Source organism: Nocardioides sp. NPDC087217, from assembly GCF_044744805.1.
Lineage (GTDB): Bacteria > Actinomycetota > Actinomycetes > Propionibacteriales > Nocardioidaceae > Nocardioides.
On the sequence record NZ_JBIUZB010000010.1, the window covers coordinates 1 to 55419 of the forward strand.

The window sequence follows — 55419 nt, forward strand, 5'->3', positions numbered from 1 at the left end:
GCGTCAGCCGGCGGCCGAAGGCCGTCCTTTACTCCGGACGGCGGCGAGAACACCCTCCTCGAAAGGGTCGGCGGCAAACCCCAACCACAAAACACAGCAACTTCAGCGCGTCGCCACGATCTCCCCACCCCGAACACTCAGATCCCTCTGCTCAACCCTCCCGCGAGACTTGTGAGTCCAGATCGTCACAGTCGTCGCCTGCTTCTCGATCCTCACGACCGAGCACGGCACATAGTTCGCCCGGATGGCATCGGTGAGCCACGGCTGCGGCGTGTGCAGCGGCATCGTCTCGATGATGACCGGGATCGAGCCGTCCTCGAGCTGAGGCACCAGCACGTCTTCGTACTGCGCGAAGTCGTAGTGGAACAGGTAGTAGGGCGTCGGGTTGGTGATCTCGAGGGTGTCGTAGAGCTCCAGATAGTTGGGCATCACCAGCGCCTCGCGGGTGCCACCGCTGCAGCGTTCGTACTCCGGGCCCGCCCAGCGGGTGATCGCGTCGGTCACCTGGAACGACTTCGCGTCGCGGCGCATGTCGTTGAGATGGTCCACGGAGGCGAGCGCCGGCACGCAGCCGAGCACGACCAGCGCGCCGGCAGAGACAGCCGCAACGGCACCACGCAGGAACGTCGATCCGAGGACCGCACCCGCGACCGCCAAGGCCACGAGCAGTACGGCACCGGCCATGCTCTGCAGGCCGAAGCCGATCCAGAGGGTCGCGGCAGCCCACAGAGCGCCGGCCGCGGCGAGCGGTAGCGCGATCGCCGGCGCTCGCACCCCGACTGCGAGGGACGTACGGCGCTCGTAGAGCTCGGCCACCGCCAGGACGACGGCGAGGAGGACGAGGGCTGAGACGGTGGTGGTGTGGGGGTTGTCGACGCGCCGGATCGGGACGACGACGAGGACCAGTCCGGCCAGCGCGACCAGCCGGGTGGAGTCCGAGATCCGCTGCCACACCAGCGGCACGAAGGGGATCAGCAGCGCGAACGGGTAGAGCGCCAGGATGAAGAAGCGTCCCGACTCGGTCGGCAGGTCGAAGAAGTTCCACACGGCGTACTGCGAGCCCTCGTGCGTCTCGGTCTGCCCGAGGATCACCTGCCGGTTGAAGTCGGCGAAGGAGAGCCCCCACACGAGCTTGTACGCCACCGCCTGGACGACCAGCCCGAGCACGAATCCACCAGCCAGCTGAACACAGTTGAGGATCCGGGTGCGCCAGGACGCCGAGCGCCGGGCGAACAGCTCGAAGAGCCCCGAGGCACCGGTGAGGAGCACGGCCAGCTCGACGTACTGCCAGAAGACGAGGGCCGGGAGGAGGATCCGCGCGGCCGCGGCCAGGCGTGGGCGTGACTCGAGCCAACCGGTGGGCAGCAGGACGAAGACCCACAGCAGGCAGATCGTGTACTTGATGTGCAACGGGGTGGCCAGCAGGAGCACCCCGAGCGCGAGCGCGATCATCACGGCCGGGTGCAGCCGCAGACGGAGGCCGATCGCGGCGGCGAGGACCGCGCCGAGGCCGGCGCCGAGCAGGCGGCCCCAGAGGAAGTACCAGACCGTCGGGCTGCCGCCCGCGATCGCGTAGAGCGCCGCGTTGACCCAGAACGAGCCGGCGTTCCAGCCGTGCTCGAAGTCGACCAGCGGGATCGCGCCGTGGGCGGTGATCTCGGCCAGGTGATACTGCGCGCCGAAGTCCTGGGTCAGGAACGAGCCGTTCTGGGCGCCGACCGAGTAGGCCGCCCAGACCAGCGCCACGACACAGACCCCGGCGAACGTCGCCCACCTGATGATCCCGACCGGCTCGGTGTGATCAGTTCTCGAGTCCCCAGGTGACGCCATGACGGCGACCCTATGAGAGCGGGCGCCCGGCGTGGATGATCCACGCCGGGCGCCCGTGATGACGTGGGTCTCAGCCCTTCGTCAGGACCGAGGTGCGCTCCGGGTAGGGCAGGGTCGGGGTGAGACCGGCGTGGATGGTCTCCTTCATCCCCGAGGCGGCGATGGCCTCGACGTAGCGCTTGCGGCGGCTGTTGTCGAAGACGATGATCCCGCCGGGAGCCAGCCGGTCCTTGGCCTTCTCCAGGCACGCCTCACGGGCACGCCCGTCGATCACCACGAGGTCGAACTCGCCGTCGACGTCGTCGATGGAGTTGACGTACGCCTCGAAGTCGAGGCCCGCGTGGCCCTCCTTCTGCGAGGGGATGACGGGGTTGTCGCTGGCGACCGGCTCGATGACCCGCAGCGAGATCTTCTCCTCGCCGGCGAGCTCGGCCTGCATCATCTCGCCGAAACCCTTGTGGTGCTCGACGGAGTGGATCTCGTCGGCGCGGCGGGAGAGCCAGATGGTGGAGGCGCCGGAGCCGTACTCGTAGATCCGGATCGGGCGCTCACGCTCGCTCAGCCAGGCGTCGACCGCGGCGATCGCGTCGTAGGTCCACCACGGCACGTCGAGCTTCGCCATCGCCAGTGAGTCGTAGACCTTGGTGAGCGAGTGGGCCCAGTGACGCCAGCGCTGCTCGACCGGCGGCGCGGTCTCCTTCGCGAGTCCCGTCTTCGTCAGCCCGCGACCGACGGCCTTGAGGGAAGCGGCATAAGACTGCTTGGCCAAGGAAAGCGGGGAACGGCCTGAGGTGGACATTGATCTCCAGGAAAAGGATTGTCGGGGTAGCCCAAAGGAACTGCCCAGTGAACGATACCGGCGAACCGTGCCCCTTACTCGGAACGTTCTGCCAAACGCTTGGTGAGTCGTGCGACAACATCCGGCGGCAGGAAAGCCGACACATCCCCACCGAAATGGGCCATCTCCTTGATCAGCGAGGAGGAGACCGCCGCCCAGCGCGGGTCGTTGAGCAGGAAGACGGTCTCGACGCCGGTCATGTGGGCGTTCATCTGCGCCATCGGCGCCTCGTACTCCAGGTCGGGCGCCCCGCGGAGCCCCTTCACGATCGCCTGGGCGTCGATCTCGACGCAGAAGTCGGTGACCAGACCCGTGAACCCCTGGACCCGTACGTTGCCCAGCGGAGCGGTCACCTCGGTGATCATCTCCATCCGCTCCTCGGGTGTGAACAGGCGCTTCGACTTCGACGGGTTGACCCCGACGGCGACGACGACCTCGTCGAACATCGCCGAGGCGCGAGTGAAGATGTCGAGGTGGCCGAACGTGGGCGGGTCGAACGAACCCGGGCACACCGCACGACGCGTCATTGTTTCTTCTCCCATTCGATCAGTTCGGCCGGTCAGCCCAGCCCGTCAGTCCAGCCAATCAGTCCGGCGCGTGGCCGTACCAGAGCGTGGTCTCGCCGTACTTCTTCGACTTCTGGTCGGTGAACCCGTCGGGCCAGACCGGTTCGGGGCTGCGTGCGGACCGCTCGACGACTACCAGGGCGCCCGGCACCAGCCAGCCGTGCTTGACCAGCAGCGCGATGTCCTCGGAGACGGCGTCGTCGGAGAGCGGGTAGGGCGGGTCGAGGAAGACCAGGTCGTAGGGTGCCGGCGGTGGCGTCACCAGGGTGCTCGCCACGGTGGCCGCGACCACGTGGGCCCGCGGGAAGCCGAGCTCCTTCGCGTTGGAGCGGATCACCCCGGCCGTACGCCGGTCCGACTCGACCAGGGTCACGACCCCGGCGCCCCGGGACCATGCCTCCAGCCCGACCGCGCCGGTGCCGGCGTAGAGGTCGAGGAAGCGCAGCCCCGCCAGCGATCCGTAGGACGACTCGATCGCCGAGAAGAGGGCCTCGCGGACCCGGTCGGTGGTGGGACGGGTCCGCACCCCCTTGGGAGCGAGTAGGCGTCGCCCTCCGGCGACGCCTCCGATGATCCGAGTCATTGGGACACCTTAGGACTTTTCCAAGTAGTCGGCGGAAGCGGACTCCTCGATCTCGGTGACCCGCTCGGCCAGGAGCGGCGCGGTCGCGAGCTCCGGGTCGGCCTCGAGCAGCGCCTCGGCCGCCTCGCGCGCCTCCAGGATCGTCTCCTCGTCGCGGAGCACCCGCAGGCTCTCCAGGCTCGATCGGCGGCCCGACTGGGAGGCGCCGAGCACGTCTCCCTCGCGGCGCTGGTCGAGGTCGACCCGGGACAGCTCGAACCCGTCGGTGGTCTGGGCGACGGCGTCGAGGCGGGTCCTGGCCGGGGTGCCGGCCTCGGCGTGGGAGACCAGCAGGCACAGCCCGTGCAGCCCGCCACGGCCGACCCGACCGCGCAGCTGGTGGAGCTGGGAGACGCCGAAGCGGTCGGCGTCGAGGATGACCATGGTGGTGGCGTTGGGTACGTCCACGCCGACCTCGATCACAGTGGTCGCGATCAGCACATCGATGTCGCCGGCGGCGAAGGCGCTCATGGTGCGCTCCTTCTCCTCGGCGGGGAGCTTGCCGTGGAGCTTGGCGACGCTGAGCCCCTGCAGCGGACCGGTGGTCAGCTCCCCGGTGACCTCGTCGACGGCGGAGAGCTGAGCCGGGGCGGCCTTGACCTCGTTGCCGTCGGCATCGAAGTCGCGCTGGTCGCTCTCCCCCTGCTCGGACTCGTCGCCGCTGATCCGCGGGGCGACGACGTAGACCTGGTGACCCTTCTCCACCTCCTCCTTGACGCGTTCCCACACCCGGGCGATCCACGCGGGATGCTCCACGAGCGAGACCAGGTTGGTCTGGATCTCGGCGCGTCCGGCCGGGAGCTCGGTGAGCGTGGAGACCTCGAGGTCCCCGAACACGGTCATCGCGACCGTGCGCGGGATCGGCGTCGCGGTCATCACCAGCAGGTGCGGCGGGGTGCCGGCCTTGTCGGTCAGGGCGGCCCGCTGCTCGACGCCGAAGCGGTGCTGCTCGTCGACGACGACCAGGCCGAGGTCGTCGAACATCACCTGGTCCTGCAGCAGGGCATGGGTGCCGACCACGATCCCGGCCTCGCCGGTGGCGATCCGGCTCAGCGGCCCCTTGCGCTGGGTCTTGGTCATCGAGCCGGTGAGCAGCTCGACATGGGTCTGCTCCTGGTCGCCGGCGAAGAGCCCGCCGGCCAGGCCGCTGGCGGCCAGATCACCGAGCATCGCGGTGATCGAGCGGTAGTGCTGCTGGGCGAGCACCTCGGTCGGCGCCAGCAGCGCGGCCTGGCCTCCGGAGTCGACGACCCGCAGCATCGCGCGCAACGCGACCAGCGTCTTGCCCGAGCCGACCTCACCCTGGAGCAGGCGGTTCATCGGGTGGGGCTGGGCCAGCGCCGCCTCGAGCTCCTCCCCGATCTCCTCCTGTCCCTTGGTGAGGGTGAACGGCAGCCGCTCGTCGAAGGCCTCGAGCAGGTGGTGGACGCCGCCGGTGCGGGCAGTGGTGCCCAGCGCCTGGAGCGCCCGTCGCCGGCGTCCCAGCACCAGCTGCAGCCCGAGCGCCTCCTCGAACCGGAAGCGGCGCTGGGCGCGCTGGACGTCCTTGAACTCATGGGGTGCGTGGATCAGGTCCAGAGCGTCGCGCAGCCCCGGAACGGCGTACGTCTCCCGGAGCTGCTCCGGGAGCACGTCGGTGACGTCCTCGACGACCTGTCGAGCGAACCGCACCGCGCGCATCACGTCCCAGTGCTGGAGCCCGGCGGTGAGCGGGTAGATCGGGAAGAGCTCGGTCAACTCCTCGACCGCCATCTGGTTGTCGGCCGCCTCGGCGGCGTTCTCGGAGTCGGACGGGTCACCGAAGACGACCATCTGCGGGTTGGCCAGCTGCCACTCGCCGCGGAACGACCCGGCCTTGCCGACGAAGACGCCCCGGACGCCGGGGGCGAGCACGCCGCGGCGCCACTCGGCGATCCGCTGGGACTTGGAGAAGAAGGTGAGCTGCAGGTCGGCGGTGCCGGCCTTGAGCTGGGTCTCGACGCGGAAGGCGGGCCGGCCGGTGCGGCGGTCGGTGTGCTGCCGTACGACGCTGCGGACCACCTCGCCGAGCACCGTGAGCATCTCGCCCTCGTGTAGCTGCGGCGTCTGGCTGAGGTCGGCGGTGCGCAGGTAGCGCCGCGGGAAGTGGTAGAGCAGGTCGCCGACGGTGCGCAGCCCGAGACCCTTGGTGAACTTCGTGGCGTGCTTGCTGTTGCCCAGCACGGCCTCGATCGGCGACTCGAGGGTGATCGGCACCGTCTCTTCTCCTCTACTCCACCGACATCAGGAGGGGGTAGCGCTCCTGGCCTCCGTCGTACACCATCACATCAACGGCCGGATGGTTGGCAGCCAGCCACGCCGCGACGGCGCCGGCGAGCTCGCCCGTGGGGTCCTCGAGGCCGGAGACCAGCGTCACCAGCTCGCCGCCACCACCGATGAGCCGGGCGAGCACGTAGGTCGCACACACCTCCAGGTCCTGGCCGACCTTGACGAAGTCTCCGTCGAGCACCCCGAGCGCGTCACCCGGCATACACGGCCCAGCCATGGTAATCGCTCGGGTGTTCGAGATGGTGACCGCGCCATGCCGCGCGTGTCGCGCGGTGGCGGTCATCTCCAGCACGTCCTTGTCGAACTTCCGGCCGGGCTCGTGGACCGCGATCGCCGCCAGCCCCTGCACCTGGCTGCGGGTCGGGATCACCGCGACGTTGATGTCGAGGTCGTCCTCGGCGGTGCGGGCCGCGGCCTCGGCCGACTGCCGGGTCGGGGCGTCGTTGGGGAGCACGATCACCTCGTCGGCGCCGGAGGCGGTGATCGCCTCGAGCAGCTCGGAGGTCGTCGGGCGCCGGTGCGGGCCGCCCTCGATCACGATCGCGCCGGCACCACGGAAGAGCTCGGCCAGACCCGGCCCGGCCGCGAACGCGATCACCGCCCGACCGCCGCGGGTGGCATGGCGATGGGCCTGGCCGGCGATCTGCTCGGCGAAGTGGGTCACATGGATCCGGTGGGGCCGCCCGGCGTTGATCCCCGCCTCGATCGCGGCCCCGACGTCGTCGACGTGGACATGGACGTTCCAGATGCCTTCGCCACCGACGACGACCAGCGAGTCGCCCAGCGGCTGGAGCCGTTTGCGGAGGTCGGGGATCGCGGCGTCCTCGGCGTCGAGCAGGTACATCACCTCGTACGCCGGGCCGCCGGGCTCCAGCGCGTGGCCGTCGGCCGCGCCCATGCCGGTCTGGATCGGGATCGGGATGTGCGGGGTGCCCGCCATCGGCTTCTGCGGGCTCGGACGGCGTCCGGTCAGGGCGGTCTCGAAGGCGTCGAGCAGCACACAGATCCCGCGGCCACCGGCGTCGACCACTCCGGCAGCGGCCAGTGCGGGCAGCTGTTCCTGCGTACGGGCAAGCGCGGCGCGGGCCGCGCTTGCGGCGACTGACATCACGTCGCTGGTGCGGGCAGCCTCGTCGATCTCGACGCACGCCTCGGCCGCGTCCGCGGCGGCCCGGAGCACGCTCAGCATGGTGCCCTCCTGGGGCTCCCCCACCGCGGCGTACGCGGCGTTGCCGGCACTGCGCAGCGCGTCGGCGAATACCGTGGCGGTGCGCTCGTCCTCGGTGGCCTGGATCAGGCGGCGCAGCAGGGCCCCGATCATCTCGGCCAGGATCACCCCCGAGTTGCCGCGGGCGCCCAGCAGCGCGCCGCGCGAGAAGGCGCGCAGCCCCTCACGCCAGTCGGGACCGGTGAACTCGCGCAGCCGGTCACGGGCAGCGGCGATCGTGAGGTAGAGGTTGGTGCCGGTGTCGCTGTCGGGCACCGGGAAGACGTTGAGCGCGTCGATCTCCTCGCGGTGCGACGCGAGCGCGTCGGTCGCCAGGTCGCCGAACCGGCGGAACAGATCGAGCTTGACCTCGGCCACGCTGCCCTCCCTACTCCTCGACACCCTGCATACACCCAGACACCGTGACGCCGGACACACTTCCCGGTATCGCGGCCCCCAGGGTAGGCGGTGCCTGGGTACGGGGTAAACGACGGGTGAACAAATCCGAGGCTGCAGCAAAGACACGAGCGAGTAACAACTTCTACCGAGTCATCCCCTGCGGCGGTGACGATCCATCCCTAGTGTGGAGGTTCCCCAACGCCGAAGGACTACGGATGTCGATCCCGACCCCGACCCCACGCGCGAAACGCGTCAACGAAATCTTCGACTTCTCGGCCGGGCGCGGCCTCGAGATCGGACCCCTGCACCAACCGCTCGTCCCCCGAGATGCCGCGGAGGTCTCCTACCTGGACCTCTATAACCGCGACCGGCTCTACGAGTCGTACGCCGAACATTCCCGGGTGAACCACGACACCATCCCCGAGATCGATTATCCGATGTGGGACGGCACCCGGATGCGTACGCTCGAGGAGGCCGCCAAGGAGGGCGCCCCGTTCGACTGGGCGCTGGCCAGCCACGTCGTCGAGCACGTTCCCGACCTGGTCGGATGGCTGGCGCAGGTCGAGGCCGTGGTCGCTCCCGACGGGGCCCTCGTCCTGGTCGTCCCGGACCGGCGCTACACCTTCGATGCCCATCGCCCGCCCACGACGATGGGTCAGATCCTGCAGGCGTACGAGGCCGGTGACACGATCCCGTCGGTGCGCGCCGTCTTCGACCACCACCGGTCCGCGGTCAACGCCGACGCCAAGCGCCTCCACCACCGCGGGCCGAGCGAGGCCGAGACCTGTATCCACGACCTCGGCTACACCAGGGCCCAGGTCGAGCGCGCCCGCCGAGGCGAGTACGTCGACTGCCACGTGTGGACCTACACCGACCGCTCGTTCCCCGAGATAATCGCCGAGCTGCGCCGCCTGGGGCTCACCGGCTGGTCGGTCGAGTCCCTCCTGCCCGTGCCCGAGAACGACATCGAGTTCTACGTCGTCCTGCGCCGCGGCCTCTCCCCCGATCTCCCCGCGGTGCCCGCGATCCCCGACTGGGTCGAGCACGGCCTCGAGCTGCGCGACGAGGTCGCCAAGCTCCGCGAGGTCGTCGCCGACCAACGGCGGCGGCTCGAGTCCCAGCGCAAGCAGCTCGCCGGCCAGCGCGCCGAGATCGACGATCTGCGCGGGTCGAAGCGGTGGAAGCTGGCCACCGCGCTGGCCGCGCCGCTGGACAGGTGGCGGGATCGCCGCTCGGACGACTGACGATTTCGCCGGGCACAGCCGGACGGGCTACGCTTGTTCGGTTGTCTCGGCAGGGCAGCCGTTCATCGCGCCCGCCGACACTATCCAATCGACCTCGATCATCTATTCAACCTCAGGAGTTCACGGTGGCTGCCGTCTGCGACATCTGCGACAAGAAGCCGGGCTTCGGCAACAACCGGCCGTGGTCCAAGAAGGCGACCAGGCGCCGCTTCGACCCCAACATCCAGCGCGTTCGCGCCGTCATCAACGGCACCCCGAAGCGCATGAATGTCTGCACGACCTGCATCAAGGCCGGCAAGGTCGCCCGATAGGTAGATAGCACGAAGGGCCCCGCGGCAGCGCGCAAGCGCTGAGCGGGGCCCTTCTGCTATCTACCCGGAGCGCCGAGTCGGCGCAACTGCACGCCTTGGAGCGAAGCGAAGCGAGCGAGGCGTGCGGTTGCGCCGACTCGGCGCAAACCCAACGCAAGCCAGACGGAGAATCAACCCCGGACACGGACGCCCAGCCTCAGAAGTGCGTCCACCCCGTCGACCCCTCATAGACCTTCCCGTCAACCGTGACCGCCTCCCCACCCGGCTCGCCGATCGTCCCGATCACGACCCACCCATCCGGCAGTTCGACATCAGGCGGGAACGCGGCCAGCAGCGAGTGGTCCTCTCCCCCACTGAGCACGAACGCGAGCGCATCAGCACCGGTCGCCGAGGCGACCGCGTTGAGCTCGTCGGGGATGGTCAGCGCGGCGGTGTGTACGTCGATGGAGACCTCCGAGGCATCGGCGATGTGCCTGGCCTCGGACAGGAGCCCGTCGGAGACGTCGATCAGCGCCGAGGCACCGGCCGCCGCGGCGGCGGGGCCGGCCGCGTACGGCGGTTGTGGGCGGCGGTAGGCGTCGACCAGCACCCGCGGTGACCGGAAACCTCGCTTGAGGATCGCCAGGCCGGCCGCGGCCCATCCCTGGCGACCACACAGCGCGAGTACGTCGCCTGGCTCCGCGCCCGAGCGCAGGACCGGCGCCTGGGCGACCGCGCCGATGGCGGTCACGGAGATGACGATCTGGTCGGCGCCGGTGATGTCACCGCCGACGACGGAGGCCCCGACCAGCGCGCACTCCGCGGCGAAGCCCTCCGCGAAGTCGACGGCCCACTCGGCCGGAAGGTCCGAGGGAAGGGCGAGCCCGAGGGTCATCGAGTGGGCGACGCCACCCATCGCGGCGATGTCGGCGAGGTTCTGGCCCGCCGCCCGGTGGCCGATGTGGGACGCCTCGGCCCAGTCCCGCCGGAAGTGGCGGCCCTCGACGAGCAGGTCGGTCGAGACCACCACGTGACCCTGCTTGACCCGCACCAGCGCGGCGTCGTCGCCGGGGCCGACCAGCACCTGCTCCCCCTGGGCGAAGTGCTTGGTCATCTCGGTGATCAGCCCGAACTCACCGATGTCGGCGAGCGTCGTGTCCCTCGGAAAAGCCATGGCTCCATCCAACCCTCCTCGCCACGCGCGGAGATACCGGGACACGCATCACACTGTCTTATCCCCAGGGTCGGTGTAGGTCGATCGATAGATAACGCGATAGGTTACTTGCCTGACGTTGTGCCAAGGAAGGCACGGAGAACAGGAGCAGCACCATGGTCGTACAGGCGTACATCCTCATCCAGACCGACGTCGGCAAGGCCGCTGAGGTCGCCACCGAGATCGGCAAGATCCAGGGCGTGACCCTGGCTGAGGACGTCACCGGTCCGTACGACGTGATCGTCCGTGCCGAGGCCCGCAACGTCGACGAGCTCGGCAAGCTGGTCGTGGCCCGCGTCCAGAGCCTCGAAGGCATCACCCGCACCCTGACCTGCCCGGTCGTCCACATCTGAGATTCCGAGCCTTGTCCGGAGCTTGCTCCGGACAAACGCGAGGAGGTCGAGCGAGCACGCGGCTGAGCTTGCGAAGCCGCGACTGCGGGTCGAGACCCGCGTTTCCAGTAACTCTTCCGCCGTCTGTTAGAACGAACTCATGAGCACACCTCCCCTTTCCGGACCTGTCGCCGTCATCGCCGGCGGGCTGAGCCACGAGCGCGACGTGTCGCTGGCCTCTGGCCGCAACCTCGTGCGCGAGCTGTCGGCGCTGGGCGTGGAGGTGGCCGCGTACGACTTCGACCGGGCGCTGCTGCACAACCTCGAGCGCGACAAGGCGGTCGTGGCGCTGCCGGCTCTGCACGGCCAGTTCGGTGAGGACGGCGAGATCCAGACGCTCCTGGAGCTGATCGGGATCCCGTACGTCGGCACCGTCTCCACCTCCTGCCGGGTCGCGTTCGACAAGACGGCTGCCCGCGAGCTCCTGCGCCGCGGGGGCATCCCCGTGCCGGACTCGGTCTCGCTGTCGTCCACGACGTTCCGCGACGTCGGGGCGCCGGTGCTGATGGAGCACGTCATCTCACGGTTGGGCGAGCGGGTCGTGGTCAAGCCCTCGCGCGGCGGCTCGGCGCTCGGCGTCACCGGCGTCGACGGCCTCTCCGCCCTTCCCGCGGCCCTGGTCAAGACCTACGCCTACTGCGACGAGGCGCTCATCGAGCGCTTCTACGCCGGCATCGACGTCTCCGTGGTCGTCCACGAGACCGACGAGGGCGTCAAGCCGCTGACCCCGATCGCCATCGACTTCAGCAAGGGCCACGAGTTCGACTTCGCGGCGCGCTACACCGCGGAGTTCGTCGGCTTCGGCCGCCCCGACCTCCCCGACGCGCTGCTCGCCGAGCTCGGCGAGACCGCCGTACGCGCCCACGAGCTGCTCGGCATGCGTGACATCTCCCGCACCGACTTCATGGTCACCCCCGACGGCAGCTTCGTCGTCCTCGAGGTCGCCATCACCCCCGGCGCCACCGAGACCAGCGTCTTCCCCTTCGCCGCCAAGCACGACGGCACCTCGATGGGCGAGGTCACCCTCGCCCTCCTCAAGCGCGCCCTCTCCCGCTGAGGCCCGCCGAGTCGGCTCGTCCTGACGTAAAACCACGCCGAGTCGGCGCGTTAGAACGCGCCGACTCGGCGTGGTTTTCGGTCAGCGTGCGCCGACTCGGGCTCAGCTCAGGCCGGTGAGCTTGCCGGCGATGCCGCCGGCGGCCTTGAGGGCGACGCCCTCCTCGAAGTTCCGGGTGACCTGAGGGATGTGCTTCTCGGCCTCGGCGATGGCGCTGGTGAGGACCTCGGAGGCAGGGGTGTCAGGCCACAGGTAGAGCGAGAGGGCGCCGGGGATGGAGTTGACCTCGTTGATGTAGACCTCGCCCTTGCCGTCGGAGAGGAAGTCGATGCGGAGGATGCCGGTCAGGCCGGTGAGCTCCACGACACGTACGGCCAGGTCCTTGATCTGCTTGGTGACCGACTCCTCGACCTGCGCCGGGAACTCGCGCGGGGAGGAGGAGAGGCCGTCGGTGTGGACGTACTTGGCGGAGTAGTCGTACATCTTCGCCTCGCCCGAGCGCAGCGGACGCTCGACGTCGCTCACCGCGACCTCGGGCGCGGTGCGCACCGAGGCGTTGAGGTCGAAGAGGTCAGGACGGTACGGCTCGACGACCGCGCCCGCACGCAGGTGCGGAGAGGTGTTGAGGAGCGCCAGGCCGGTCTCGTAGTCGTCGACGACCTCGATGCCGATCGAGGAGCCGCCGAAGCGCGGCTTGACGATGTAGGGGCCCTCGAAGGACGGGGCGGCGTAGCGCGAGAGCAGCTCGCGCTGGAGCGACGGAAGGCCGGCATTGAGCATGACCGCGCCGAAGGCGAGCTTGTCCATGCCGAGCGCGGCAGCTGCCGGGGTCGCGCCGGTCGCCTTGAGGCCGGCGAGCTCGAAGAGCCACTGGATGCCGCCGGCCTCGCCCGCGCCGCCGTGGAAGGCGGAGAGGATCGGGCCGGTCTCGAGGCGCTTGCCGCCGCCGAAGCCACCGACGGTGTAGAACCCGTCGCCCTTCTCGGTGCCGAGGCGGAACTCGACGGCCTTGGAGCCCTTCGGCTCGCCGCCGAGGAAGTCACGCGCCTCCTGCTTGGCGGGCACCAGGAACCACTTGTCGGAGCGCGCCCAGTAGAGGCACGTCACCTCGACGCCGGCACCGGAGAGGACCCGCTCGGCCTGCAGGCCGGTGAGGATGCTGATGTCGTGCTCGGCGCTGGGACCGCCGAAGACGATGGTGGCCTTGGTTACGCTCATGGTGAAAGCTCCTGGGGGTCCTACGCGTAGTGGTCGGGGAGGTCGTTCTCATACAGCACCACGTCGCCCTCCTTGGCCGCGGTCAGGGCATGATCCGCTGCCGCCTTACGGCTCTCGAACGCAGTGGTTCGCGCTGGCTCCCCCGAACGCAGCGCTTTTCGGTTGGTGCGACCGACGATGCACAGCCGCATCTTGTCGGAGGCCGTCGCAGCCTGCGCGAACTCGATGTTGCGCGCGGCCTGCTCGGTGCCCAGCTCGACCATACCGGGCGTGATGGTCCACACCGTGCCCGACTCCCCTGCCAGCCGCTTGGCCTTAGCGAGCGCCGCCGCGGCGCCGGTGGGGTTGGAGTTGAAGGTGTCGTCGATGACCCAGACGCCGCCGGGCGTCTTGTTGGCCTCGGCGCGGTGGGGGGTGCCGGGGACCGACGCCAGCCGCTGGGTGATCGTCTCGATCGGGACATCGACCGCGAGGGCCAGACCGACGGCGATCGCCACGTTGATCGGGTGCCCGACCTCGTCGGGCAGCTGGACGGCGTACGTCTCGCCGTTGATCTGTAGCGCAGAGTCGGTCACCACGACCTCGGCGGTGGTGCCCGGGACGGCGGAGCAGGCGATGACGCGCTTGCTGGCGCGGAGGTTCTCGGCGATGAGCGCGAGCTCGGGTACGTCGATGTTGAGCACGACGGTCGAGGCCTTCGGGAGGATCTCCGACTTGGCCTTCACGATCGTCTCGCGCGACTTCATCCGCTCCAGGTGGGCCTCGCCGATCGTGGTGATGGCGGCGACCTCGGGCGGGAAGATCTCGGTCAGCTCGGCGATCTCGCCGGGGCCGTAGGTGCCCATCTCGGCGACGAAGATGTCGGTTCCGGGCTGGAGCCGGTCGTTGACCGCGCGGGAGAGGCCCATCGCGTTGTTGAAGCTCGCCGGCGAGGCCAGCGTCGACCAGCGGCCCTGCATCAGGTGGGTGGCGTAGTTCTTCGTCGAGGTCTTGCCGTAGGAGCCGGTGATCGCGACGATCCGCGGGTTGACCTTTTTGATCGTGGCGGCCGCCTGGACCTGCCACTTCTTCGCCATCGCCTTCTCGATCGGCCACATGATCGCCAGCGCGGCCTCGGCCAGCGGGACGGCCAGGATCGGGAGCAGGCCGGCGGCGGCCGGCACGACCAGTGCGATCACCAGGGTGACGATCGCATGCAGCACGAAGAGCACACCGGCCAGGCGCTTGACGCGGTCGGTCCACACCAGCCGCTTGGCCCCGGTGAAGCTCATCCCCACCGGCCAGCCGATGAACAGCAGCGCGCCGACGAGCGCGCCGTAGGGCAGCACGAACGAGGCCAGGCAGACCACCACGACCGCGCCGAGCAGGATCGCCTCGACCGGGCGTGCCTTGATCCAGATCCACTCGATCGCGAACAGCCGCGTCGGCTCGTAGTGCTCACGCTGAGCGACGCGCAGCCAGCGGTAGTAGGAGACCAGGGTCAGCGCGGAGGTGACCAGGACGATCCACATGCTTCTTCTTCAGCCCCTCAGATTCAGTTCGTACGAAGTTCGTCGATGGCGCCTCGAAGGCTCTTGACCAGCCCCGCGTCGAGCAGGTGCGCGGAACCGGGGACGATCTCCAGGGTCGCGTTGTCCCCCAGGATCTCCATGGCCTCACCGGGCATCCAGACCGGTGCGGCGGTGTCGTTCTCACCCCAGATCAGGCGGACCGGAAGTTCCTTCGGGATGGCTGCCAGCTGGTCGCCGTAGGACTCGTTGACGACCTTGACGAAGATGTCGCGGATGATGCCCTTGGCGTTGCGGTAGTCGGTCGAGCCGTACTTCTCCCGCAGCGCCTCCATCCTGGCCTCGGGGATCAGCCCCTTGGAGTGGAGCCATCGGCCGATCCGGTAGGCGAGCTTGGGCTTGCCGCCGGTCTTCGGGCGGAACAGCGGTACGCCGGTGAGGACGATGCCGCGGACGAGCTCCGGGCGGGTCGCGGCGAGCTGGACGGCCACCCGGCCGCCGAAGCTGTGGCCGACGAGCACCGGGCGGTCGAGACCCTCGAGGATCTGGGCCAGCCACTCGGCGTACTCCTTGCTTCCCCAGGCCTCATCGGGAGCCGGGGTCGCGCCGAAGCCGGGCTGGTCGAGCGCGAGAGCGTCCAGGCCCTCGAGCGTCGAGCCCCAGTCGCTGCGGTTGCGGGCCCAGCCGTGCAGGGCCACGACGGTGGCAGCATCCTTGCCGTGCTTCTCACCGAAGGCACGTCCATCCAGCAGGGTCGTCAACACGGCCGCAACCTTATCCGGGACCATGCCCTGACCCGTAACCGCGCGGCGCGTGAGCCCGGTTGTCGAGCGGGCAATAGGGTCGAAGTCATGGATCACAAGCCCGCCACGATCGCCGTCCACGCCGGGCGGCCGGCCCACGAGCCCGACCAGCCGCTCAACGTACCGATCACGATGGCCTCGACCTATGTGGCCGGCGGCGACAAGGAGTACGGGCGCTACACCAACGACGCGTGGGTGGCGTTCGAGGAGGCGCTCGGGCAGCTCGAGGGCGGTCGGGCGCTGTCGTTCGCCTCCGGGCTCGCGGCGATCGCGACGCTGCTCGACCTGGTCAACGACTCGGTGGTCGTGGCGACCGAGCAGAGCTATCTGGGGACCATCGGCCAGCTGGCCGACCTCGAGGGGCGCGGCCGGTTGACCGCACGCCTCGCGGACTTCTCCGACACCGCCGCGGTCGTGAAGCTGCTCGAGAAGCTCGACGGCGAGGTCGCGCTGGTCTGGGTCGAGACGCCGACCAACCCGGGGATGCAGCTCGCCGACCTGCCGGCCGTCATCGCCGCCGCGCACAAGGCCGGAGCGCGGGTCGTGGTCGACAACACCTTCGCCACTCCCCTGCTCCAGCAGCCGCTCGCGCTCGGCGCGGACATCGTCATCCACTCGGCCACCAAGTTCATCGCCGGCCACTCCGACGTCGTCATGGGCGCGGTCGTCGTCTCCGACGACACGCTGTGGGACGTGCTCAAGGCCCGTCGTGACCTCCTCGGCGCGATCCCCGGCCCGTTCGAGGCGTGGCTGGCGCTTCGCGGCATCCGTACGCTGCACCTGCGCGTCGAGCGCTCCTCCGCCAACGCGGCGACCCTCGCCGAGCGGCTGTCAGCGCACCCGGCGGTCGCGGAGGTCCGCTACCCCGGGTTCGGTGGCATGCTCGCGGCCGTCCTTCCCACGGCGGAGCAGGCCGACCTCCTGACCCACTCGACCTCGCTGTGGGTCCACGCGACCTCCCTCGGCGGCGTCGAGTCCACCTTCGAGCGCCGTCGCCGCTGGAAGACCGAGTCGGCGACGGTGCCCGAGGGGCTGGTGCGGATGTCGGTCGGAGTCGAGGACGTCGACGACCTCTGGGCCGACCTCCTCCAGGCCCTGGACCGCCTCTGACACCGTCGCTGGTCAGTCGACCGGACTCACCACCAGCGCCGACCCGCCACCGCGTCGCCACGGCTCGGCGGTCGAGGTCAGCAGCCCGTCGGGGCCGATCTCGATCGCGGTGGCCGCGCCGAGCTCAGCGGTCGGGGCGAAGGTGTGTCCCAGCGATGTCAACGGCCCTCCGTACGCCTCGATGAACGCCGGCTCGGCACCTGTGTTCGCCCCGTTGCGCTGGGACACCCGCGGCGCTGCCATGGCCTCGGGCAGGGTCCGGTCGCGCGCGTACCGCTCGATGAGGATCTGGAGCACCGTGGTGATGATCGTCGAGCCGCCCGGTGACCCGACCGCCAGCACGGGCCGGCCGTCGGAGAGGACGATCGTGGGTGACATCGAGCTGCGCGGGCGCTTGTTGGGCTCGATCCGGTTGGGGTCGTCGGCCCGGTAGGTCGTCGAGAAGTCGGTCAGCTCGTTGTTGAGGATGAAGCCGCGGCCGGGCACGGTGATCCCCGATCCTCCGGTCTGCTCGATGGTCAGGGTGTACTCGACGACGTTTCCCCAGCGGTCGACCACGGTCAGGTTGGTGGTCTCGAGGTTCTCGGTGTCCTTCGCGGTCTCGCCCGCGCCTTCCGCGCCGTCGCAGACCCCGTCGAAGTCGTACGCATCACCTGCCGCCACGGGCTTGGGCTGGGCTGCCGCGGGGTCGATGCCGCAGGCCCGCTCGGCGGCGAAAGTGTCGTCGAGAAGCGCCTCGACGGGTACGTCGACGTGGTCGGGGTCGCCGAGGTAGGCGCCGCGGTCGGCAAAGGCGATCGCGCTCGCCTCGAGCAGATGGTGGTAGGCCTCGGTGTTGGTCATCCCGGCCAACTCGTAGCGCTCCAGGATGTTGAGCGCCTCGCCCACCGAGGTGCCGCCCGAGGACGGCGGGGCCATCCCGTAGACGTCCAGGTCGCGGTAGGTCGAGCGGGTCGGCTCGCGGTCGGGGGCGGTGTAGGCGGCGAGGTCCTCGGTGGTCACCCAGCCGGCCGGAACCGGGAGGTCGGTGTCGTCGCTCTTCGGCGGCTCAGCCACCGTTGCGGCGATCTCCGCGGCCAGCGGGCCACGGTAGAAGGCCTTCACGCCCTTGCGTGCGAGCAGGTCGTAGGTCGCGGCGATGTCGGGGTTTCGGAACCGACTGCCGACCTCGGGCGCGGATCCTCCGGGAAGAAATAGTTCGGCCGTGGAATCGATCGCTGCGAAACGTTCCGCGTTGTCGACGGTCTGCTGACGGAAGGTCTGGTCGACGACGAAGCCCCGGCGTGCCAGCCGCGCGGCCGGCTCGAGCGACTGACCGAGCGAGCGGGTGCCCCACTTCCTCAGCGCCTTGTCCCAGGTCAGCGGCGTGCCGGGCACTCCGACCGAGGCGCCGCTGGTGACCATGTCCGGGAAGAACGGATACTCCTTCCCGGTCTCCGGGTCGATGAACGCATCGCGCGGCATCGCGGCCGGCGCCTTCTCCCGACCGTCGATCGTCTCGACCTCGCCGGTGCGCGCGGAGTAGTGCACGAAGAAGCCGCCCCCACCGATACCGGCAGAGTAGGGCTCGGTCACGCCGAGCGCCGCCGCCGTCGCGACCGCGGCGTCGGTCGCGTTGCCGCCCTTGCGCAGGACCTCGAGCCCGACCCGGCTCGCGTCGGCGTCGACGCTGGCCACCGCGCCTCCGTAACCGACCGCGGTGGGCACCTTCGGTGGTGGCGCCAGCCTCTCCTCCGGGGCGGCGGTCGCCCCGGCGTACGGGACCAGGGTGGCCAGCGCCATCGCGCCTCCGGTCAGTGTGGCGACAACTGCAGAGCGGCGTCCGAGCATGGCGATCTCCCAGAGATTGGCGGCTCATCGAACGTACTACTTCGGCGCCGACCTCGAATTACGTTCTGAAATTCCTTAATTAGTAAGGGTTGCTTACAAACAAACCGGCTGCCACCATCGAATGGCGATTCGGGCGCCTGGTGCCCGAGCCAGCCATCACCTCGGAGGTGTCACCATGCATGTCGCCTTGCCCTCACGAAGATCACGCCGCACAGTCGGCCTTCTCATCGGCGCACTCGCCGGAGCGCTCGCCCTCACCGGCACGCTCGTCCTCACCAGCACCCCGTCCAGCGCATCCCTGACGACGGCCGCCGCGCAGCCGACCGCGATCAACGGCTACCGCAACGTCGGCTACTTCGTGCAGTGGGGTGTCTACGGCCGAGCCTTCAAGCTCAAGCAGCTGGAGACGTCCGGGGTCGCCGACGACCTCACCCACCTCAACTACGCCTTCGGCAACATCCACCACCAGACGCTGACCTGCTTCGAGGCCAACAAGGCCCAGGGCGAAGGGCCCAACGGCTCCGACGGTGCCGGTGACGCCTACGCCGACTACGGGATGTCGTACGCAGCCGACGCGTCCGTCTCCGGCACGGCCGACACCTGGGACCAGCCCCTGGCCGGCTCCTTCAACCAGCTCAAGCAGCTCAAGGCGAAGCATCCCGACCTGAAGGTCCTGCTCTCGCTGGGCGGCTGGACCTGGTCGAAGAACTTCTCCCTCGCGGCGGCGACGCCGGAGTCACGACGCAAGCTCGTCTCCTCCTGCATCGACCTCTACATCAAGGGCAACCTGCCGGTCATCGACGGCCGTGGCGGCGCCGGAGCGGCAGCCGGCGTCTTCGACGGCTTCGACATCGACTGGGAGTGGCCGGGCTCGCCCAACGGCAACACCGGCAACCACGTCGACCCGGTCAACGACCGCGCCAACTTCAAGGCGCTGCTGGCCGAGTTCCGCTCCCAGCTGGACGCCCTCGGCTCGACCACGGGCAAGGACTACCAGCTCTCCGCGTTCCTCCCGGCCAACCCGCAGGACATCGAGGCGGGCGGCTGGAACGATCCGGCGATCTTCAACTCCCTCGACTTCGGCAACATCCAGGGCTACGACCTGTGGGGCGCCTGGGACCCGACGCTGACCGGCCACCAGGGCAACCTCTACGCCGACCCCGCCGACCCGCGCCCCGACGGCAAGCGGTTCAGCGTGGACGAGTCGGTCCGGGAGTACCTCGACGCCGGCATCTCCCCGGCCCAGCTCGGGCTCGGCATGGCGGCGTACGGCCGTGGTTGGCAGGGTGCGACCTCCTCCGCCCCATGGGGCCCGGCGACCGCCGCGGCACCGGGGACGTACGAGGCCGGCAACGAGGACTACGACAAGCTCAAGTCCCGCGGCACCGACTACTACGACGCCGCGACCGGCGCCGGGTGGCGGTACGACGGCAACCAGTGGTGGAGCTACGACAACAAGCGCACGATCGCCCAGAAGGCGGCGTACGCGATCTCGAAGGGCCTCGGCGGAGGCATGTGGTGGGAGCTCTCCGGTGACCGCCAGGGCGAGCTGATCGGCACCTTCGCCGATGCCATGCGCAACGGCACCGGCGGCCCGGTCGAGGAGCCGGACCCGACCGACCCACCCACCGAGGAGCCCACCGACCCGCCGACCGACCCGCCCGGCGGAGCGGCTGCATGGTCGGCGACCACGGTGTACGTCGCCGGTGACCGTGTCACCTACGGCGGTCACCTGTGGGAGGCCAAGTGGTGGACCCAGGGCAACACCCCGGGCACCGAGGAGTGGGGTCCCTGGAAGGACCTCGGAACGGCCTAGTCCGTCGGTCGAGCCGCCGGAGCCGCTAGGCGGAGGCGTGTCGAGACCAACACGGTTCGAACGCGACTGTGTTGGTCTCGACACCGCTCGCTGGCGCTCGCGGGCTCGACCGGCGAGTTACTCGGTCTCGGCCTTCGTCGGCCGCTCGAGCATCTCGTCCATGATCTCGCTGACGGTCTTGGCGCCGGAGACGACATCGTCGACGTACTGCGCCAGCGGCACGTCGACCCCGACCTTCGCGGCCAGCTCGCGCAGCGAGTGCGACGACTTGGCGCCTTCGGCGACCTGGTGGCTGGAGGCGAGGATGTCGGCGGTGGTCATGCCCTTGCCGAGCTTCTCACCGAACGTACGGTTGCGGGAGAGCGGCGAGGAGCAGGTCGCGGCCAGGTCACCCAGGCCGGCCAGACCCATGAGGGTCATCGGGTTGGCGCCGAGCTGCATCGCCAGGCGTGCGGTCTCGGCGAGTCCGCGGGTGATGAGCGACGCCTGGGTGTTGTCGCCGAACCCCATCCCGGCGGCCATCCCGGTGGAGATCGCGACCACGTTCTTGTAGGCCCCGCCGATCTCGCAGCCGACCACGTCGGTCGAGGTGTAGGGGCGGAACGCGGGCGAGTGGACACGCGCCTGGATCGTCTTGGCGACCTCCTCGTCGGCGCAGGCCACCACACCGGCGGCGGGCTCGCGACGGATGATCTCCTTGGAGAGGTTGGGACCGCTGACGACCGCGATCCGCTCCGGCCCCGCACCGGTGACGTGGGCGATCACCTCGCTCATCCGCTCGAGGGTGCCGAGCTCGACACCCTTCATCAGCGAGACCAGCGGTACGTCCTGGGGCAGGAACGGCGCCCAGTCGGTGAGGTTGGCGCGCAGCGTCTGCGAGGGCGCCGCGAGGACGACCAGATCGGCTCCGTGCGCTGCCTTCTCGATGTCATGGGTGGCGCTGATGTTGTGCGGCAGCTCGGTGCCGGGGTGGTAGTCGGGGTTCTCGTGAGTGTCGTTGATCGCCGCCGCGACCTCCTCACGCCGCGCCCACATGGTCACGTCGTTGCCAGCGTCGGCGAGGATGACCGAGAAGGCGGTGCCCCATGAGCCCGCTCCGAAGACCGCTACCTTGCCAAGCTCGCTCAATTGTCGTCCTTCTTCTTCGTCTTGCGGGGGTCGCCGGTCGCGTTGACGCCGGCCTTCTTCGGGTCGAAGAGTTCGCTGGGCGGCTCCTCCTCCCGGATGTCGGCCACCAGGCCGACGATCGCCTTCATGATCCGGTCGGTCGCCTGGTTCACGACCGCCGGCGTGTGCTCCTGGACCTCGAGGTCCTTCAGGTCCACCGGATCACCGATCTTCATCTGGATCATCTTGCGACCGATCAGGTGCGGCTTGAGAGAGTACGCCGGAAGCAGCTCCTGGGCTCCCCACTGTCCCACCGGGTAGACCGGGGCACCGGTCGCGAGCGCGATCCGCGCTGCACCGGACTTGCCGCGCATCGGCCAGCCGGTCGGGTCCTTGGTGATGGACCCCTCGACGTAGACGACCACGATGCTGCCCTCGTTGACGGCCTTCACCGCCGCATCGAACGCCGACGCACCTGCGGTCCGGTCCACGGGGATCTGCCGGGCGGCCCGCAGGAACTTGCCCAACGGACCCTTGAACAACGCCGCCTTGGCCAGGTAGCTCGGCCTACGTCCGTAGTCCCACACGATGTGCGCGGCGGTGAACGGATCGATCTCGGAGACGTGGTTGAGCGCGAACACCGCTCCCCCGCTCTCCGGGATCTTCTCGCCGCCCACCCACTGGTGCTTGGTGGTGGCGAGAAGGACGGGCTTCACGATGCCGACAGCCACGACCCACGGCCAGCCGAGCTTGCCCTCCTGGAACTTCCGGTACTTTCCCACGCAGGGCAGGCTACCGGGCCGTCTCCGCGTGGTTGTGAGATACCTGTCAGGATCTACCTCGATGCCTGTACCTGCACCCGGTTACGTCGTACTGCTGCCCGTCAAGCCCCCGGCGCGCGGCAAGTCCCGGCTGGTCGGAATCGAGTCGCACGAACGGGCCGATCTAGCGCGCTCGTTCGCACTCGACACCGCCGAGTCGTGCCTGGCCGCCACCGGCGTCGGCGCCGTGCTGGTGATCACCGACGACTCCTACTTCGCCGCCGATGTCGCCCGTCTCGGCGCCGCCGTCATCCCCGACGGGGTCAGCGGCGACCTCAACGAGACCCTCGTGCAGGGAGCGCTCGAAGCCCGGCGCCGCTGGCCGGGGCTCCGCCCCGCTGCTCTGTGCGGCGACCTGCCCGCGCTCCGCTCCGCCGACCTGGACGCGGCGCTGCGCGCGGCGGAGGGGTTTGGGGCTGCGTACGTCGAGGACGCGGCGGGTGGGGGCACCACCCTTTACACCGCGACCCACGACCTGTTCCGGCCCGCGTTCGGGCCCGGATCCGCCGCCGCCCATCGCGACGGCGGCGCCCATCCGCTGGAGGGCGACCTGCACTCGCTACGCCACGACGTCGACACCCTCGAGGACCTCGAGACCGTACGCAGCCTGGGGCTCGGGCCGCGTACGACTCTCGCCTCCGTGCGCGTCGGGAGTCCGGGCTAGGAGTCGCCGGACGGCGTCTCGGCCCCGGTCGTCGGGCTCGTCGATGTTCCGCTCGCGGGAGCCTTCTTCGCCGCGGTCGTCTTCTTCGCCGCCGTCTTCTGCGCGGGAGCCTTCTTGGCCGTCGTCTTCTTGGCTGCGGTCTTCTTGGCCGTCGTCTTCTTCGCGGCCGTCGTCTTCGCAGGGGCGGCTGCGGCGGAGGTCTCCGTCGCCGGAGTCGCGGGGGTCGCCGCGCCTGCGGTGGTGGCCTTCTTCGCCGCGGGAGCCTTCTTGGCCGTGGTCTTCTTGGCGGTGGTCTTCTTCGCCGCCGTGGACTTCGTGGCCGTCGTCTTCTTCGCCGCCGTGGACTTCGTCGCCGTCGTCTTCTTCGCCGCGGTCGTCGTCTTCTTCGCGGGGCTCTTCGTGGCCGTGGTCTTCTTGGCGGCGGTCTTCTTCGCCGGCGCGGTCTTCTCGGCCGCCTGGGCCACCGGGTCCGCAGCGGCCTCGACGGTGGGCTCGGGCTTCACCGGCTCGGCGACCCGCTTGGCGGGCGGCACGACCGGCTCAGCGGCCTTGGTCGGCGCCTTGCGCCCCGGCCGCGGCACCTTGACCTTCGGGACGGAGGGGACCTTGACCTTGCCGGACACCACGTCGGCGACCAGCTTCCCGGCCGTCTCCCGCACCGCGCCGACTACTCTTCCGGCCTGTTTGCTTGCATCAGCTACTCGTTTTCTCACCACGCGATCGACCTTAGGCCATCTCCGGGACTTCCGGACATACCGACGGCATGTGAAAACGGATTGTTCACCTGATCGCTCCTGATTCCGACGCCTCCACGTGGTTACCGTGGAGAGACTCGGGGCACGTCCGCAGCATCGCTTCGACAGCGCAGCCTTCGGGAGACAGGACGAGGAAGGTACGACCATCACCGACGTGCACATCGACGAGGAGCAGCCCACCGTGGTGCTCGAGGAGCCGAAGACCACGGCGAGGCCCAGCCGCGCCGGGATCTTGTTCTCGGCCTGCATCATCCTCGCCCTGATCGCCTCCGTGGCCTGGCTGGCCGTCCACACGACCCGGCTCGCCGAAGGTCGCACCGGCGCCAACGTACCGACGCCGGCGCCACCCGCTCCGACGGTCCGCAACAGCGAGCCGGCCATCCCTGCGACGTACGCCGATCTGCCCGTCGGCCCCGCGACGACCCTGCCCTTCGTGGACCAGGCCGGCCGACTCCAGCTCGGCGCGAAGCCGCAGAAGGTCTTCGGGTCGCAGATGAGCGTGGCCGGCTGGACGGTGCTGATGTACGAGCGCGCCGACAAGCCCGGTCCGGTGTGGATCGCGCGGCGCGGGTCGACCATCCAGGTCCCCGGCCTCTGGACCCAGCCGGTCCTGAGCAAGGACGGCAACCAGCTCTTCGCGCTCCAGCAGACCGACGACGCCGTCTCCGCCCTCGTCGCGGTGGACACCACGACGGGTGAGGAGACCGACCGGCTCGTGCTCGAGGGCACGCCTGCCGCCACCGCGGTCCTCGGCACCGACCGCACCCGGGCCTACTTCCGCACCGGCATCGTGCCCGCCCCGCCGGCGGTGCCCGGCAACTACGGCGAGCTCACCGTCTCCCGGCCGCCGGTGACCGCGTGGGATCCCGGCGAGGCCACCCAGCGGATCTCGCTGCCGCTCGGCTACCAGCAGCTGATCCCGCTGCGGCGCGGCGTACTCCTCCACAACCCCGGCGAGTGGGAGGCCCGCTTCGCCGCCATCGAGGCCGACGGCAGCCTCACCCAGCCCGGCGTCCACGCGCCGCTGCCCGGATCGGTCGCCGACTCCCCCGACGGCTCGATCGTCGCCATCGCCCGCAATCCCAGCGACCCCGGGATGATCAGCTACGGCGCCGAGCGCGGCATCGCGGTCAACATGAGCACCTCCGAGCACATCGACCTGCGCGTACCCGACTCCGTCGAGAAGGTCCGCGTCGCCGGCTTCGAGTCCGACCGCAGCGTCGTCCTCTACACCGCGACCGCCGCCGAGTCCTGGTACCTCCGCTGCTGGGTCGACACCGGCTCCTGCGACCGCATCACCGGCTCCCAGCGTGGCGCCGACGGCCGCCAGATCCGTCTCCCCTAGCCAGCCGAGACGTGAGTTCCGTCGGCCGAAAACGCAGTTGTGGGCGACGAGAGTGCACTCTCGTCGCCCACAACTGACGATTCGATCTAGGCGTGCAGGGTGACCGGCTTGAAGGAGGGCCGGGTCGCCTCGTACGTCGCGATGTCGTCCTCGTGGGACAGCGTGATGCCGATGTCGTCGAGGCCCTCGAGGAGGCGCCAGCGGGTGTAGTCGTCGATGTCGAAGGAGTCCTCGATGGCGTCGGGGCCCTCGCCGGCGCGTACGGTGCGCGACTCCAGGTCGACGGTGATCTGGGCGCCGGGGTTGTCATCGAGGTAGTCCCACAGCTTCTGTACGACCTTCTCGTCGACCTTCGCCGCGAGCAGGCCGGCTTTGCCGGAGTTGCCGCGGAAGATGTCGCCGAAGCGGCTCGAGATGACCACGCGGAAGCCGTAGTCCATCAGCGCCCAGACGGCGTGCTCACGGGAGGAGCCGGTGCCGAAGTCGGGGCCCGCGACGAGGACCGAGGCCCCGGCGTACGCCTCGTTGTTGAGGACGAACGTCGGGTCGTTGCGCCAGGCGGCGAAGAGGCCGTCCTCGAAGCCGGTGCGAGTCACGCGCTTGAGGTAGACCGCGGGGATGATCTGGTCGGTGTCGACGTTGCTGCGGCGCAGCGGCACGCCGGCACCGGTGTGGGTGGTGAACTTGTCCATGACTCAGGCTCCAACGGTGACGAGGTCGGCGGGCGAGGAGAGGGTGCCGCGTACGGCGGTGGCCGCAGCCACCTCCGGCGAGACCAGGTGGGTGCGACCGCCCTTGCCCTGGCGACCCTCGAAGTTGCGGTTGGACGTGGAGGCCGAGCGCTCGCCGGGGGCGAGGGTGTCGGGGTTCATGCCCAGGCACATCGAGCAGCCCGCGCCGCGCCACTCGGCGCCGGCGTCGATGAAGATCTTGTGCAGACCCTCCTCCTCGGCCTGCAGGCGCACCTTGGCCGAGCCGGGGACGACCAGGAAGCGGGTCCCCTCGGCGACGTGGTGGCCCTGGATGATGTCGGCGGCCGTACGCAGGTCCTCCATGCGGCCGTTGGTGCAGGAGCCGAGGAAGACGGTGTCGATGTGCACCTCGCGCATCGGGGTGCCGGCCTCGAGACCCATGTAGGTCAGGGCCTTCTCGGCCGCGATCTTCTCGTCGGCGTCCTCGAAGTCGTCGGGGCTCGGGACGGCGGCGCCCAACGGGACGCCCTGGCCAGGGTTGGTGCCCCAGGTGACGAACGGGGTGACCTCGGCGGCGTCGAGGACGATCTCCTTGTCGAAGACGGCGTCCTCATCGGTGACCAGGGACTTCCAGTGCGCGACGGCCTGGTCCCAGTCGGCGCCCTTCGGAGCCTCGGGCTTGTCCTTGATGTAGGCGAACGTCGTCTCGTCGGGAGCGATCATGCCGGCCTTGGCACCCCACTCGATCGACATGTTGCAGATCGTCATCCGAGCCTCCATGGAGAGCTCACGGATGGCCTCGCCGCGATACTCCACGATGTAGCCCTGGCCACCGCCGGTGCCGGTCTTGGAGATCAGGGTGAGGATCAGGTCCTTGGCGCTGACGCCCTCGGGCAGCGTGCCGTTGACCGTGACAGCCATCGTCTTCGGCTTGTCCTGCATCAGCGTCTGGGTCGCCAGCACATGCTCGACCTCGGAGGTGCCGATGCCGAACGCGATCGCGCCGAACGCGCCGTGCGTCGAGGTGTGCGAGTCACCGCAGACGATGGTCATGCCCGGCTGCGTGAGCCCAAGCTGCGGCCCGACCACGTGCACGATCCCCTGCTCGGCGTCGCCGAGCGGGTGAAGACGTACGCCGAACTCCTCGGCGTTCTTGCGCAGCGTCTCGACCTGGGTGCGACTGACCGGGTCGGCGATCGGCTTGTCCCAGTCGAGGGTCGGGACGTTGTGGTCCTCGGTGGCGATGGTGAGGTCGGGGCGGCGCACCTTGCGGTTGGACAGACGCAGGCCTTCGAAGGCCTGCGGACTCGTCACCTCGTGGATGAGGTGAAGGTCGATGTAGAGGAGATCGGGCTCTCCCGCGGTCGACCGGACGACATGCTCGTCCCACACCTTCTCCGACAAGGTCCTGCCCATGACACGTTCTCCATCTGGCATCTTTGGTCTGTAGTGGCCGGTGGCGGTTCGAGCGTTGAATCGCAATGTCAGATCCGCCACTTCCAGTCTGCTTCTCCGAGCGTAACGTTGCATCTCAGGTTCTGAGAAGTTAGTCTTGCGATATGGACAGTTCCAGCGGTGTGGGCGTGCTCGACAAGGCCGCCCTTGTGCTCACAGCTCTCGAATCCGGCCCGGCGACCCTGGCCGGTCTGGTGGCCGGGACGGGTCTCGCCCGTCCGACCGCACACCGCCTGGCGGTCGCCCTCGAGCACCACCGTCTGGTCGCCCGCGACATGCAGGGACGCTTCGTTCTCGGCCCGCGGCTGGCCGAGCTGTCCGCCGCCGCCGGTGAGGACCGGCTGCTGGCCACCGCCGGGCCCGTCCTGGCGCGGCTGCGGGACATCACCGGTGAGTCGGCGCAGCTGTGGCGGCGCCAGGGCGACTTCCGCGTCTGCGTCGCCGCCGCCGAGCGCCCCTCCGGTCTCCGCGACACCATCCCCGTCGGCTCGCAGCTGACGATGCGTGCCGGGTCGGCCGCTCAAATACTGATCGCGTGGGAGGACCCGGAGCGCCTCCACCGCGGCCTGCAGAACGCCGCCTTCTCCGCCGCTGCGCTCTCCGGCATCCGTCGCCGCGGCTGGGCTCAGTCGATCGGCGAGCGCGAGGCGGGCGTCGCCTCGGTGTCCGCTCCCGTCCGCTCCCCCGGCGGCAAGGTCATCGCCGCCGTCTCCGTCTCCGGCCCGCTCGAGCGACTCACCCGCCAGCCCGGCAAGATGCACGCCCCTGCTGTCCTCGCTGCTGCCGACCGGCTCTCGGAGTCGCTGCGGCGCGCGGCTGCTGAGTAACTGCTGTCACTCCAGCCCCAGGAATACCCGGTTAACAGGGTATTCCTGCACTTCTCAGGTGTTGCAACGCCTGAGAAGTGCAGGTTTCACCGGTTAACCGGGTATCCCTGCAGCACCTCAGCCGCAGATCTCGCGCACCGCGTCGCGCACGGCCCGGAAGTCCTCCGTACGCGTCTGGTCCTCGGGCGACCCGACGATGACCGCCACCCGGTAGTCGTCGAAGAGCCGTGGCTCGGCGTCCTCGAGATCGCCGGTGACCAGCACGACGACCCCGGCCGCGGTGCTCTCGGCGAATCGCACCGACCAGGTCGGCTGCTGGAGCCCGCCGACGCGTTCGATCGTGTCTTTCGCCTGGTCGCTCGACACGTCCTGGTCACACCGCGCGCGGCCGTTGACCAGCACCTCGTTCTCGGCCTCGGCGCGGCTCTCGCTGGTCGCGGGCGCCGCGGGATCGGTGGCCTCCTCCGCGCACGCGGCGAGAGTGGCGAGGAGCGCGGCAGCCGCCACCGACGTACGCCACAACTGCGGTCTCGGACGCCAGAACTGCAGTCTCGGCATCAGAAGAGGGCACCGCTCTCCAGACCCAGCAGGGTCGTCTTGCGGTCAAGGCCACCGGCGTAGCCGGTCAGGGAGCCGTCCGCGCCGACGACACGGTGGCACGGGATCACGATGGGGATGGGGTTCCTGCCATTGGCGAGCCCGACGGCGCGGGCGCCGTGGCCGGTCAGCGAGAGGCGGCCGGCGATCTGACCGTAGGAGGCGGTCGTGCCGTACTCGATCTGCTGCAGCTGCTCCCAGACGCGCGTCTGGAACGCGGTGCCCGAGGGCGCCAGCGGGAGGTCGAAGCTCGTCCGGTCACCCTTGAAGTACTCGGCGAGCTGCCGGGCACATTCCAGCAACAGCGGATCCGAATCGGACCGGTCCCCGAGCACCCGGCCCTTGGCATAGTCAGCCGGCATGAAGTCGATCGCGGTGATCGCGCCGTCGTGCGCGACCAGCCGGAGCTCGCCGACGGGCGAGTCGATGAGAGTCCACATCACAGTTTCTCCAAGGCAGTCAGTGAGGTCCACAGGTAGAGCAGGGCGTACGAGCGCCACGGCCGCCACGCGGCGACATCCGCCGCGGGCGCACCGAGCACTTCCAGCGCTCGTTTGATGCCGACATCGGTCGGCAGGAAGACATCGGGATGGCCGAGAGCACGCAGCGCGACGTAGTCGGCGGTCCAGGGACCGACCCCGGGCAGGCTGATCAACTGCTCGTGCACGACGTCGCGGTCGGTCCCGCGGTCCAGCTGGAGCTCGCCGGAGGCGAGCGCCGCGGCCAGACCGGTGACCGCACGCCCACGCGAGCGCGGCATCGGCATGCCAGCCGGGTCGGCGGCGGCAAGGGCGTCCGCGGACGGGAACAGATGAGTGAGGCCGTCGATGTCGGTCGCGATCGGGCGGCCGTGCTCGGCGACGATCCCCGCCAGCACGGTGCGCGCACCGGCGACGGAGACCTGCTGCCCCACGATCGTACGCAGCGCGAGCTCGCCCCCGTCGACGGTGCCCGGCACCCGCAGCCCCGGCAGGGCGAGGGCCAGCGGGCCGATCACCTCGTCCCCGGTGAAGACGTCGCCGACCGCACGCGGGTCGCAGTCGGCGTCGAGCAGCCGGCGGGCGCGCTCGACGGCGGCGGTGGTGTCCCGCAGGTCGGCGAGCTTGAAGGTCGCATGGACGAAGCCGGTCTCGCCCTCGGGGATGTCGGCGAGCTCGAGACGCAGCGTGCCGGGCCCGTTGGGCAGGTCGAGCGTGCGGGCGAACCAGCGCCGCCCGCCGTCGACCCCGGCGACCTCGACGCCCGGCACCATGTGGTCGCGCAGGAAGGCATGCAGGGCCCGTCCGGCGAACGGGGTGCGGACTGCGAGCCGCAGCGCGATCGTCCCGTCGGCCCGGCGCCGCGATCCACGGCGTCCGCGGAGCTCGGTCGGCGAGGCCGCATAGACCTCGCGGACGGTGTCGTTGAACTGACGTACGCTCGAGAAGCCGGCGGCGAAGGCGATGTCCGCGAAGCCGAGCTCGGTGGTCTCGACCAGCGTCCGGGCGGTCTGTGCTCGGCGCGCCCTGGCCAGCGCCAGCGGACCGGCGCCGAGCTCGGTGGTCAGCAGCCGGGTCAGGTGGCGCGGCGAGTAGCCGACCCGGCGAGCCAGCCCCTCGACGCCTTCCCGGTCGACGACGCCGTCGGCGATCAGCCGCATCGCGCGCCCGGCCAGGGTCGCGGCCACATCCCACTCCGGGCTGCCCGGCGTGGCATCGGGGCGGCAGCGCTTGCAGGCCCGGTAGCCGGCCGCCTGCGCCGCCGCCGCGGTCCGGTGGAAGGAGACGTTGACCAGCGCAGGGGTCCGGGCCGGGCATGAGGGCCGGCAGTAGATCCCGGTCGAGGCCACCGCCGTGTAGAAGATGCCGTCGAAGCGCCGGTCGCGCGAACGAACAGCGCGGTAGCACGATTCGAAGTCGAGTCCGTTCACGCTCGTCGTCCCATCCATGTCCACCATGTTGCCGCGTTCGCAAAGAAATTACGCGCGGTTTTCGGACAGTGCCTTCCTCATGGTTTCACAATGCCGTTACCTGAAGCAGCAACCTCTCGGCTCACTGGCGCGTAGAACCTGTGTGGGCTGCACACGCAGTCGGTCTGCTCACGCGGGCCAGCGAGGGAGGGTGATGAGGACCGAAACGAGGTCGGGGACACGTACGGTCGTGCTCACCGTCGTGGTGACGATGCTGTTCCTGGCGGTCGGCACCGGGATCGGCACCTGGGCGTTCTACGACCACCTCAACCGCAACCTCGGCTCCGGAGGCGACATCCACCACCTCGTCGACGAGCCGGAGAGCGAGGACGAGGGCCCGAAGCAGCCACTCAACATCTTGATCCTCGGCACCGACGGCCGTGACTGCGAGGGCTGCTCGATCGACGGCGAGGGTGGCTCCGGCGGCTCCGACAGCACGATCCTGCTGCACGTCTCCGCCGACCGGACCTCGGCCTACGGTGTCTCGATCCCCCGCGACGCGCTCGTGGACCGGCCGGAGTGCACCGCCCCGGACGGCACCACGATCCCCGCGGCGAGCGGCGTGATGTGGAACGAGGCCTACTCCCTGGGCGGCCCGATCTGCACCGCCCGCCAGACCGAGCTGCTCACCGGGATCCCGATCGACCACTACCTCGCGCTCGACTTCGCCGGGTTCCGCGGGATGGTCGACGCGGTCGGCGGCGTCACGATCTGCATCCCGGAGGCGATCGACGACGAGGAGCACAACATCTTCCTGCCCGCCGGCACCCACAATCTGCGCGGCAAGCAGGCCCTCGACTACGTACGCAACCGCTCCTCGACTCCCAACGCCGACCTGGGCCGGATGCGACGTCAGCAGTACTTCCTCACCGCCCTCGCCACCAAGGTCCTCTCCGCCGGCACCCTGACCCGCCCGCGTCGCCTGGCCGCGTTCGCGACCGAGCTCTCCAAGAGCATCACCACCGACATCGGCTCCGTCGCCGGGCTGGCCGAGCTGGCCGGCGAGATGCGCGACCTGGATCCGTCGAGCATCGAGTTCGAGACCGTACCCAATCGCGCCTACCCCGCCGGCGACCCCAACTGGGGCCGTCTCGAGATCCTCCCGAAGGCTGACGAGCTGTGGGAGCGGATGCTCGAGGACCGTCCGCTCCACGACGCGACGACGTCCGCCGCCCCTTCGCCCACGACCTCTGCCTCACCGGCGAATCCCGAGGTCAGCGCCGCACCGGACGAGGTTCCGGCCGACTCGGTGAGCCCCGAAGACCAGGAGAAGGACGCCGCCGACAACGGCCTGTGCTCACCCGCCTGAATGTGATGTGATCCACTCTGGTCATGACCTACACCACGGTTCCCGTCGGGGTCGGTGCCCTCACCTTCGATCAGGTAGTCGCCGTCGCCCGTCACAACACCCCCATCACCCTGACCGACGAGTCGCTGGCCGCGATGGCCACGAGCCGCGAGCTCATCGAGTCGCTGGCTCACGACGCCCGGCCCCACTACGGCATCTCGACCGGTTTCGGCGCCCTCGCCAACACCTCGATCCCGCCCGAGCACCGCGCTCAGCTGCAGGCCTCGCTGGTCCGTTCGCACGCGGCCTCCTCGGGCGCCGAGATCGAGAAGGAGGTCGTACGCGGCCTCATGCTGCTGCGTCTCTCCACCCTCGCCACCGGACGGACCGGTGTGCGCCCCGAGGTCGCCCAGACCTACGCCGCGCTCCTGAACGCCCAGATCACCCCGGTGATCGGTGAGTACGGCTCGCTCGGCTGCTCCGGCGACCTGGCCCCGCTGGCGCACTGCGCGCTCGCGGCGATGGGTGAGGGCGACGTACGCAACGCCGACGGCGACCTCGTCCCCGCCGCCGACGCGCTGGCGGCCGCCGGGGTCACCCCGGTGCAGCTGCGCGAGAAGGAGGGGCTGGCCCTGATCAACGGCACCGACGGGATGCTGGCGATGCTCGTCCTGGCGCTCGCCGACCTCGACGACCTGGTCGCCACCGCCGACATCGCCGGAGCGCTCAGCATCGAGGGCCTCCAGGGCACCGACAGCGTCTTCGCCGAGGACCTCCAGGCCCTGCGCCCGCACGCCGGCCAAGCGACCTCGGCGGCCAACATCCGCGCCGTCCTCGCGGGCAGCGGGATCGTCGCCGACCACCGCGGCACCGGGTTCACCCGGGTGCAGGACGCCTACTCGCTGCGCTGCGCGCCCCAGGTCCACGGCGCGGTGCGCGACACCATGGCCCACGCCGCCCGCGTGGCCGAGACCGAGCTCGCCAGCGCGGTCGACAACCCGGTGGTCACCCTCGACGGCCGGGTCGAGTCCAACGGCAACTTCCACGGCGCACCGATCGGCTACGTACTCGACTTCCTGGCCATCGCCACCGCCGACCTCGCCTCGATCTCCGAGCGCCGCACCGACCGCTTCCTCGACAAGTCGCGCAACCACGGGCTGCCCCCGTTCCTCGCTCACGACCCCGGCGTCGACTCCGGGCACATGATCGCGCAGTACACGCAGGCCGGGATCGTCTCCGACCTCAAGCGCCTCGCCGTCCCGGCATCGGTCGACTCCATCCCGACCTCTGCGATGCAGGAGGACCACGTCTCGATGGGCTGGAACGCCGCCCGCAAGCTCCGCCGCGCGATTACCGGGGCGCAGCAGGTCGTCGCCATCGAGATCCTCACCGCCGCCCGCGCGATCGACATGCGCGTCCCCGAGCGTCCCGGCCCTGTCGGCGCCGCGCTGGTCGAGGAGATCCGCAAGCTGGTCCCCGCGCCCGGCCCGGACCGTTTCCTGTCCCCGGACATCAAGGCGGTCGTCGGCCTCGTCGCCGATGGCACCCTTCTTTCCCGTGCGCGCTCGCTCACTTCAGTGATGTGATGAGCGACATGAGCGAACCACGCACTGTCCGCGCACCGCGCGGCCCCGAGATCACCGCCAAGAACTGGCAGACCGAGGCCGCCAAGCGCATGCTGATGAACAACCTCGACCCGGAGGTGGCCGAGCGTCCCGACGACCTGGTCGTCTACGGCGGCACCGGCCGCGCCGCGCGCTCCTGGGAGGCGTACGACGCGATCGTCCGCACCCTCGACGAGCTCGAGGCCGACGAGACCCTGCTGGTGCAGTCCGGCAAGCCGGTCGGCGTCTTCCGCACCCATGAGTGGGCACCCCGGGTCCTGATCGCCAACTCCAACCTCGTCGGCGACTGGGCGACCTGGCCGGAGTTCCGGCGGCTGGAGTCGCTCGGCCTGACCATGTACGGCCAGATGACCGCCGGCTCGTGGATCTACATCGGCACCCAGGGCATCCTGCAGGGCACCTACGAGTGCTTCGCCGCCATCGCCCGCAAGCGCTTCGGCGGCACCCTGGCCGGCACCGTGACGCTGACCGGCGGCGCCGGCGGCATGGGTGGCGCCCAGCCGCTCGCGGTGACGCTGAACGAGGGCGTCGTGATCGTCGTCGACGTCGACGCAGCGCGCCTCCAGCGCCGTGTCGACCACGGCTACATGGACACCGTCGCGTCGTCGCTCGATGACGCGCTCGCCCAGGCCGAGGAGGCCAAGAAGTCCCGTACGCCGCGCTCCATCGGCCTCGTCGGCAACTGTGCCGCGGTCTTCCCGGAGATCCTGGCGCGCGAGGTCGAGATCGACATCGTCACCGACCAGACCTCGGCGCACGACCCGCTCTCCTACCTCCCGCTCGAATACAGCGTCGAGGAGTGGGCCGCGCGGGCCGCTGAGGATCCCGACGACTTCACCGAGAAGGCGCAGGCCTCGATGGCCAAGCACGTCGAGGCGATGGTCGGGTTCATGACTCGCGATGCCGAGGTGTTCGACTACGGCAACTCGCTGCGCGAGGGAGCCCGTCTGGGCGGGTTCGCGAACGCGTTCGCCTTCCCCGGCTTCGTCCCCGCCTACATCCGACCGCTCTTCGAGGAGGGTCTGGGCCCGTTCCGGTGGGCGGCGCTCTCGGGTGACCCCGAGGACATCGCCAAGACAGACCGGGCGATCGTCGACCTCTTCCCCGAGAACGAGGGCCTCAAGCGCTGGATCACCCAGGCGGGCGAGAAGGTGCACTTCGAGGGCCTGCCGGCGCGGATCTGCTGGCTGGGCTACAAGGAGCGCCACCTCGCCGGGTTGAAGTTCAACGAGATGGTCGCCTCCGGCGAGCTCTCGGCACCGGTCGTGATCGGTCGCGACCACCTCGACTCGGGCTCCGTGGCCTCGCCCTACCGCGAGACCGAGGCGATGAAGGACGGGTCCGACGCGATCGCCGACTGGCCGCTGCTCAACGCGCTGCTCAACACCGCCTCCGGCGCGAGCTGGGTCAGCATCCACCACGGCGGCGGCGTCGGCATCGGCCGCTCCATCCACGCCGGCCAGGTCTGCGTCGCCGACGGCACTCCGCTCGCCGCCGAGAAGATCGAGCGGGTCCTGACCAACGACCCCGGCACGGGTGTCATGCGCCACGTCGACGCGGGCTACGAGCACGCGCGCGACGTCGCTCGTGAGCGGGGACTCAACGTCCCGATGCTCGACGCCTGATCAATGTTCGCCTCGCCGAGTCGGCGCATCCTGACAACAACCCCTGCCGAGTCGGCCCGTCATGACAAGCCGGCTCGGCAGCGGGGATCGTCAGGATGAGCCGACTCGGCAACAGAAGTAGAGGAAGACCGTGAGTTTGGATGTCGTAGAGCTGCTCGACGAGATCGCCGGGATCGGCCGCGATCCCGTACGCGGCGGCTACTCCCGGCATGTCTACGAGCCGGCCGAGCTGGAGCTGCGCGAGTGGTTCCGGCGTACGTCGGCAGGGCTCGGCCTCGAGGTCGAGACCGACCGCAACGGCAACATCTGGGCTCACTGGGGCGGCGGGGGCGGCGCGATCGCGATCGGCTCCCACCTCGACTCGGTTCCGGGCGGGGGCGCCTACGACGGCCCGCTCGGGGTCGCCTCCTCCCTGGCCGCGGTCTCGGCGCTGATGGAGGAGGGCTTCGTGCCGGCTCGGCCGGTGACGATCGCCGCGTTCGGCGAGGAGGAGGGCTCGCGTTTCGGCATCGCATGCCTGGGCTCGAAGCTGATGACCGGTGCGCTGTCCGGCGAGGCGGTGGCGGCGCTCACCGACGACGCCGGAGTCACGTACGCCGAGGCGTGCGGAGCGGACGGGATCGACCCGGCCGGGCTCGGCCGCGACGAGGAGCGGTTGGCGAGCCTCGGCGCGTTCGTCGAGCTCCACGTGGAGCAGGGCATCGGGCTCGCCGATCTCGACTCCCCGGTCGCCGTGGCCTCGAGCATCCTCGCCCACGGCCGCTGGAAGCTGGTCTTCTCCGGTGAGGGCAACCACGCCGGCGCGACCAGGATGCGCGACCGGCGCGACCCGGTCGCCGCGATGGCCGCCGCGGTCCTGGCCGCCCAGCGCATCGCGTCGGCCCACGACGGTGCCGACTCCGCCCGGGCAACGATCGGCCGCCTCACCCCGATCCCGGGCGGCACCAACGTCATCGCCTCCCGGGTGGATGCCTGGCTCGACGTACGCGGCGACACCGACCCGCAGACCCGAGCCCTCCTCGAGGAGATCCTGGCGGCTTCGCGCGCGGCCGCCGAGGAGCACGGTTGCACCCTGGAGGTGGTCGAGGAGTCCTACGTCTCCACGGTCCATTTCGACTCTGACCTGCAACAACGCCTGGTCGACGCGCTGGGCGGAGTGCCGGTGCTCGCCACCGGCGCCGGCCACGACGCCGGCATCCTCGCCGCCGAGATCCCCACCGCGATGCTCTTCACCCGCAACCCCACCGGCGTCTCCCACTCCCCCTACGAGACCGCCACCGACGACGACTGCCGGGCCGGGGCGGCGGCGCTGACCGAGGTCGTCCGGCTGCTGGCGAGCGAGACCCTCGGATGACCCGGATCCACGCCGCGCGGGCGCTGGTCGAGGGCCGCGAGCTCACCGACCTCGTGATCGAGGTGTCCGACGGCCGGATCACCGCGATCACCCCCGGCGGGAGCGCCGAGGCCGTCGACCTCCGCCTCGGCACCGTGCTCGCCGGCTCCGGCAACGCTCACTCCCATGCGTTCCACCGCGCGCTGCGCGGCCGGACGCACGACCAGGGTGGTGACTTCTGGCGTTGGCGCGAGCAGATGTACGCCGTCGCCGACCGCCTCACTCCCGACTCCTACGAGCGCCTGGCCGAGGCCGTCTTCGCCGAGATGCTGGTGACCGGCTGGACCACCGTCGCGGAGTTCCACTACGTCCACCACCGCCCGGACGGGACGCCCTACGTCGACCCCAACGCGTTCGGCACCGCGCTCACGAGGGCCGCGAGCAGCGTCGGCATCCGGCTGACCCTTCTCGACACCCTCTACCTGACCAGCGCCCCGGGCAAGCCGCTCCTCCCCGAGCAGAGCCGCTTCGGAGACGGCACCGCCGAGGCCTGGCTCGAGCGCTGGCAGCAGCTTCATCAGACCCACGCCGTCGGTGCGGCCATCCACTCGGTACGCGCCGTCTCCCCCGACGACATCGCACTGGTCGCCGAGCGGCTGCCCGCTGAGGTGCCCCTCCACGTCCACGTCTCCGAGCAGCCCGCGGAGAACGAGCAGTCGCTCGCAGCGCACGGACGGACGCCCACGCAGGTCCTTGCCGACGCCGGCGCGCTCTCCCCGCGCACCTGGCTGGTCCACGCCACGCATCTGACCGACGCCGACATCGCCCTCATCGCAGCCAGCGGCGCCGGGGTGGCGATGTGCCCGACCACCGAGGCCGACCTCGGCGACGGCATCGGACCCGCCCGCGAGCTGGCCGACGCAGGCGTACGCATCGCGCTCGGGTCCGACCAGAACGCGGTCATCGACCCCTGGCTCGAGGTGCGCGGCCTGGAAGCCGGCGAACGGCTGCGCAGCCGGCAGCGCGGACGCTTCTCCCCCGCCGACCTAGAGACCGCCCGCGCCGGCTCCGGCTACGCCGCCTCCGGCCTCCCGGGCGGCCTGCGGATCGGAGCCTGCGCCGACCTGGTGGAGATCGACCCCGATTCGGTACGCACCGCCGGAGCCGCCCTCGACCAGCTCGCCCTGGTGGCGACCGCGACCGACGTACGTCGGGTAGTGGTCGGCGGGCGCGTGGTGGCTGAGGACGGTCGCCTCGCGGATGGTCGCGACCCGGCCGTCATGTTCACAGAAGCGCTGAAGGAGCTCGGATGAGCCTGTTGCTGACCAACGTCGGCGAGCTGACCACGCACACCGAGGAGCACGGCACCCTCCACGACGCCGCCGTGGTGATCGAGGACGGCCGAATCGCCTGGATCGGCCCGGCCGACAGGGCTCCGGCGGCAGACACGCGGGAGGATCTCGACGGTCGCGCGGTGCTCCCGGGCTGGGTCGACTCCCACACCCACCTGGTCTCGATGGGCGACCGCGCCGAGGAGTTCGTCGACCGGATGGCCGGCCGGCCCTACGAGGCCGGCGGGATCATGCGTACCGTCGAAGCCACCCGCGCCGCCGCCGACGACGACCTCCGCGCCCGGGCGAGCTGGCTGAGGGAGGAGGCCTGCCGCGGCGGCACCACGACGATCGAGGCCAAGACCGGCTACGGCCTCGACGTCGAGACCGAACAGCGCCTGGCCCGGATCAGCGCCGAGCATGCCGAGGTGGTCACCTACCTCGGCGCTCACGTCGTTCCCGCGGGCGTGGACCGTCGCGCCTACATCGACCTCGTGACCGGCCCGATGCTCGCCGCCGTCGCGCCCTATGCGACCTACATCGACGTCTTCTGCGAGCAGGGCGCCTTCGACGTCGAGGAGTCCCGCGAGATCCTCGAGGCCGGCCGCGCCGCGGGGCTCGGCGTCAAGCTCCATGGCAACCAGCTCGGCGAGTCCGGCGGCGTACAACTGGCCGTCGAGCTGGGCGCGACGAGCGTCGATCACTGCAACCACCTGAGCCCGACCGACGTCGACGCCCTCGCCGGGTCGGAGACCGTCGCCACGCTCCTTCCCGCCTGCGACCTCTCGACCCGCGAGCCCTTTCCCCCGGCGCGCGAGCTGGTCGACGCCGGCGTCACGATCGCGATCGCCTCCAACTGCAACCCCGGCTCCTCTTTCACGACCTCGATGGGGTTCTGTGTCGCCACCGCCGTCCTCCAGCAGCGCCTGACCTTCGAGGAGGCCCTCTGGGCAGCGACGGTCGGCGGCGCCACCGCGCTCGGCCTCGCCGACTCGGCCGGACGGATCAGCGAAGGCGGTCGCGCCGATCTGCAGGCGCTCGATGCCCCCTCCGCCAAGCACCTGGCCTACCGTCCCGGGGTTCCCCTCACCCACAAGGTCTGGAGCAGGGGCAACCCGCTCTGACTCACCCGCGCCGCTTGCCGATCACGACCAGGTAGCGGCAGGGCTCGTCGGTCGGGTTGACGAAGACGCAGTCGGCAGGCGGCCCCAGCTGCAGGCAGTCGCCCGCGTCGAGCTCGTGGACGAGGTCACCCTCGACGAACCGCAGGTGCCCCGACAGCACCCAGATCTGCTGCTCCTTGAAGTGGTACGCCGAGGCGGGCGAGGCCACCGACGCACCGGCCGGGAACTCCACCTCGACCAGCTCCAGGATCCCGCGCGCGGGCGGCGAGACGGCGCGGCGTACGTAGCCGGTCTCGGGATCCCTCCACTCGGTCTGCTCCGAGCGCCGGACCACACGGACCGCGTCTCCCTCCGCCCGCGCGATCAGCTCCGACAGGGTCAGCTCCAGCGCTCCGGAGAGCCGGGTCAGCAGGACCGCGGTCGGCTGTGCCTCGCCACGCTCGATCTTCGAGATCATCGCCCGGGAGACCCCGGACGCCTCCGCGAGGCCCGCGACGGTCATCCCGAGCGACTCCCGCGCCGACCTGATGTTGGACGCCAAAGCCTCACCGAACTTGTCACTATCGTCAGCCACGTGACTACTATAGGAGACATGCCTCCTGCCTGGACCATTCGCCACGCGACGACCGCAGATGCCGCCGCCTGCGCGGCGATCTACGAGCCGTACGTCCGCGACACCGTCATCTCCTTCGAGACCGAGCCACCGACGGTCGAGGAGATGGCGCGCCGCATCGAGTCGTCCCTGGCCGAGCACGCCTGGCTGGTCCTGGAGACCGAGGGCGAGGCCGGTCCGGAGGTGCTCGGCTATGCGTACGCCACCCAGCACCGCACCCGCGCTGCCTACCGCTGGGCCTGCGACGTGTCCATCTACCTCGACCGCGACCGCCGCGGCAACGGCGCCGGCAAGGCCCTGTACGCAGCCCTCTTCCCCTACCTGAAGGAGCGCGGCTTCCACCGCGCGCTCGCCGGGATCGCCATCCCGAACGAGGCCAGCCTCGGGATCCACCGTTCCTTCGGCTTCACCGAGGTCGGGACGTACAGCAGGATCGGCTGGAAGTTCGACGCCTGGCACGACGTCACCTGGATGCAACTCGACTTGGACCCGGAGAACCAAGAAGCCCCGAGTCAGTGACTCGGGGCTTCCCGTGCGTTGTACCCCCGACCGGATTTGAACCGGCGTTACCGCCGTGAGAGGGCGACGTCCTAGGCCGCTAGACGACGGGGGCTTGCACCTCCTGCGATGACCTTGCGGCCTCGCGGGCAGGAGAAACATTACCGGATGCCCAGGCGATCCCCCACATCGGGACCCCTCCATGCCGCGGCCACATCCGCACCCCCGGCAGAAATAGCGAAGAGCCCCGAGCCAGTGACTCGGGGCTCTTCCTGCGTGGTACCCCCGACCGGATTTGAACCGGCGTTACCGCCGTGAGAGGGCGACGTCCTAGGCCGCTAGACGACGGGGGCTTGCAGCGGGTGAAACCTTAGCGAACCGCTTCGGTGACTCCCAAATCCTCCGAGGAGGATCCGCTGGGCTACTAGGACTCGAACCTAGAATAACTGGACCAGAACCAGTCGTGTTGCCAATTACACCATAGCCCATCGTCTTGGTTGACTTAGCCTCAGAGGCCGCCAACAAGAGCGATCCGGCCCTCAGGATTTCTCCCTCGAACCGAGAGGAAACATTACCGGCGAGGGCCCCAGGCTACGAAATCGGCACGCCCCTGGCCCCATTTTCAAGCGCTCTTGGTCGTGGTCGAGAGGCCCGCCGATCGCGCGGCCCACACGGTCAGCGCCAAGAAGACGCCCGACTGGACCAGGGTGACCGGGATCCGCCACCACGACCCCTCGGTGGTGTTGAGCACCGTCGAGATGTCGCCGAAGGCCACGGCCATGCCGAGGCTGACGAAGTTGTTGAGGACATGCATCGCGATGCCCGCCTCGATGCCTCCGGTGGCGATCACGCAGATGCCGGCGACGATGCCGAAGGCGAACCGGTCCAGGAACAGCGGCAGGTCCTGGGACCCGTGGGCGAAGGCGAACAGCAGCGCGGTGATCGTCACCGACACCGTGCGGGCGCCCAGCATCCCGCCGAAGAGCGACCCGAAGGTCTGGAAGATGTAGCCGCGGAACAGGTACTCCTCCCCCGCCGCCTGCAGCGGGGTGAGCAGCACGATCACGAGCACGAAGTCGCGCATGGTGCTCGTCCACGGGTTGAGGCTGTTGGCGCCGAGGTCCTCTCCCGGGATCGGCAGCCGGGAGGCGATGATGACGGTGACCACCATCGTGATCGCCGCGATCCCGAGACACTGCAGCAGCCATCGCCAGCGGATCCGTCGTTCCACCGAGGCCAGCCACCCCGGTCGCAGCCCATGCAGCGCCCAGCACAGCAGCATCGCCGCCGGGATCGCCCCAGCCAAAGACAGCAGCAGGAACGCCAGCGACTCCGGCGTGACGTTCTCCACGTCGGCCACACGGACCATCCCGTTGGAGACGTCGTCGCCGGCGAGCACGAAGAAGACCTCGAACGCGGCCAGCACCACCGCCGGCGAGACGAAGAAGACACACAGTCCGATCAGGATGAGTCCGATCAGGGGCCGCCCCCAGCCACTGCGCCCGCTGCGCTGTACCTGGTAGTACGCCAGTCCCGAAGGCGGCTCCACGACCGTGCTCATCCTGTCCGACCTACTTCCCGAGAACCGCCTTCAGGCGCCCCAGCGTACGCTCCCGACCGAGCAGCTCCATGGATTCGAACAGTGGCGGGCTGATCCGCTTGCCCGTCACCGCGACGCGCACCGGGCCGTAGGCCTTGCGCGGCTTGAGCCCGAGACCGTCGATCAGGGCCGCGGTCAGTGCGTCCTGGATCTCGGCCGTCGACCACGTGTGGAGACCCACGAGCGCGTCGTACGAAGCCCGGACGACACCCAGGCCCTCCTCGTCGAGCAGCTTGGCGGCATCCTCCTCGTCGAGCGCGAAGTCGGCCTCCGGGACGAAGAGGAACCGCAGCATGTCGGAGGCCTCGCCCAGCTTGTTGATCCGCTCGGCGACCAGCGGCATCGCGGCCTCGAGCATCTGCGCGTCGGCATCGTTGACCGGGTCGCTGATGATCCCGTCGGCCTTGAGGTAGGGAATCACCCGGTGGGTGATGTCCTCGACCGGCAGCAGCCGCATGTGGGAGGCGTTGATCGCCTCCGCCTTCTTGATGTCGAAGCGAGCCGGGTTCTTGACCACGTCGTGGATCTCGAAGGCCTCGACCATCTCCTCCATGGTGAAGATGTCGCGGTCGGCCGCGATCGCCCAGCCGAGCAGCGCGACGTAGTTGAGCAGCCCCTCCGGCAGGAACCCCTCCTCGCGGTACTTCAGCGCGTGCGCCTCCGGGTCGCGCTTGGAGAGCTTCTTGTTGCCCTGGCCCATGACGTAGGGCAGGTGGCCGAACTCCGGTGCCCGCTCGGCCAGGCCGACCTCGACGAACGCGTCGAAGAGCGCGATCTGCCGAGGGGTCGAGGACAGCAGGTCCTCGCCGCGGAAGACGTGGGTGATGTTCATGGTGGCGTCGTCGACCGGCGCGGTGAGCGTGTAGAGCGGGTCGCCGTTCGCACGGGCGAGCGCGTAGTCGGGGACGTGCTTGGTCTCGAAGGTCACCTCGCCGCGGACGAGGTCGTTGAAGGTGATCGAGCCGTCGGGCATGCGGAACCGCGGGACCGAGGAGCGGCCCTCGGCCTCGTACGCCTTGATCTGGTCCTCGCTCAGGTCGCGACAGTGGTTGTCGTAGCCCTGGGCCGGGGCCTCGCCCTTGATGCCCTCGGCCTTCGCGGCCTTGTAGGCGGCCAGGCGCTGCTCGTAGCGGGCGGTGGTCTCCTCGCCGGTGCAGTAGCACTCGTAGACGTAGGAGGAGGCGCGCAGCCGGCCGAGCGCGTCGGCGTAGATCTCCGAGCGCTCCGACTGGCGATAGGGGCCGTAGGGGCCGCCGACCTCGACGCCCTCGTCCCAGTCGAGGCCGAGCCAGCGCATCAGGTCGATGAGCCCGTCGTAGGACTCCTGGGTGTTGCGCGCCTTGTCGGTGTCTTCGATACGGAAGACGAAGGTGCCGCCGTGGTGGCGGGCGAAGGCCCAGTTGAACAGGGCGGTACGGACCAGGCCGACGTGGGGCGAGCCCGTCGGCGAGGGCGCCATCCGGACCCGGTAGTCCTTGGGCTCGAGTGAGCCGGTCATTCCAATGCCAGTCAACGCTGTGCCACCTTGTTGGTCAGAGCTCCGAGCCCCTCGACGAAGATCTCGATCTCGTCGCCGGGCTCCATGGGGCCGACACCCTCGGGGGTGCCGGTGAGGATCACATCGCCCGGCAGCAGCGTCATGACGCTGCTGATGTGGGCGATCAGCTTGGGGATGTCGTGGACGAGGTCCTTCGTGGACCCGTCCTGGACGACGTCACCGTTGAGGAAGGTCTGGATGCGTACGCCGGCGGCGAGCTGCTCCGGCTCGACGTCGGTCTCGATCCAGGGGCCGAGCGGGCAGAAGGTGTCGTAGCCCTTCGCCTGGGAGAAGTGCTTGAGCCGCCGCTGGATGTCGCGCGCGGTGACGTCGTTGGCGACCGTCATCCCGTAGATGACGTCCTTCACCTTCTCCACCGGGACGTCGCGGCAGATCCGGCCGATCACGATCGCGAGCTCGCCCTCGAAGTGGAGGTCCTCGACCCCTGCCGGTCGCTGGATCGCGTCACCGGGGCCACAGACCGCGGTGTTGGGCTTGATGAAGAAGAGCGGCTCCTCCGGCACCTCGTTGCCGAGCTCGGCCGCGTGCTTGGCGTAGTTGCGGGCGACCGCGACCACCTTGCTGCGCGGGATCACCGGCGCGAGCAGCTTGACGTCTTCGAACTTGTGGACCTGGTCGGTGATGTTGACACCCGAGAACAGCGGGTCGCCCTGGAGCGCGACGACGGTCGCGTCCTCGCTGAGCTGGCCGTAGCCGTCGAGGTCCCCCATGACGACGCCGAACTGGGGCTCGCCACCCTTGGTCGTAAATCTGGCGATGCGCACGTGCTGAGCCTATCCGGACCCGTCGCCACGATTCACTTCACTATGCGCCGCCTTCGTAGGCTTGTACGTCGTGGAGGTGCTGTCGCGTTCGGAGTGGACCGCTCGCGCGGCCGCTCACCGAGCGCGCCTGGCGACCTATGTCGAGCCGCATCTCGCCCGCCGCGGCGCCCGGGTCAAGCACCCGGTCAACGACTTCCTCTTCACCTACTACTCCTACCGGCCCGCCCAGCTGCTGCGCTGGCATCCGGGCTTCGGGGTCGTCCTGGACGATGCGGCGGAGTACGAGTCGCTGCGCGGCTACACCTCCGGCACGGTCTCCTCCGACTTCCTCGCCGACAAGCGCCTGCTCGTCGAGACCCTCCTCAAGCTGCTCCGCGCCACCGCCTCCCGCGATGCCAACTTCGGCTGCTTCGGTCTCCACGAGTGGGCGATGGTCTACCGGCTGACCCCGGAACAGGTACGCCACGCCGACTGGCCGCTGCGGCTCGGGGCCACCGGCACCGACCGCGTGGTCGAGTCCCACCGCATCGCGTGCAGCCACTTCGACGCGTACCGCTTCTTCACTCCCCCCGCGGCGCCGCTCAACACCCTCTCGCCGCGATCCGACGACCGAGCCGCCTTCGAGCAGCCAGGCTGCCTGCACGGCAACATGGACCTCTACAAGCACGCCTTCCGGCTCTCGCCCCTGGTCTCCTCCGACCTCGTCGCCGACTGCTTCGAGCTCGCCTGGGACATCCGCACGATGGACATGAAGGCCGCTCCGTACGACCTCTCCGAGCTAGACCTCGACCCGATCCGCATCGAGACGGCCGCCGGGAAGCAGGAGTACGCCGCCGCCCAGCGCGCCTTCGCCGAGCGGGCCACCCCGCTCCGCGAACGCCTGATCGCCGACTGCGAACGCCTGCTCAGCATCGGGGTACCTCCTGCCCCAGGGCATATCTGACGGTTCGGTCACAGCTGCTGGTTGGCCTGGGCGATGTGCTCACCCATGCGGTACTCGAAGTCGAGCCCGACCTCGGCACCGATGGCCGCGATGGCAGCGGCCCGGGCCTGGAAGCCCGGCCGTCCCAGCGACTGCACGAACTCGCCGAACGCGGCGACCAGGTCGCGCTCGGGCGGCAGCGTGGACCGGTTCACAGCGACCTTGGCCGCGGCGAGGGCCTGGGCGTCCGAGGCGGCCAACCGGGCGACCATGTCATCGACGAAGGCGTCCAGCTCGGCATCGGGCAGCGCACGGGTGACCCAGCCCCAGCGCTCGGCCTGCGCCGCGTCGTAGTCGCTGCTGGTCAGGATGGCCTCGAGGGCTCGATCGCGGCCCAGGAGGCGCGGGAGGTGCTCGGTGCCTCCACCGCCGGGCAGGATGCCGATGCCGACCTCGGGTTGGCCGAAGTACGCGTTCTCGAGGCTGGCGTAGCGAAGGTCGAGGGCCAGCGCCAGCTCGCTGCCGGCGCCTCGGGCTCGGCCGCGGATCGATCCCACCGTGATGTAGCGGGCGGTCGAGAGGCGGACCACCAGATCGGTCCAGAGCGGCAGCTCGCCCTCTGCCGGGGTCGGCAGGTCACCGACGGCGGCGAGGTCGAAGTGGTTGAGGAAGAAGTCTGGTACGTCGCTCTTGAAGACGACCACCTGGACGTCCGGGTCGTTCTCGAGGCCCGTGACGATCTCGTGCAACCGGAGGGCGGTCTCTGCGGTCACGACGTTGACCGGCGGGTTGGAGAACGTGATCGTGACGACCTTCGGGCTCGGACGGTCGACGGCGACGCTGCTGGGGGTGCTCATGTGGGTGCTCCGTTCAAAGGTGCGCGCTGGGCGCTGTGGGGACGCTGCGAGGGGTTGGGCGACGGATCGGCCGCGCAAGGCCGCCTCTTGACAACTTTTTATGAGCGTGCTCATAATTGAGCGTACTCAATTGCTTCGAGCATACCCGGAGAAGCGACATGAGCCAGCACCGAACAACTCGGACACCACCGACGCAACACTGGAAAGCAGGAGAAACAGCATGAGCACCAACGACACACCGAACGTGATCACGTCCTACGCACTCGCCCCGACCCGCACGATCGACGCCGACGGAGTCACCTACGCCTACCGGGAGCTCGGCCCCAAGGGCGGCATCCCCGTCGTCTTCTTCGTGCACCTCGCCGCGACGCTGGACAACTGGGACCCCCGGATCGTCGACGCCATCGCACAGACCCGCCACGTCATCGCCTTCGACAACCGAGGCGTCGGGGCATCGACCGGCGACGTCCAGGACAGCATCGAGGCGATGGCCGACGACGCCTACACCTTCATCAAGGCCCTCGGCTTCGACACGATCGACGTCTTCTCCTTCTCGATGGGCGGCATGATCGCCCAGGACCTGGTGGTCAAGCACCCCGAGCTGGTCCGCAAGCTCGTCCTGACCGGCACCGGACCCCGGGGCGGCAAGGACATGGACAAGGTCGTCGCCGTCACCTACTACGACATCCTGCGCTCGATCCTGACCCGGAAGGACCCGAAGGAGTTCTTGTTCTTCAACCGGAACGCCACCGGCAAGCCCGCCGCTCGCGAGTTCGTCAACCGCCTCAAGGAGCGCACGATCGATCGCGACAAGGACATCTCGCAGAAGGGGTTCCGTACGCAGCTCAAGGCGATCCAGAAGTACGGTCGCTCGGCCCCGTCAGACCTGTCCACGATCACGCAGCCCACCCTGATCGCCAACGGCGACAACGACCGGATGGTGCCCTCCGTCCTGTCCGAGGACCTGCACCGCCGCATCAAGGACTCCACGCTGATCATCTACCCGGACGCCGGGCACGGCGGCATCTTCCAGTTCCACGAGAAGTTCGCCCCCGTCGCGGCCGAGTTCCTCGCCGCCTGACCGTCCTTCTGACCGACCGAACGAAGGCAAGATCATGACCACCACACACCCGTCGAGGAAGAAGGCATTCGTCTCCTCGATCCCGCTGTGGATACGCACCGACCAGCCGCGCCAGCAGGGCATGGACTACTGGAAGGGCCCGCACTCGAAGATCATCTCCGCCACCCCGGGCTTCGAGGAGTACCGCCAGATCCACCTTGCCGAGCACAACGCGGGTATGTGGCCGGCCACCCCGGGCATCGAGACCACCATCCCGGGCGACCGCCGGATCGATGGGCTCGCCGAGGTCACCTTCCGGTCGGTGCTGTCCCCGCTGCTCGGCCGCAAGCAGACCAAGCTCGCCTACCAGGACGAGATCAACGTCTTCCGACGCACCTTGCTCTACGCCGGCCCGCCGAGCTCGGCACGCTGGTACGACGTCGCCGAGCCGGGGCAGCAGGTCGGTGCCCGAGCCCTGGTCTACCTCCGGCGAAGGGACGGCGTGCGCACGCGCGACTTCCGCAGGCACGTCAACGAACTCGCCTCGACACTGGCCGGCACGGGCGCGCTGCGCGAGCTGCGGACCCAGGTCTTCATGCCCTGGAACGAGAAGCTCTGGAACACCCCGAACGTCGCGCACGACAACCCGGTCGACCAGCGGTTCCACGCGTCGCTCATCCTGGGCTTCGCTGATCCCGCAGCCAGGACCGCGTTCTTCGAGGGCCCCGAGCTGGCGGCTCTGTCCGACGCGCTCGCTCCGTACGCCTCTGCCGCCCATGCCTACGCCGTGACCGACGCACTGACCTACGTGAAGGACGGCAGGGTGCTCCCGCACTACCAGCGATGACGACGCCGCGGACACCCGGGGCGCCATGGAAGAATGAACGGCCGGTCCGGGCCACCCAGCAAAATGAAGGAGGGCAGCCATGCCACTCTCCCCCAGGTCGCCGTCCACATCGCCGCCCAAGCCACCCAGCAGGCGCGAGCGGAACAAGCAGGAGAAGCTCGAACGCATCGTGGCTGCCGCCACCGAGCTCTTCGCCGAGCGCAGCGTCGACGAGGTCACCACCCAGGAGATCGCCGACAAGGCCGACATCGGCGCGGGGACGCTGTTCCTCTACGCGAAGACCAAGAGCGAGCTCCTGTTGCTCGTGCAGAACTCCACCTACGCCGATGCCCTCGTCCGGGGCAAGCAGGCAGCCGAGGAGATCACGGACCCGCTCGAAGCGGTGATGGCGATCGTCTGCCCCGTGGCGGAGTGCAATCGCAAGCACGTCGACAACGGGCGCACCTACCTGCGCGAGATCGTCTTCGGCGACCCCACCGAACCCCACCACCGCGAAGCCCTCGGCTTGAGCCTGCAGACCGAGGAGGCGATCGCCGCCGTCCTGCAGCGCGACGGGAGCACCACCGCGCAGGACGCCGCGGAACGTGCACGGATCGTCTCCGCCATCGTGTTCCTCACCATGACCACACCCTTCAACGTCGCCAGCCCGGTCGACGACGTCGTCCAGAAGATCCGCGACCAGGTCAGGGTCCTCCTACCGGACTAGCGGCTCGGACCCGGGATTCCTCGCTGACAAGCGACTGCTCGTACGGCTTCTTTTCTCACCGGCGAGGAGAAACACCCACAGCTTCGGTCACGACCTCGACGGCCAGTAACGGACGTCACACGCTGTGCGCGCTCCTCCCGGCGTGACCCGGGAAGGCGGGTTACGTTAAGCCCACAATGGCCATCCTCCCCCACCCCCGACAAGCTGCCGCCTCGATCGCCACCACGGTCGGCGCCGCCGCGGGGAACGTCGCGCACTCGCTGCTCTACGGCGGGCTCGCCGACCTCCGGCCGATGCCGCGTACGTTGATCGACGACGGCAACCGACGCGAGCTCTACCACTACCGGCCTGTGGCGGGGACGACGCCGGAAGGCGACCCGGTGCTGCTGGTGACGCCGCTGGCGGCGCCGGCCATCTGCTACGACCTGCGGCGAGGCTGCTCGGTCGTCGAGCACCTGGTGGGGACGGACCGGCCGACCTACCTGGTCGAGTACGGCGAGGTGAACTTCGCCGACCGCAGCCTCGGCATCGAGCACTGGATCGCGCACGTCGTGCCGGAGGCGATCCGGTCGGTCTCCGAGCACGCCGGCGGGCGGCCGGTGCACGTGGTCGGCTGGTCGCTGGGCGGGATCTTCACGATGCTCGCCGCCGCGGACGCCCCCGACCTCCCGATCGCCTCGCTGGCGGTGCTCGGCTCGCCCTGCGACGTACGTCAGGTGCCGTTGATCGCGCCGTTGCGGCCGCTGCTCAACCTGCCGCCGGGCAACCTGGTCACCACTGCCTACCAGGCCTTCGGGGGCGCTCCGAAGCCGCTGGTCAGGTGGGCTTTTCAGATCTCCTCGGTCGACAAGATGTTCACCAAGCCGGTTGCGAAGCTGTCCAACCTGGCCGACCGTGAGTTCCTCGCCCAGCTCGAGGCGGTCGACCGGTTCACCGACAACATCATCGCCTACCCGGGGCGTACGTTCGGGCAGCTCTACCACCACTTCTTCCGCACCAACGCGCTGTTCAGCGGGCAGATCGACCTCAGCGACGAGCACTCCGTCTATCTGCGCGACGTCAAGCAGCCGACGCTCGTCGTCGCCGGCGCCAACGACGGCATCGGCCCGGTCGCCTCGGTACGGCCGCTGGTCGACCTGCTCACCGGCGCCGAGGAGCTCCGCTTCGAGATCGTCCCCGGCGGCCATCTCGGCCTGCTCACCGGCCGCGCCGCCCGGGACAACACCTGGCCGCTCCTCGACGAGTGGTTCACCCAGCACGACTGAGAGCTCGCGCAGCCGGGAATGTCGGTGGCGGGTGGCAGGGTGTGCGCCATGCCGAACCCACCCGCCGAGGCGATCGACGAGCACTTCCGCAACGAGGACTGGTACGCAGCCGATCTCACCGGGGCGCGGTTCGTCGACTGCGTCTTCACCGACGTCGATCTGACCGAGGCGACGACGTCGGCGGCGCTCTTCGAGAACTGCACGTTCCACGGCGGCCGGTTCAACGCCTCGACCCACGTCGGGTCGGCGTTCGTCGGCTGTGACTTCCGGCGTACGAACTTCTTCGACTCGACGTTCGAGGGCTGCAAGCTCAGCGGGAGCGAGTTCTCGAACTGCACCCTGCGGCCGCTGAAGGTCACCGGCGGCGTGTGGCGCGGGGTCTCGTTGCGCGGCGCGAACCTCGCCCGGCTCGACCTGTCCGGGCTGGACCTCCGCGACGCCGACCTGTCGCTGGCCGACCTCACCGACGCGGTCCTGCGAGACGCTCAGCTCGACGGAGCCACGCTCCAGGAGACGAAGCTGCACGGTGCCGACCTCCGCGGGGCCGGGCTCGACCGCGTCGACCTCACCGCCGCATCCCTGCGCGGCACGAAGCTCGACCTCGCCGGCGCCGTGATGCTCGCCGAGCTCCACGGCGCGGAGGTCGACGCAGTCTGACCCACGCCACATGAACCGGTGGGGGTCATCACCGCAGATCTGGAACGAGCAGCACCTTGCCGGCATCACCGGTCAGAAGCTCGAGCGCGCTCTCGGCCTCCTCCAGAGACAGTCGGTGCGTCACCAGCCATTCGAGGTCCAGGCGTCCGGACTCCACGAGGAGCAGCAGCTGCTCCCAGGTGTCCCACAGTCGGCGTCCGAAGATGCCCCGAAGCGTGACGCCCTTCTTGTTCACATGAGTGGCGATGTCGATGGGTGCCGGCTCGCTGGGATGCCCCACGGTGACGAGGGTGGCCTCGCGACGCAGGGCTTCGAAGAGAACGGGGAGGACGCCACGTACGCCGGAGACCTCGAAGGCCACGTCGAAACCGCCGCGCCGGCCGGCGATGTCGCGGCACAGGCCGACCACGTCTTCGGACGGATCCAGGACCTGGACCCCACGCGACTCGGCCTGCTTGCGCCGGAACGGATTCGGCTCGACCGCGACGACGTGGGCTGCCCCCATGGTGATCGCGATCTCGGCGATGACGAGACCGACCGGGCCGCATCCGTTGACCAGAACGTTCTGGCCGGCAACCGCTGTGCCGGAACGCTGGACGGCATGCATGGCCACGCCTGCGGACTCGAGCAGTGCGCCGGTCTCGAGGGAGACCGAGTCCGGCAGGCGCACGCAGATGCCTTCGGGCACGACGACGTACTCCGCGAACACGCCATCGATGTGCATCCCCAGGATCCTGGTGCGTTCACACGTATGGGCGCTGCCGGTGCGGCACGGATAGCAGGTGCCACAGATGAGGTGGCTCTCGAGGGCGACGCGGTCGCCGATGGCGATCGACCCGACCCCGTCACCGACGGCCGTCACGGTGCCTGAACCTTCGTGTCCCAGGACGACCGGAGGCGCCAGGTTGAACGCTTGCGCCGAAGCGGTCCATTCGTGCAGCTCGCGATCGGTGCCGCACAAGGATGCGGCCGCCACCTTCACCAGGACCTCACCCGGGCCCGGCTTCGGGTCTGGCCAGTCGGTGCGGACCTCGATGCCCGGGGTCGGGTGCGACTTGATGACTGCTCTCATTGCTTGATCTCGCTTCCGTGAAGTCTGGTGTGGTCAGGATGTGCGGGCGAACCGGCGGAACAGGTCAGGCGGGCCCACCTGGCCGCCCTTCAGCAACAGGCGGCAGCCTGCGAGCTCCGACTGGGCATCGGTGGCGCAGATCGGCCCGGCGGTGACGAACTGCTCGGTCACGCGCAGCTCGCTGACCCCGAGAGCGAGGAGCGTGTGGCTCGAGGTGTCGCCGCCACAGACGACCACGTCGCGGGTGAGGTCGCGCCGCACCGCGTTGCGCACGAGATCGCCGAGGGCGCTGCCGACCTGCGCCGAGGAGACCGGCGCCGTATGCAGGCGCGGGTCGTCGGGGCCACGGGTGGTGTGGGCGATGACGTCGTGGCCGTCGCTCAGCGCCGCCTCGATGAGACGCGTGCACTCATCGGCGGCCGGCGCGGCGGTGATGGCCTCGGGCGGGATCGCGACCTCGATCCATCCGTGGTCGACGGCGTCGGCGATCTGCGCATCGGTGGTCGCCGACGCGGAGGCCGACACCACGAGCGTCGGGCCACTGGCCGCGGATGGCGGCTCAGAGTGTCTCGGCTTTCCGGATCGGCGCGCGAGCGCGGCCATGACTCCTCCGGAACCGACGACGAGGGGAGTTCGGTTCGGTGCGTGATCTGCGTACAGAGAAGCTGCCACGGCGTCCATGTGTGCCTCGTCCACCGCGTCGACGACGAATGCCTCGTCGTCGCCGTCTCTCAGCTGTTTCCACTGCGCCGAGAACGAGCCGTCGGAGTAGGCGGGAAGGTGGAGCCCGGGTACGGCGTGCCTGCTGGTCAGCTGGGAGGCCAGCACCAGGCGCAGGTCAGCTTCGCTCATCGGTGTGGCCGGGTGGTGTGACATCACCGGGTGCCGGTCCAGGCGATGGACAAGGCCGTGGTGCACCCCGAAGTGCTGGCTGAAGGCGGTGTAGCGGCCGAACGCGGGTTGAGCCGGCACGACCGGTATCGGCCCGTGCCCCGGGAACTGCTCGTGCATCAGCTCGATGGCACGTCCGATGCTGCCCGTCGTCGGTGAGGAGTCGAAGGTCGAGCAGACCTTGTACAGCAGCACCGTCAGGTCCAGAACGGCGAGCTGCGCCAGTCCCCCACGGATCGCCTCGTCGAGCTCCTCCCCAGCGAGGGAGCGTGCGGGACCGGCGATGCCCACCACGTCGCCAGTGGTCGACGAGACCCGCTCGGGATCCAGCACGAGTGCACCGTCCAGGCCGAGCGCGTGGGCCTGTGCCAGCACGTCGGCAGCCCCGGTCAGGTCGTCGGCGAGAAATCCGATCCGCGGCATCATGCACCGGCCGGGAAGCTTGCGAGCGCGTGCGCGAGAGCGTCGTCGCCGGCGGCCTGCAGGCTCTTCGCCGCCTCGGTGACCGGCTGCCCCGAGACCGCAGCATCCCAGGCCTGGCGCAGACTGCGGACCCCCGCCGCAGGACCGTCGGGGTGCGCGGCGATCCCGCCGCCGGCGAGCATCAGCAGATCGGTCGACCCGACGGCTGAGTAGGTGAGCTCCGGCGTACGCACGTTCTGCCCCGACGACAAGGTCGGCAGTGGGTCGGTGGTCGACCCGAGCGGCGTCTGCAAGGAACGGATGTTGGCCGCGACATCCTCGTCGGTTTCGTAGAACTTGCTCCCCAGGCCGCTGACATGCAGGTGGTCGGCCCCGGCGAGGCGAGCGAGCTGCTGCCACGGTTGGTAGCCGACACCGAGCCCGGGGTGACGCATGGATGCGGCCAGCCCCGCGCGATGGCCGTGGATCGGAACCTCGGAGAACGACCGCAGCCAACGCAGCGCCGGCAGCCCCATCGTCGGGACGTTCAGCATCACGCACCGCCCACCGGCCTCGATCACGAGATCGTGGCGCCGCTTCAGTCCCTCGAGATCGCCGGTGATGTTGAAGGCGTACATCGTGGGGTGGCCGGTGTCCTGCTCAGCGGCCCGGATCTCCTCCGTGGCGATGCGTACGCGGGCCTCCAGGGGAAGGTATGCGGGGTCCGTCATCAGCTCGTCGTCCTTGATGAGGTCGATCGCACCGCGGGCGAGGTCACGCACCGTCACCCTGAAGTCGTCCTCACGGAGTCCGACGTTGGGCTTGATGATGGTGCCCACCAGGACTCCGGCGGCGCCACCGATCAGCTTACGGGTCCCCTCGACGCCGTACGCGGGTCCTGGATGTGCCGCGACGAACTCGTCCGGAAGCTCCATCCGCCGGAGCTGACACGCGAAGAGCTCCCCGAGCTCGAAGATGTTGCCGGCGACCGTCGTCTGCAGGGTGGCGATGTCGGTGTCGACGTTCTCCATGGGGAACTCGACGACGATCTCCGCCGCGGAGACTCGCTCGGGTCGGGAGCGTGAGGGGAGCGACGGCGTGCAGGTGCCGAGGTCGGAGACCGACACGACCTCGGCGGCATGCCGGGTTCGCAGCTCCTCCGACTCACCGGGCACTGCGACGAACGTGCCGCTGGACTGCTCGCCGGCCAGCATGGCGGCGGCGCGACCCGGTTCGATACTCGACTCGATGTAGTAGGTACACCTGATGATGCGCGGATCACGCACGAACGGCTCCGATCTTTTGGGGTGACGACTAGGCACGGGAGATGTCGGCTGCGGGTGTGGTCCCGGCGACCGCATGCGGTTTCAGGGCGCCCGCGCGACGGAGCACCCAGGCCGCAACGGTCGGCGCGAGCAAGGCGGTGACCAGGACCGCGGTCGCGGTCTGCGCCGCCGCGGACGCCACGAACGGCTCGAACTTCGGGTCGGCGACCGCGACCGCCATCGGAACCGCAACGGCATTGCCTGCGGTCGTGCCGGCAGCGAATCCGATCCCGCTCATCGGCCCGCGCCGCAGCACATAGCGGTAGCCGAGGTAGGTCAGTCCCCCGGTGAGGAGCACGACTCCCGCGCCGAGAACGACGCCGACGGCGCCACCGGTCAGCACGGTCTTCAGGTCGATGCCCGTTCCCACGCAGAACGACATGAACGGGATCGTGATGTTCGGCACCGCGTCCAACGCGGCGGTCCACTCCCGGTCGACGGCGCCGATGAACAGGCCGATGATGAACGGGACGACGGCCGCGACGAGCGCGAGCAGCGGGATGTCGCCGAGCCCGGAGGCACCGAGGAAGACCATCGCCAGAAACGGCCCGTCGTCGAACGCACTCGCCACATAGGCCCCGCTGTCGCGCTCGTCGCCGTACTCGCCGGCGAACGCCAGCCACAGGGCACCGTTGCTGTTTCCGTAGATCGCGATGAGCCCGAGGATCGAGACTCCGGCGATGCCGTCGATGCCTACGGTGAGGCCGAGAACGACGCACAAGGTGATGGGCACAAGTGTCTTGGCGATCAGGACAACCAGCGTGGTGCCGGCTGCTCCCTTGCCGTTGCGGGACCCGGTGATCTGCGCCCCGGTCGCAAGCACCAGCAGTGCGATCAACGTCAGCGCGCCGTCTCGGAAGAGGGCGGTCGTGAAGCTGCCGATTCCCAGCGCCCCGGGGGCGAACGTGTTCGCCAGGACTCCCAGCGCCAGCGGGATGATCATCACCCCGCCAGGCACTGCACGCATGGCCTTGAACATCGGAACCCGCGAGGGGCCAGTCCGAAGCGAATCACTCATCTCTTCCTCCAGGGAGACTTTGTACGTACGAAACGTACGTACAAATGTAGAGTGGTGTCCGTCACACGTCAACAGGCAGATTCACGCACGCTAGATTGACTGCATCGGTGCTGCGGAAGGGGCTGGAGAACTCATGGCAAGCAAGGCGACCGCCACGAACGGCACGGCTCGATCGTCCGAGATCGACCGCTCCACGGGCGCGCCCCTCTACGCGCAGATCCGCGACGCTCTGCGTCAGCAGATCGAGAGCCACTCGCTGCCGCCAGGCGCACCGCTGCCGACCGAGGAGGCGCTGCAGGTGACGTACGGCGTCTCGCGCAGCGTGGTGCGGCAAGCTCTCGGCGAGCTCGGCGATCTCGGGCTGATCCACAGGCAACGTGGTCGCGGGACGGTTGTCGCACCGCATCCCGAGCATCATCGCCGAGCGGAGCAGGCCGGCGGCCTCAGGCAGCAGCTCGCCGCACGCGGGGAGGATCTGCGCACCAGGATCCTAGGCCTGACGGTCGAGACGGCTCCCGAGGTCGCCGCCGAAACACTCGGGTCGGTCGACACCTGGAAACTGGAGCGCGTCCGCTCT

Annotated in this window: 51 protein-coding genes and 3 tRNA genes (1 of these 54 only partly in view); 23 read left to right on the forward strand and 31 right to left on the reverse strand. The window is 69.6% G+C overall.

Annotated elements, in window-relative coordinates; translation table 11 throughout:
• Positions 1-102 precede the first annotated feature (102 nt).
• The 6 genes from ACIO3S_RS27325 to ACIO3S_RS27350 form a co-directional block, all read right to left on the reverse strand.
• Positions 103-1830, reverse strand: coding sequence for a hypothetical protein (locus ACIO3S_RS27325; protein ID WP_400469411.1), 1728 nt, complete (start codon positions 1828-1830; stop codon positions 103-105).
• Positions 1831-1900: 70 nt separating this feature from the next.
• Positions 1901-2599 (reverse strand): class I SAM-dependent methyltransferase, encoded by a 699-nt coding sequence (locus ACIO3S_RS27330; protein ID WP_378820366.1) that lies wholly within the window; start codon positions 2597-2599, stop codon positions 1901-1903.
• Between the two features lie 104 nt (positions 2600-2703).
• Positions 2704-3195, reverse strand: a complete 492-nt coding sequence (gene coaD / locus ACIO3S_RS27335; protein WP_400469415.1) for a pantetheine-phosphate adenylyltransferase — start codon at positions 3193-3195, stop codon at positions 2704-2706.
• Positions 3196-3253: 58 nt separating this feature from the next.
• Positions 3254-3817, reverse strand: a complete 564-nt coding sequence (gene rsmD / locus ACIO3S_RS27340; protein WP_355230115.1) for a 16S rRNA (guanine(966)-N(2))-methyltransferase RsmD — start codon at positions 3815-3817, stop codon at positions 3254-3256.
• A 9-nt stretch (positions 3818-3826) separates the two neighbouring features.
• On the reverse strand, positions 3827-6091 hold the full coding sequence (locus ACIO3S_RS27345; protein WP_400469418.1) for an ATP-dependent DNA helicase RecG: 2265 nt from the start codon (positions 6089-6091) through the stop codon (positions 3827-3829).
• A gap of 13 nt (positions 6092-6104) precedes the next feature.
• Complete coding sequence (locus ACIO3S_RS27350) at positions 6105-7748, reverse strand: DAK2 domain-containing protein (protein ID WP_400469421.1); 1644 nt, start codon at positions 7746-7748, stop codon at positions 6105-6107.
• Positions 7749-7984: 236 nt separating this feature from the next.
• Here ACIO3S_RS27350 and ACIO3S_RS27355 point away from each other — a divergent pair, with 236 nt between their 5' ends.
• Together ACIO3S_RS27355 and rpmB are read left to right on the forward strand one after the other, a co-directional pair.
• Entirely contained in the window at positions 7985-9013 is a 1029-nt protein-coding gene (locus tag ACIO3S_RS27355; protein WP_400469424.1) for a methyltransferase domain-containing protein, read from the forward strand.
• A gap of 125 nt (positions 9014-9138) precedes the next feature.
• The gene (rpmB, locus tag ACIO3S_RS27360) at positions 9139-9324 is read left to right on the forward strand and encodes a 50S ribosomal protein L28 (protein WP_141803692.1); all 186 of its coding nucleotides are present in this window, start codon (positions 9139-9141) and stop codon (positions 9322-9324) included.
• A 196-nt stretch (positions 9325-9520) separates the two neighbouring features.
• Here the strand turns inward: rpmB and ACIO3S_RS27365 are convergent, their stop codons facing one another.
• Complete coding sequence (locus ACIO3S_RS27365; RefSeq protein WP_400469428.1) at positions 9521-10477, reverse strand: thiamine-phosphate kinase; 957 nt, start codon at positions 10475-10477, stop codon at positions 9521-9523.
• Positions 10478-10632: 155 nt separating this feature from the next.
• On the opposite strand from ACIO3S_RS27365, the gene ACIO3S_RS27370 reads away from it, so the two are divergent.
• Both ACIO3S_RS27370 and ACIO3S_RS27375 read left to right on the forward strand, forming a co-directional pair.
• A complete protein-coding gene (locus tag ACIO3S_RS27370) occupies positions 10633-10869 on the forward strand; it encodes an Lrp/AsnC family transcriptional regulator (RefSeq protein WP_091049571.1) in 237 nt (78 codons plus the stop codon).
• A gap of 139 nt (positions 10870-11008) precedes the next feature.
• Positions 11009-11965 carry a D-alanine--D-alanine ligase gene (locus tag ACIO3S_RS27375; RefSeq protein WP_141803690.1) on the forward strand — a complete coding sequence of 319 codons (957 nt, stop codon included), beginning with the start codon at positions 11009-11011 and terminating at the stop codon, positions 11963-11965.
• A gap of 102 nt (positions 11966-12067) precedes the next feature.
• Here ACIO3S_RS27375 and ACIO3S_RS27380 read toward each other — a convergent pair whose 3' ends face one another.
• Genes ACIO3S_RS27380 through ACIO3S_RS27390 form a run of 3 tightly spaced genes read right to left on the reverse strand, consistent with a single transcriptional unit; the run spans position 12068 to position 15455 of the window.
• The gene (locus ACIO3S_RS27380) at positions 12068-13183 is read right to left on the reverse strand and encodes a hypothetical protein (RefSeq protein WP_160024544.1); all 1116 of its coding nucleotides are present in this window, start codon (positions 13181-13183) and stop codon (positions 12068-12070) included.
• A 20-nt stretch (positions 13184-13203) separates the two neighbouring features.
• A complete protein-coding gene (locus ACIO3S_RS27385) occupies positions 13204-14694 on the reverse strand; it encodes a Mur ligase family protein (protein WP_400469433.1) in 1491 nt (496 codons plus the stop codon).
• Positions 14695-14717: 23 nt separating this feature from the next.
• Positions 14718-15455 (reverse strand): alpha/beta fold hydrolase, encoded by a 738-nt coding sequence (locus ACIO3S_RS27390; protein ID WP_400469436.1) that lies wholly within the window; start codon positions 15453-15455, stop codon positions 14718-14720.
• Between the two features lie 87 nt (positions 15456-15542).
• Between ACIO3S_RS27390 and ACIO3S_RS27395 the strand changes: the two genes are divergently transcribed.
• Positions 15543-16604 (forward strand): PLP-dependent transferase, encoded by a 1062-nt coding sequence (locus tag ACIO3S_RS27395; RefSeq protein ID WP_350840577.1) that lies wholly within the window; start codon positions 15543-15545, stop codon positions 16602-16604.
• A gap of 12 nt (positions 16605-16616) precedes the next feature.
• Here the strand turns inward: ACIO3S_RS27395 and ggt are convergent, their stop codons facing one another.
• A complete protein-coding gene (ggt, locus tag ACIO3S_RS27400) occupies positions 16617-18434 on the reverse strand; it encodes a gamma-glutamyltransferase (RefSeq protein WP_400469441.1) in 1818 nt (605 codons plus the stop codon).
• Between the two features lie 175 nt (positions 18435-18609).
• On the opposite strand from ggt, the gene ACIO3S_RS27405 reads away from it, so the two are divergent.
• On the forward strand, positions 18610-20250 hold the full coding sequence (locus ACIO3S_RS27405; RefSeq protein WP_400469444.1) for a glycosyl hydrolase family 18 protein: 1641 nt from the start codon (positions 18610-18612) through the stop codon (positions 20248-20250).
• Positions 20251-20367: 117 nt separating this feature from the next.
• On the opposite strand, the gene ACIO3S_RS27410 is transcribed toward ACIO3S_RS27405, so the two are convergent.
• Together ACIO3S_RS27410 and ACIO3S_RS27415 are read right to left on the reverse strand one after the other, a co-directional pair.
• Positions 20368-21378 (reverse strand): NAD(P)H-dependent glycerol-3-phosphate dehydrogenase, encoded by a 1011-nt coding sequence (locus tag ACIO3S_RS27410; protein WP_160024550.1) that lies wholly within the window; start codon positions 21376-21378, stop codon positions 20368-20370.
• Positions 21375-22139: a lysophospholipid acyltransferase family protein gene (locus ACIO3S_RS27415; RefSeq protein ID WP_400469447.1), complete on the reverse strand. Its 765-nt coding sequence runs from the start codon at positions 22137-22139 to the stop codon at positions 21375-21377. Before ACIO3S_RS27415 ends, ACIO3S_RS27410 begins: the two co-directional genes overlap by 4 nt.
• A gap of 61 nt (positions 22140-22200) precedes the next feature.
• Between ACIO3S_RS27415 and cofC the strand changes: the two genes are divergently transcribed.
• Positions 22201-22842 carry a 2-phospho-L-lactate guanylyltransferase gene (cofC, locus tag ACIO3S_RS27420; protein WP_400469450.1) on the forward strand — a complete coding sequence of 214 codons (642 nt, stop codon included), beginning with the start codon at positions 22201-22203 and terminating at the stop codon, positions 22840-22842.
• On the opposite strand, the gene ACIO3S_RS27425 is transcribed toward cofC, so the two are convergent.
• Complete coding sequence (locus ACIO3S_RS27425; RefSeq protein ID WP_400469453.1) at positions 22839-23501, reverse strand: hypothetical protein; 663 nt, start codon at positions 23499-23501, stop codon at positions 22839-22841. The genes cofC and ACIO3S_RS27425 overlap by 4 nt on opposite strands.
• 163 nt (positions 23502-23664) lie before the next feature.
• Between ACIO3S_RS27425 and ACIO3S_RS27430 the strand changes: the two genes are divergently transcribed.
• A complete protein-coding gene (locus ACIO3S_RS27430) occupies positions 23665-24942 on the forward strand; it encodes a hypothetical protein (RefSeq protein ID WP_400469456.1) in 1278 nt (425 codons plus the stop codon).
• 86 nt (positions 24943-25028) lie between these two features.
• On the opposite strand, the gene leuD is transcribed toward ACIO3S_RS27430, so the two are convergent.
• Entirely contained in the window at positions 25029-25634 is a 606-nt protein-coding gene (gene leuD, locus ACIO3S_RS27435) for a 3-isopropylmalate dehydratase small subunit (protein ID WP_160024554.1), read from the reverse strand.
• A gap of 3 nt (positions 25635-25637) precedes the next feature.
• Positions 25638-27050 (reverse strand): 3-isopropylmalate dehydratase large subunit, encoded by a 1413-nt coding sequence (leuC, locus tag ACIO3S_RS27440; protein ID WP_160024555.1) that lies wholly within the window; start codon positions 27048-27050, stop codon positions 25638-25640.
• A gap of 143 nt (positions 27051-27193) precedes the next feature.
• Between leuC and ACIO3S_RS27445 the strand changes: the two genes are divergently transcribed.
• Positions 27194-27916, forward strand: a complete 723-nt coding sequence (locus ACIO3S_RS27445) for an IclR family transcriptional regulator (protein ID WP_008358359.1) — start codon at positions 27194-27196, stop codon at positions 27914-27916.
• Positions 27917-28033: 117 nt separating this feature from the next.
• Here the strand turns inward: ACIO3S_RS27445 and ACIO3S_RS27450 are convergent, their stop codons facing one another.
• From ACIO3S_RS27450 to ACIO3S_RS27460, 3 genes are read right to left on the reverse strand one after another with little or no spacing between them, the layout of a single operon-like run.
• Complete coding sequence (locus ACIO3S_RS27450; RefSeq protein ID WP_400469461.1) at positions 28034-28474, reverse strand: hypothetical protein; 441 nt, start codon at positions 28472-28474, stop codon at positions 28034-28036.
• On the reverse strand, positions 28474-28953 hold the full coding sequence (locus ACIO3S_RS27455; protein ID WP_350837545.1) for a methylated-DNA--[protein]-cysteine S-methyltransferase: 480 nt from the start codon (positions 28951-28953) through the stop codon (positions 28474-28476). Before ACIO3S_RS27455 ends, ACIO3S_RS27450 begins: the two co-directional genes overlap by 1 nt.
• Entirely contained in the window at positions 28953-30440 is a 1488-nt protein-coding gene (locus tag ACIO3S_RS27460) for a DNA-3-methyladenine glycosylase 2 family protein (RefSeq protein ID WP_400469464.1), read from the reverse strand. Before ACIO3S_RS27460 ends, ACIO3S_RS27455 begins: the two co-directional genes overlap by 1 nt.
• Positions 30441-30615: 175 nt before the next feature.
• On the opposite strand from ACIO3S_RS27460, the gene ACIO3S_RS27465 reads away from it, so the two are divergent.
• The 6 genes from ACIO3S_RS27465 (at position 30616) to hutI (ending at position 38787) form a co-directional block, all read left to right on the forward strand.
• Positions 30616-31770 carry an LCP family protein gene (locus ACIO3S_RS27465; protein ID WP_400469467.1) on the forward strand — a complete coding sequence of 385 codons (1155 nt, stop codon included), beginning with the start codon at positions 30616-30618 and terminating at the stop codon, positions 31768-31770.
• A 17-nt stretch (positions 31771-31787) separates the two neighbouring features.
• The gene (gene hutH / locus ACIO3S_RS27470; RefSeq protein ID WP_400469663.1) at positions 31788-33335 is read left to right on the forward strand and encodes a histidine ammonia-lyase; all 1548 of its coding nucleotides are present in this window, start codon (positions 31788-31790) and stop codon (positions 33333-33335) included.
• An 8-nt stretch (positions 33336-33343) separates the two neighbouring features.
• On the forward strand, positions 33344-34999 hold the full coding sequence (hutU, locus tag ACIO3S_RS27475) for a urocanate hydratase (RefSeq protein ID WP_400469470.1): 1656 nt from the start codon (positions 33344-33346) through the stop codon (positions 34997-34999).
• Between the two features lie 130 nt (positions 35000-35129).
• Positions 35130-36353 carry an allantoate amidohydrolase gene (locus ACIO3S_RS27480; protein ID WP_400469472.1) on the forward strand — a complete coding sequence of 408 codons (1224 nt, stop codon included), beginning with the start codon at positions 35130-35132 and terminating at the stop codon, positions 36351-36353.
• Positions 36350-37645 carry a formimidoylglutamate deiminase gene (locus tag ACIO3S_RS27485; protein WP_400469475.1) on the forward strand — a complete coding sequence of 432 codons (1296 nt, stop codon included), beginning with the start codon at positions 36350-36352 and terminating at the stop codon, positions 37643-37645. The genes ACIO3S_RS27480 and ACIO3S_RS27485 overlap by 4 nt, the downstream gene beginning before the upstream one ends.
• Positions 37642-38787 carry an imidazolonepropionase gene (gene hutI / locus ACIO3S_RS27490; protein ID WP_400469478.1) on the forward strand — a complete coding sequence of 382 codons (1146 nt, stop codon included), beginning with the start codon at positions 37642-37644 and terminating at the stop codon, positions 38785-38787. Before ACIO3S_RS27485 ends, hutI begins: the two co-directional genes overlap by 4 nt.
• A 1-nt stretch (position 38788) precedes the next feature.
• Here the strand turns inward: hutI and ACIO3S_RS27495 are convergent, their stop codons facing one another.
• Positions 38789-39361, reverse strand: a complete 573-nt coding sequence (locus tag ACIO3S_RS27495; RefSeq protein ID WP_400469481.1) for a helix-turn-helix domain-containing protein — start codon at positions 39359-39361, stop codon at positions 38789-38791.
• An 18-nt stretch (positions 39362-39379) separates the two neighbouring features.
• Between ACIO3S_RS27495 and ACIO3S_RS27500 the strand changes: the two genes are divergently transcribed.
• Positions 39380-39919 (forward strand): arsinothricin resistance N-acetyltransferase ArsN1 family B, encoded by a 540-nt coding sequence (locus tag ACIO3S_RS27500; protein ID WP_400469484.1) that lies wholly within the window; start codon positions 39380-39382, stop codon positions 39917-39919.
• Positions 39920-39940: 21 nt separating this feature from the next.
• Here the strand turns inward: ACIO3S_RS27500 and ACIO3S_RS27505 are convergent.
• The 6 genes from ACIO3S_RS27505 to ACIO3S_RS27530 form a co-directional block, all read right to left on the reverse strand.
• Positions 39941-40013: transfer RNA gene (locus ACIO3S_RS27505), tRNA-Glu, on the reverse strand.
• Between the two features lie 162 nt (positions 40014-40175).
• A tRNA-Glu gene (locus ACIO3S_RS27510) sits at positions 40176-40251 on the reverse strand.
• 63 nt (positions 40252-40314) lie between these two features.
• Positions 40315-40386, reverse strand: a tRNA-Gln gene (locus ACIO3S_RS27515).
• Between the two features lie 134 nt (positions 40387-40520).
• A complete protein-coding gene (locus tag ACIO3S_RS27520) occupies positions 40521-41459 on the reverse strand; it encodes a lysostaphin resistance A-like protein (protein WP_400469487.1) in 939 nt (312 codons plus the stop codon).
• A 10-nt stretch (positions 41460-41469) separates the two neighbouring features.
• Entirely contained in the window at positions 41470-42996 is a 1527-nt protein-coding gene (gene gltX, locus ACIO3S_RS27525) for a glutamate--tRNA ligase (protein ID WP_400469490.1), read from the reverse strand.
• An 11-nt stretch (positions 42997-43007) separates the two neighbouring features.
• Positions 43008-43820, reverse strand: a complete 813-nt coding sequence (locus ACIO3S_RS27530; RefSeq protein ID WP_350837525.1) for a fumarylacetoacetate hydrolase family protein — start codon at positions 43818-43820, stop codon at positions 43008-43010.
• A gap of 61 nt (positions 43821-43881) precedes the next feature.
• Between ACIO3S_RS27530 and ACIO3S_RS27535 the strand changes: the two genes are divergently transcribed.
• Positions 43882-44763, forward strand: a complete 882-nt coding sequence (locus tag ACIO3S_RS27535) for a 3-methyladenine DNA glycosylase (RefSeq protein WP_400469493.1) — start codon at positions 43882-43884, stop codon at positions 44761-44763.
• An 8-nt stretch (positions 44764-44771) separates the two neighbouring features.
• Here the strand turns inward: ACIO3S_RS27535 and ACIO3S_RS27540 are convergent, their stop codons facing one another.
• Positions 44772-45599, reverse strand: coding sequence for an enoyl-CoA hydratase/isomerase family protein (locus ACIO3S_RS27540; RefSeq protein ID WP_400469496.1), 828 nt, complete (start codon positions 45597-45599; stop codon positions 44772-44774).
• A 220-nt stretch (positions 45600-45819) separates the two neighbouring features.
• On the opposite strand from ACIO3S_RS27540, the gene ACIO3S_RS27545 reads away from it, so the two are divergent.
• The 5 genes from ACIO3S_RS27545 (at position 45820) to ACIO3S_RS27565 (ending at position 50134) form a co-directional block, all read left to right on the forward strand.
• Complete coding sequence (locus tag ACIO3S_RS27545; protein ID WP_400469499.1) at positions 45820-46680, forward strand: alpha/beta fold hydrolase; 861 nt, start codon at positions 45820-45822, stop codon at positions 46678-46680.
• A 34-nt stretch (positions 46681-46714) separates the two neighbouring features.
• Complete coding sequence (locus ACIO3S_RS27550) at positions 46715-47506, forward strand: hypothetical protein (protein WP_400469502.1); 792 nt, start codon at positions 46715-46717, stop codon at positions 47504-47506.
• Positions 47507-47585: 79 nt separating this feature from the next.
• The gene (locus ACIO3S_RS27555; protein WP_400469505.1) at positions 47586-48212 is read left to right on the forward strand and encodes a TetR/AcrR family transcriptional regulator; all 627 of its coding nucleotides are present in this window, start codon (positions 47586-47588) and stop codon (positions 48210-48212) included.
• 176 nt (positions 48213-48388) lie between these two features.
• On the forward strand, positions 48389-49477 hold the full coding sequence (locus ACIO3S_RS27560; protein WP_160024570.1) for an alpha/beta fold hydrolase: 1089 nt from the start codon (positions 48389-48391) through the stop codon (positions 49475-49477).
• Between the two features lie 48 nt (positions 49478-49525).
• Entirely contained in the window at positions 49526-50134 is a 609-nt protein-coding gene (locus tag ACIO3S_RS27565; RefSeq protein ID WP_400469508.1) for a pentapeptide repeat-containing protein, read from the forward strand.
• A 28-nt stretch (positions 50135-50162) separates the two neighbouring features.
• Here the strand turns inward: ACIO3S_RS27565 and ACIO3S_RS27570 are convergent, their stop codons facing one another.
• From ACIO3S_RS27570 to ACIO3S_RS27585, 4 genes are read right to left on the reverse strand one after another with little or no spacing between them, the layout of a single operon-like run.
• The gene (locus ACIO3S_RS27570) at positions 50163-51206 is read right to left on the reverse strand and encodes an alcohol dehydrogenase catalytic domain-containing protein (protein ID WP_400469511.1); all 1044 of its coding nucleotides are present in this window, start codon (positions 51204-51206) and stop codon (positions 50163-50165) included.
• Positions 51207-51239: 33 nt separating this feature from the next.
• On the reverse strand, positions 51240-52520 hold the full coding sequence (locus tag ACIO3S_RS27575) for a four-carbon acid sugar kinase family protein (protein WP_400469514.1): 1281 nt from the start codon (positions 52518-52520) through the stop codon (positions 51240-51242).
• Complete coding sequence (locus tag ACIO3S_RS27580) at positions 52520-53785, reverse strand: RuBisCO large subunit C-terminal-like domain-containing protein (RefSeq protein ID WP_400469517.1); 1266 nt, start codon at positions 53783-53785, stop codon at positions 52520-52522. Before ACIO3S_RS27580 ends, ACIO3S_RS27575 begins: the two co-directional genes overlap by 1 nt.
• 28 nt (positions 53786-53813) lie before the next feature.
• Entirely contained in the window at positions 53814-54791 is a 978-nt protein-coding gene (locus ACIO3S_RS27585) for a 2-keto-3-deoxygluconate permease (RefSeq protein ID WP_400469520.1), read from the reverse strand.
• 184 nt (positions 54792-54975) lie between these two features.
• Here ACIO3S_RS27585 and ACIO3S_RS27590 point away from each other — a divergent pair, with 184 nt between their 5' ends.
• Positions 54976-55419, forward strand: partial view of a GntR family transcriptional regulator gene (locus ACIO3S_RS27590; RefSeq protein ID WP_400469523.1) — the 5' portion only. It continues 423 nt past the right edge of the window; only the first 444 of its 867 coding nucleotides appear in the window; the start codon lies at positions 54976-54978; its stop codon lies beyond the right edge, outside the window.

What these genes read in the sequence shown, in the direction of transcription:
- ACIO3S_RS27500 (WP_400469484.1), top strand. Translation starts at nt 39,380, where the DNA reads ATGCCTCCTGCCTGGACCATTCGCCACGCGACGACCGCAGATGCCGCC.
- ACIO3S_RS27325 (WP_400469411.1), bottom strand. Translation starts at nt 1,830, where the DNA reads ATGGCGTCACCTGGGGACTCGAGAACTGATCACACCGAGCCGGTCGGG.
- ACIO3S_RS27370 (WP_091049571.1), top strand. Translation starts at nt 10,633, where the DNA reads ATGGTCGTACAGGCGTACATCCTCATCCAGACCGACGTCGGCAAGGCC.
- ggt (WP_400469441.1), bottom strand. Translation starts at nt 18,434, where the DNA reads ATGCTCGGACGCCGCTCTGCAGTTGTCGCCACACTGACCGGAGGCGCG.
- ACIO3S_RS27365 (WP_400469428.1), bottom strand. Translation starts at nt 10,477, where the DNA reads ATGGCTTTTCCGAGGGACACGACGCTCGCCGACATCGGTGAGTTCGGG.
- ACIO3S_RS27520 (WP_400469487.1), bottom strand. Translation starts at nt 41,459, where the DNA reads ATGAGCACGGTCGTGGAGCCGCCTTCGGGACTGGCGTACTACCAGGTA.
- hutU (WP_400469470.1), top strand. Translation starts at nt 33,344, where the DNA reads ATGAGCGAACCACGCACTGTCCGCGCACCGCGCGGCCCCGAGATCACC.
- ACIO3S_RS27460 (WP_400469464.1), bottom strand. Translation starts at nt 30,440, where the DNA reads ATGGATGGGACGACGAGCGTGAACGGACTCGACTTCGAATCGTGCTAC.
- leuD (WP_160024554.1), bottom strand. Translation starts at nt 25,634, where the DNA reads ATGGACAAGTTCACCACCCACACCGGTGCCGGCGTGCCGCTGCGCCGC.
- ACIO3S_RS27560 (WP_160024570.1), top strand. Translation starts at nt 48,389, where the DNA reads ATGGCCATCCTCCCCCACCCCCGACAAGCTGCCGCCTCGATCGCCACC.
- ACIO3S_RS27585 (WP_400469520.1), bottom strand. Translation starts at nt 54,791, where the DNA reads ATGCGTGCAGTGCCTGGCGGGGTGATGATCATCCCGCTGGCGCTGGGA.
- coaD (WP_400469415.1), bottom strand. Translation starts at nt 3,195, where the DNA reads ATGACGCGTCGTGCGGTGTGCCCGGGTTCGTTCGACCCGCCCACGTTC.
- ACIO3S_RS27465 (WP_400469467.1), top strand. Translation starts at nt 30,616, where the DNA reads ATGAGGACCGAAACGAGGTCGGGGACACGTACGGTCGTGCTCACCGTC.
- ACIO3S_RS27565 (WP_400469508.1), top strand. Translation starts at nt 49,526, where the DNA reads ATGCCGAACCCACCCGCCGAGGCGATCGACGAGCACTTCCGCAACGAG.
- ACIO3S_RS27355 (WP_400469424.1), top strand. Translation starts at nt 7,985, where the DNA reads ATGTCGATCCCGACCCCGACCCCACGCGCGAAACGCGTCAACGAAATC.
- ACIO3S_RS27385 (WP_400469433.1), bottom strand. Translation starts at nt 14,694, where the DNA reads ATGTGGATCGTCCTGGTCACCTCCGCGCTGACCCTGGTCTCCTACTAC.
- hutI (WP_400469478.1), top strand. Translation starts at nt 37,642, where the DNA reads ATGAGCCTGTTGCTGACCAACGTCGGCGAGCTGACCACGCACACCGAG.
- gltX (WP_400469490.1), bottom strand. Translation starts at nt 42,996, where the DNA reads ATGACCGGCTCACTCGAGCCCAAGGACTACCGGGTCCGGATGGCGCCC.
- ACIO3S_RS27570 (WP_400469511.1), bottom strand. Translation starts at nt 51,206, where the DNA reads ATGAGAGCAGTCATCAAGTCGCACCCGACCCCGGGCATCGAGGTCCGC.
- ACIO3S_RS27445 (WP_008358359.1), top strand. Translation starts at nt 27,194, where the DNA reads ATGGACAGTTCCAGCGGTGTGGGCGTGCTCGACAAGGCCGCCCTTGTG.
- rsmD (WP_355230115.1), bottom strand. Translation starts at nt 3,817, where the DNA reads ATGACTCGGATCATCGGAGGCGTCGCCGGAGGGCGACGCCTACTCGCT.
- ACIO3S_RS27395 (WP_350840577.1), top strand. Translation starts at nt 15,543, where the DNA reads ATGGATCACAAGCCCGCCACGATCGCCGTCCACGCCGGGCGGCCGGCC.
- ACIO3S_RS27375 (WP_141803690.1), top strand. Translation starts at nt 11,009, where the DNA reads ATGAGCACACCTCCCCTTTCCGGACCTGTCGCCGTCATCGCCGGCGGG.
- ACIO3S_RS27555 (WP_400469505.1), top strand. Translation starts at nt 47,586, where the DNA reads ATGCCACTCTCCCCCAGGTCGCCGTCCACATCGCCGCCCAAGCCACCC.
- ACIO3S_RS27545 (WP_400469499.1), top strand. Translation starts at nt 45,820, where the DNA reads ATGAGCACCAACGACACACCGAACGTGATCACGTCCTACGCACTCGCC.
- cofC (WP_400469450.1), top strand. Translation starts at nt 22,201, where the DNA reads ATGCCTGTACCTGCACCCGGTTACGTCGTACTGCTGCCCGTCAAGCCC.
- ACIO3S_RS27550 (WP_400469502.1), top strand. Translation starts at nt 46,715, where the DNA reads ATGACCACCACACACCCGTCGAGGAAGAAGGCATTCGTCTCCTCGATC.
- ACIO3S_RS27485 (WP_400469475.1), top strand. Translation starts at nt 36,350, where the DNA reads ATGACCCGGATCCACGCCGCGCGGGCGCTGGTCGAGGGCCGCGAGCTC.
- ACIO3S_RS27455 (WP_350837545.1), bottom strand. Translation starts at nt 28,953, where the DNA reads ATGTGGACTCTCATCGACTCGCCCGTCGGCGAGCTCCGGCTGGTCGCG.
- ACIO3S_RS27405 (WP_400469444.1), top strand. Translation starts at nt 18,610, where the DNA reads ATGCATGTCGCCTTGCCCTCACGAAGATCACGCCGCACAGTCGGCCTT.
- ACIO3S_RS27575 (WP_400469514.1), bottom strand. Translation starts at nt 52,520, where the DNA reads ATGCCGCGGATCGGATTTCTCGCCGACGACCTGACCGGGGCTGCCGAC.
- ACIO3S_RS27450 (WP_400469461.1), bottom strand. Translation starts at nt 28,474, where the DNA reads ATGCCGAGACTGCAGTTCTGGCGTCCGAGACCGCAGTTGTGGCGTACG.
- ACIO3S_RS27540 (WP_400469496.1), bottom strand. Translation starts at nt 45,599, where the DNA reads ATGAGCACCCCCAGCAGCGTCGCCGTCGACCGTCCGAGCCCGAAGGTC.
- leuC (WP_160024555.1), bottom strand. Translation starts at nt 27,050, where the DNA reads ATGGGCAGGACCTTGTCGGAGAAGGTGTGGGACGAGCATGTCGTCCGG.
- ACIO3S_RS27380 (WP_160024544.1), bottom strand. Translation starts at nt 13,183, where the DNA reads ATGAGCGTAACCAAGGCCACCATCGTCTTCGGCGGTCCCAGCGCCGAG.